Source organism: Algoriphagus sp. (assembly GCF_046296635.1).
Lineage (GTDB): Bacteria > Bacteroidota > Bacteroidia > Cytophagales > Cyclobacteriaceae > Algoriphagus.
Window position 1 is genome coordinate 1 of record NZ_JBKBKZ010000024.1, and the last position, 56,382, is coordinate 56,382.

Consider the following 56,382-nt stretch of genomic DNA (forward strand, 5'->3'; position numbering starts at 1 on the left):
AACAAATGGACATCGCCTGCCCTCGCCCCCAGATTCTTTGATATTTACCCGGTGGGGTGTTAATTGGGCCGCCGCCGCTTTTCCCTCCCCTCCTCTCAAAACGAAACCAACGGGCACCGAGCGAAGTCGAGGTGTAATCAAAATTAAATTCGGCCACTGGTATCATTGCGGCTAATCAGATTAGTTTATTTTTCAAAAATCAATTCATCTGATCTTATTCGGAATCGCTTTCCATAAGTACCTTCCGGCAAACCTTTCCCGCAGCCGATGATCATGCAGATTTCGGAGGCTTCAGGTAAATCAAGTAGTTTTTTTACACGCTTTGAATCTATCCCTTCCATTGGGCAGGTATCATAGCCAACTGCTTTCATGGCTAGCATAAAAGTCATAGACGCCAATGCCGCACTTTTGTGGACTGAGATTCTGACATCAGTTTCACTTACTTCGCGAACCATGGGCCTCTTTCGACCAACCCACCATGCAATGATCTTTTTTAGCATTGACCAGCCTGGATACTTTCCATAAAGCTTGGTGATAATGCTTGAATAATACCCAAGTGCCTGTTTTGACTTTTTACCCGATTTACCTTCTTGTGATTTTTTGATGTAATCGTAGTTGACTTGTGCCCTTTGTTTCCAAAGGTCTCTACGAGTGACTACCACGATCAATTCTCGAGCGGAGGTCGCAGCCTTTTGACCCATGCAGAATCTGGATAGCGGATCTTTCAAGGATGATGACTCCGGTATGCGGATAAAATTATATAACTGAAGGTTGGAACTGTTTGGGGAAAGAATCGCCGCCTCCAGACATTTTTTGACAATGTCGTGATCAAATGGCTCCTCCTGATCAAAAATCCGCACTGATCTTCTTGCATTCACCGCCTCGAAAAATCCTAATTCCTGTACCATATCCTTCATTTATCCTTTTTTGCGTTATAGAACTGGAAATAAATCCAATGTTTGGGCATATTGCAGAAAATACCAACGCCGATCTAAACTCAAACTTATGTTTTTTACACTTATCCGATTACAATATCTGAAGAGTTTGCGCTCGACCTCCTTTGCAAAAAGCCTGATGACCAATATCCTGATGGGAATTCTGATTCTGGTTTTATTGAGCTATGTGCTAGGATTGGGGATTTTGCTCAAATCTATTTTGGATGTCGCAGCACCCGGTGAGGATTACATCGCATTGCTCAATAGCTTTATGATCTACTTTTTTCTCGCAGAATTTCTATACCGTTATTTTATTCAAAAGCTTCCCGTGATCGAGTTGGAAAGTTTGCTTCACCTGCCGATTGGGAAAGGTAGAATTATACAAATGCTTCTGGTAAGATCATTTATCTCACCATTGAGTATCATTGCTATTCTATTGTTTATACCTTTTTCCATTGAGGTTGTCAGTGCCAAATATGGTTCATTAGGGGCCATCACTTGGATTTCTGCGATCACTTTGACAAGTTGGACGATTCACTGGTTTATGCTTTGGTTCAAGCAGCGATTTGAGGACAGTTTGATCGGATTATTTGTGATTTTCCTTGTGATGGTTTTAGGCGCAGGTTCCAGCTACATGGGGTGGTTTAATCTGGGAGAAATCATGAAACCCGTGTTTGACTATTCACTTACTAGCCCAATTCCTTTGATTGGAATGCTAGCAGTATTGATCGGAGCTTATTTTCTATGCTATAAATTCTATGTGTCCAATGCTTATCTGGAGGATTTGTCAGAGGAGGAGGACGTTCGTTTTGTCAATCAGTCGATCGGTTTTTTCTCCAGATTTGGCTTGGCAGGTGAGATGGCAAACTTGGAGTGGAAGCTGATTATCCGGCATAAAAAGAGCCGAACTTACCTCATGCTGGCAGGATTCTTTTTACTGTATGGTTTGATTTTTTACAAAAACCCTCAGTATACCACAGAGGAATCAGGAATTCATTTTATTTTCATTTTTGCTGCAATTTTCATTACGGGAATTTTTATGCTGCAGTATGCCCAGCTTTTTCTAAGCTGGAACTCAGCCAATTTTGATTTTTTTCTTTCCAAAAAGCACGGAATAGAATCGCTCGTTAGAGGTAAATACCTCCTGTTTACGGGAGTTTCATTCATTTGCTTTCTTGCCGCTGTTCCCTACACGTTATTCGGCTGGCAATTTCTATTGCTTCACATCTGTTGCCTATTTTTCAACATTGGAATATTGATGCATTTGATTATCTACTTTGCACTTTGGAAACCTAAACCAATGGATTTGAACAAGGGCGCCATGTTCAATTATGAGGGAATCGGAGCAGCCCAATTCCTAATGATTTTGCCTATGTTTTTAGCTCCTTATGCAGTCTATGTGCCTTTCTGGCTTTTATTTAATGAATATGTTGGACTGCTTGCCTTGGGAATAATCGGACTCATTGGCTTGCTGGCTTTTAAGCCATTGTCCCAAATCAATATTAACAGAGTACTTAAAAATCGATACGAAATTTCATCTTCCTTCCGTCAAGAACTATGATACAGATCGCTCAACTCAAAAAACAATACAAAGAAGCTGTTGTCCTCGATGTAGACACACTGGAGATTCCAAAAGGAGAATGCTTTGGTCTAGTCGGAAACAACGGCGCAGGCAAAACCACACTTTTTCGGATCATACTTGACTTAGTAAGAGCTTCATCCGGCTCTGTCAAAATCAACGGTGAAGATGTCAGTACCTCCGAAACTTGGAAAGCCAAAACCGGAGCTTACTTGGATGAGCACATGCTTTTGGCTTATCTGACACCAGATGAGTATTTTGAAACGTTGCGGGTAATCTATGGCATGTCGGTCGAAGATCTCAAAAATCACTTGGATAGATTTACTGAATTATTCAACGATGAGGTCTTGGACAAAAAGAAATACATCCGGGATTTGTCTAAGGGAAACTTGAAGAAAGTTGGAATCGCTGCCGCCCTGATGGGTAATCCTGAAGTGGTACTCTTGGATGAACCCTTCGAAAACCTCGACCCGAGTTCGCAGATTCGATTGAAGAAGCTGATTTTGCGGGAAACAGAAAGTTCCAGAATTACCTTTTTGATCTCCAGTCACGATCTGAATCATGTCACAGAGATTTGTGAGCGAATTGTATTGCTGGAAAAAGGAAAAGTGATCCGTGACCTGCGAGAAAAAGCTGAAATGATGGCTGAATTGGAGGCGTATTTTACGGGTTAAACGTATTTGGAAATTTATTACCGTAGGAAAAAAGTTTGATCGTCACATACCCGCATAGTTTTGGAAACAATACATCCCTTAAAAATATATTCTCCGGATTGACTCCCTTTATATTTTTTTAGAGACGAGATCCTTCCAGCTTTTCCGCCTACCTTTTCTGAAAACACCACTTGACCATTGACTTCCCATTCCATATTCCATTTATTGGTTGGAGGAAGACCTTGGACCACCAATAGGAGACCAACACTGTCTTGGAGATTTTGATTAGGTCCTCCTATCACTGTTACCTCTTCCACAGTAAAATCAGAAGGCTCAGGGGGAATAATATTGCAGCCTAAAAAGATAAAAAACAGTAGAGGTAGTTTTTTCATGTGTTTATAATTTGATTTTAATGGTCACAAGGAATGCCCTGAATAATTATCCCCCTGTGTGATCCCGTACGTACGGGATCATGGTCATTTCATAATGATATGATTCGAATTTAGAAAGTAACTCTCAAAGTGAGTAGATGGATTTGAGAATCAATGAAAAATAAATCAAGGAAAAACAAAAAGACCTTTGGATTTCAAGATGCTTTTTTGAGCCGCTGGGAGGTAATTCAGCTAATATATGTTCACTTATTTTGTTGAAATGGACATGAATCTCAAAAGCTGCTATTAAATGGACATATTCCGTTGATGTGTCCATTTTTTTTGATAATCTGGACATGTACTCAAAACCTGTTCAGTTCTTGCCTCCAAAAAAGATGGGAAGGAAGTGTTTTATGTAAATGAGGAGTTGGTGCGGATTTTAGAGCATTGACAAATCAAAAAGCCTCCTGAATCACTTCGGGAGGCTTTATTGTGGAGCTGGTGGGACTCGAACCCACGTCCAGATAAGGAAACAACGTACCGTCTACATGCTTAGTCATCGGTTGTTTTTTCGACCACGCTATGCTGGATGACACACCTGAGCGAGGCTTATCGATTTGGCTTAGGCCTGCTTAATCGCATCACAGGCAGCAGTCCGATCAAGTCGACACCCCGGAATCCACCCCGAAAGGACGGGGGGCGGAGGGATGTGGCTGGGGAATCACTCTCGTGACTCAACCCTTTAAGCGATCTATCCTAAAAGGTTAGATTAAGCAGCCATGGCGTAAGAAGTTTCGCCATTTATCGTTCGTATGAATCTTTTAAGGCCGTACATACTCCAGCCTGCATGCAAGCCCGATCTTTACACCTACTGTCAAAACCGGTCAGCCCCATTTTGTTGGGATGACAAAAGTAATTCAAATTTGGTTCCAAGACAGGTTAATTACGATGCTTCGACTCCGCTCAGCACAAGTTTTTGATTTACGAAGCCTCAGATATCTTCGCTATTCGACATTCAGCGTTCGATATTCATTATTTGTTATTAATTTATTGGTTATTCAGGATGCTTACACTACGCTCAGCACAAGTTCAAGAATTACGATTTACGAAGCCTCAGATATCTTCGCTATTCGACATTCAGCGTTCGATGTTCATTATTTGTTATTAAGTTATTGGTTATTCAGGATGCTTTCACTACGCTCAGGAAAAATTTCTGTATTACGATTTAAGACACTTCAGGAATCTTATGGGGATTGAATCTAGGAAACATTCCAACCTTTTAACCTTACTACTTATTAACTTGAAAAATCAATTTTTCAATTTTCTAATCCTTCTAATTCTCAAATCATTAGCGAAAAACTTTCCAAAAGGCGCTTTTTCCCATCGTCTGAATATCCACTTTTTTATATCTTGCAGCAATGGAAAACTTCGTCGTCTCGGCAAGAAAATACAGACCGGCAGATTTTAAAAGCGTAGTGGGGCAGCAGCATATCACCACAACGCTGCAGAATGCCATTAAAAATAATCACCTCGCTCAGGCTTTCCTTTTTTGCGGACCTCGTGGAGTAGGTAAGACGACCTGTGCCCGGATTCTCGCAAAGACGATCAATTGCGAAAACGTCACCAACAATGAAGCGTGCGGAAAGTGTGACTCCTGTGTTTCTTTCCAAAACAATGCCTCCTTCAATATTTACGAGCTCGATGCCGCATCAAATAACTCGGTAGATGATATCCGGAATCTGGTAGATCAGGTTCGCTATGCTCCGCAAAAAGGGCAATACAAGGTCTATATAATTGATGAAGTTCACATGCTCTCGACAGCGGCCTTCAATGCCTTTTTAAAGACCTTGGAAGAGCCCCCGAAGTATGCCATCTTTATTTTGGCGACTACCGAAAAGCATAAAATCATTCCTACAATTCTTTCCCGTTGCCAGATTTTTGATTTCAATCGAATTCAAATCAAGCACATCGCTGAGCACCTGAGGGAAATTGCAGAGAAAGAAAATGTCGACTACGAAGATGAAGCGCTTCGACTCATCGCAACCAAAGCTGACGGCGCTCTCCGTGATGCACTTTCTATTTTTGACCTTATTGTCACCTATTCTGCGGGCAAAAAAGTAACCTACAAAGAGACCATCGACAATCTCAACATCCTTGACTATGATTATTATTTCAAAGTGGTGGATGGCTTACTAGCAGAGGACCTTTCGGCTACGCTGTTGATATTTGATGAAATTCTTAAAAAGGGCTTCGATGGTCACAACTTTATCGTTGGCCTAAGTGAGCATTTTAGAGATTTGCTTGTGGTCAAAGATGAGGCGACAGTGGAACTACTTCAGGTTTCTGAAAGTGCCAAGGAGCGCTACATTATTCAAACTCAGAAGTCTTCTGTGTCATTTTTATTATCTGCCTTGAACTTGGCTAATCAGTGTGATATCCACTACAAAGCCAGCAAAAATCAGCGCCTTCACGTGGAGTTGGCATTGATGAAAATGGCCAAGCTTCCTCAGGCATTTCGCTTGGCAACCCTAGCCACTGCAGAGGCAAAAAAAAAAGCCTGAGTGAGCAAGCTGTAGCTGAGGCTGAGTCTCCTGAAGTCAAGCAAGCTGCCCCTATTGATTTCTCTACGACAAAGAAATCGCTTCCAAAAGCTACCATTGCGATTCCGTCAAGCCTCACTCAAACCAAGCGATTGGTGGATGATAAGGCAAGGCAAGCAAAGCAAACATCCGACTTGAAAATCCAGGAACAAGTCGAAGTCAAACCACTAGGAACTTCAGTCGCGTTGACCCAGGAGCTTTTTGACTTGCACATTTTATCCATAAGGACGCACTTCAAGAATGGAGATAAAAACTTCGAGCTTGCTATTTTGGATCAAGAAATCAAAGTTCGTGAGGGTGGGGAGGTGGTTCTAGAAGTCGTGGGGCATATGCAAGAAGAAATTGCCAACAAGATGAAGCAGGAGTTGGTGGGCTTGATCCGACAATTCACCGGGGCTGATCGGGTATTAATATCTGTAGAACTAAGGGAGGAAGTAGAAAACAACAATTCTAAACTTTACACCAATTCGGATAAGTTCAATTACCTCCGTGAAAAGCACCCTGCCTTGGCAGAACTTCAGAAAAAGTTCGGATTGGAAACAGACTTTTAGAAATCCAGAGAAACTCCAAAATTGATTAGATTTTGAAATTGAACAGCCTGTTTGGATGTGCCGTCGGGTTGACGAATAAAGACCTCCTCATCATAAATTAAAGCTGTTTCAATACGTGTCGAGATAAATTTATTGACTTTTAGGCGAATAATTGAATTGAAATTCACGACTAAATTCCCAAAGCTTTCATAGTTGGAGAACAGATTCAGATCGGATTTCCAAGTGACATTTTCCATCAGACGCACATCCACCAAACCAAGGGCAAAGGACATCCCTGCTTCTGCTCTCACATTCTCTCCACGTTGAACACCAAACGCACCCACACGACTCAAGGAATCATTCATCACAATGGTGAATCGACCTGTAAATGGAGAAAGAATTACGGATATCCTGCTTTTGTCGTCATAGGTTTTTCGGTAATTAAGACCAGTTGAGGACTGCAAATAACCAGGCGAAAGCAAGTCGGAGATTTTTCTTCGTAGATCAAATTCACTGCCTGCGGGACGGGAATATTGATAACCCGCCACTAGCTGCGTTCTGGCATCCAGCTGGGTGGTCAAGTACATGAATTTAGACAATTGTCGTCCATAATTACTCACAAAGACGAAGTTATCGTTGGTTTTCCGCGTTTGAAATTGCCGATCTGATTGTCTGTTAAAGCCTAAATTTATATTTAATTGAGTGTCCCAGACTTTAGAGTCTTTTTTATAGTTGGCGAAAAGGGAAAAACCGGAATTCAGCGCAAATGAACTCGCACCACCTGCGGCCCAATTACTTAGCGTGACCTGTTGGATGTTGAGATTATAGTTTCCACCCGTCTTCCAAAAAATCTCCTTTACCGGCTCATTGACCAAAATAGAATCCCCAAGCATTAGCAATGTGTCTCCATTGATCAACACAGTGTCAGGAATAATTAAGCGATCCTGAGCTTCAGCGGACAAGGCTAAAAGGATCATTAGTAACCCTGAAAAAAGAAACTTTTTAAGCATTAAATGGAGGTGTGTTAAGGTAATCAGGGCTTGAAGATAACCAATTTCTGACCGATGCTGATGATGTTTTGCTGACCGATGTTGTTCCAGGACTTCAAGTTATCGACAGTGACACCGTATCTATTTGAGATTTTAAAAAGAGTATCACCTTGTACCACTATATGTGTAACTCGATCCGATTGAGTAACTGGTGACGTATTCTCAATTCGGGTTGGAGGTGCAATCTCTACAGGTTTTGCCTCTGTAGCTGCGATGACCGTTTTATTTTGTTGAACGGGCTGGGTAATGGGGAATACCGGAATGTCTTCGCCACGCTTCCTTGTTTCCCGGAGATTAAGAAGCATTCCAGCTTTCAGATCCGAGTCTTTACGTATTCGGTTCTTGGATTTCAATGAGGCAAGCCTGATTCCGTATTTCTGCGAAATCGACCAAAGGGTTTCTCCTGGCAGTACCAAATGGGTTTCTACCTCTGCACTTGATTTCTTTTTCTCGGTGTAGTAGTATTTTCCTGTTTCGATTCGCTCTCCAGATTCCATATCGTTGAGTCTTAGAAATTTCTTTTCCTTGAGGCCGATTTCATCTGAGAATTTGCTCGGAGTGGTTGTTTTGCTGGCTAAAACCCCATCCAATTCATTAACAGTGATTTGATTGGGCTGATTCGCTTTTGTGGTGTTACCGGAAATTCTAGGATACGAATTGGCCTGCTTGTAGACGGGAGAGTTTTTGTATGCTGTTGCAGCAGCTGTTTGCTGTTGTTTCTTTGGTTGCTCCTCTGATTTGAGCACGGCAGGTTCCATTTGAAGACTTGCCTCTTTGATGTAAAATATGGTAAATGTGCCTGCTGGAACCCGTCCATTGCCTGCCCATTTATTAAACTCTTTGAGATGTGCTTCACTTACCCCCAGTTGTTTGGAAAGAGCGGCCATGGTGACTGGACCCTGAACCTTCAATTCCACTAATTTTTGGTTGGATACAAACATTCCAATTTGATTCTCATAGGCGATTTTATGAGCGAGGAATTTTTTGAAATACCAATGCGTATTTCTGTCGACTTCAATGACTTTTTTCCCGGAATACTGATTGCCGAAATAAGCCTTTGCACCACCTAAACCCATTTGGTAGGATACTAAGGCAGTCATCCAATTATCGAGATTACTATTGTGTTTTTTCAGATAAAGAGCAGCACCCCGGGAGGAGGATGCTATATTTTTCCGTTCGTCTACTTGAGCATCCACCCGAAGTCCTACCTCTTCTGCCGTGCCTTGCTTAAACTGCCAAAAGCCCACCGCATTTGAGGTGGAAACCGCATCAGGGATCAAGCCGCTTTCTTGGATGACAAGATACTTCAAGTCTTCTGGTACACCCATACTTCTCAATTCCCGCTCTACAATCGGCATGTAGAGATTAATTCGGTCTTGCTTTACTTTGAAATAAGTCGGATTTCGAAATTGTGCGTCCACATCAAGTTGGATTTCCCGTTGCGCTTGAGGTGTAATTCTGACGGTCAGATCGGCAAATTCCAGTTGGGAAGGAACTTGTGGAATTTGGGCTAAAACCGTATTTGTACCAAGTGAAAGTAAAAGAAAAGGGATCAGTAGTGCTTGCAAGGACTTCATCGAAAGGTTCTTTCGTTCTATTTATCCGTGCTGTGCAAAAATGATTCCCATTTTGCCGAAATCAGAGTTTTCTAGCCATCAATACTCCGTCTCGGATGGGCAAGAGAATGTTTTCTATGCGTGGATCATTCTGAAGCTTTTGATTAAAGTCTAAAATTGCCTTAGTGTCCTTATCGATTTTCTGACCTTCTTCCACCAGGATTTTCCCCGACCATAGGACGTTGTCTGCTAAAATGAGCCCTCCTGTCGGTACTTTTTCAATGACTAAGTCAAAATAGTCGGCATAGTAAAACTTGTCTGCGTCAATGAAAACAAAGTCAAAAGGCCCCTCTAGTGTTGGGATAATTTCTCTTGCATTTCCAAGGCGATAGTCAATTTGATTTGCAAGTCCGCTTTCTTCAAAAAATCCTCTCACCATCGATTCCAACTCATCATTGATGTCTAAAGTGATCAACTTGCCATCGGGTTTTAATCCTCTTGCCAGACAGATGCCTGAATATCCGGTGTAAGTCCCTATTTCCAATATAGTCTTAGGTTGAGACATTTTCACGAAAAATTCCAGCATTTTACCTTGAAGGTGTCCTGAAATCATTCGAGGCATGAGCACTTTCGCCTGAGTTTCCCGAGTGATTTTTTTCAAAAGAGCATCTTCCGAACTCGTGATGGATTCACAATAGGAAAGAAGCGCTGGATCAATGAATTCCATGGTTTAGTTTGGTGTGTAAATCAGGTAACTGAGTTGCTCAGGATTGAAAATTTCCTGGGCGATCTCCTGAATTTGTTCCGCGGTTGTTGACTGGATTTTCTCAAAGATGAGATCCAGGGGATCGATTTTCCCATGGTCGATCAAGCTTTTGCCATAGACAAGCATAAGCGCGGCATAATTTTCCTCTGCCATCGCCATTTGTCCAATTGCCTGTTCCTTGGCCATGTGGAGCTGGATACCACCGAGTTTTTTGTTTCTGAGTCTTTCCATTTCCCGATGCACGATAGCCATTGATTTTTTCAGTGTTTTTTCTTCAGTTCCAAAGAAAACCCCAAAAAATCCGGTGTCAGAGAAAGCCTGATAACTCGACTCTATACTGTAAACGTACCCATGATTTTCCCGCAGGGAAAGGTTCAATCGGCTGTTCATCGTCGGTCCACCAAGAATATTGTTCAGTAAGTAAAGTTTGAATCGATTGACATCATGAAGGGAATAGGCTGGCCGACCGATTGCACAGAGGGACTGCGTGACGTCTCGAGGAATGGTTTTACGTTTAGGGATGTAATCATGAAAACCACTTCGAACATACAAAGTATGTTTTGCTTGGATTTGGCTTAAAGGCCCTTCAATAGCTTTCAGTGCTTTTTCAAAGGTGATGTTTCCAACCACAGAAAAAACTATCTCTGAGGTGTCCAATCTTGATGAAATAAATTCAAAGAAATCCTGTTGAGAAAATCTGGATACCGTCTCTTCAGTTCCTAAGATATTTCTACCCAAGGCATGATTTGCAAAAACCAATTCGTCCAATTCATCCTGAATAGAATCATCCGGTGAGTCTCGGTACATGGCCATTTCCTCCAAAATCACCTGCCGTTCCTTTTCGATTTGTTTCGTCGGGAAAGTGCTGTTGAAGGTGATGTCGAAAAGTAATTCCGCAGCCTTGTCGTAATGTTCTTTTAGGATTGAAGCATAAAAGCAGACTTTTTCCTTCGTGGTGTAAGCATTGAGCTCCCCACCGAGGGATTCCAATCGATTGATGATGTGAAAAGTTTTCCGCTTGTGAGTGCCTTTAAAGGCCATATGTTCCCAGAAATGGGCCAGTCCCTCCAGTTCCTTATCCTCATCTCTACTGCCGATATTCAAAATGAAACCGCAATGGACGATTCGAGTGTGGGTAACTTGCTGATGAACAATACGAATCCCGTTGGAAAGTTCTTTAATATTTAACTGCATGTTGTAAATCTGTCTCCTCTGCGGAAAATACACATAAATGCTAAAACTGTAATGATGGGAATTTAATTCAGGAAAGGGACGAATTGTTAACTTTAGGATGAAAATAATTGACGTGAAATGTTTTTCAATACATTATGAAATATACTCCACTACCAAAAGAACTCTATAGCCGTAACCGAGCAAAGTTTGCCGCGAAAATGGCGAAGAACTCAGTTGCCATTTTTAATTCCAATGATATCATGCCGACCAATGCGGATGGCACGATGAAATTTCGCCAAAACAATGATTTATTCTATTTGTGCGGAATAGATCAAGAAGAGACGATTTTGTTAATAGCTCCTGATTGTCCAAATCCTGCTATGCGTGAGGTTCTTTTTCTGAGAGAAACGAATGAGTTGATCGCTGTTTGGGAAGGACATAAGTACACCAAAGAAGAAGCGGAAGCTGCTTCTGGAATTAAAAATATCCAGTGGCTGGCGAATTTTGATCAGGTGTTAAATACGGTTGTTTCACTATCTGAGCGAATTTATCTGAATACCAATGAGCACCTTCGTGCTGGAGTAGTAGTTGAAACTCGTGATGCTCGATTTATCAAATCTTGTAAGGAGATGTTTCCCCTTCACCTCTTTGACCGAGCTGCGCCGATCATGCATGAGCTTCGAGGCAGGAAGGAGAAGGAAGAAATTGATCAGCTCCAAATCGCCTGTGACATCACTGAAAAGGGATTCAGAAGGATTCTTTCTTTTGTAAAACCCGGTGTTACTGAGTTTGAAATTGAGGCGGAGTACCTCCATGAATTTGTAAGAAATAGAAGCAAAGGTTTTGCGTACGAACCCATCATCGCTTCCGGTGCCTCTGCCTGTGTTCTTCATTACATTGAAAACAGCAAAGCCTGTTTGGATGGAGAAATGCTGCTCATGGATGTCGGTGCAGAATTTGGAAACTATAATGCTGACATGACTCGAACGATTCCTGTTAATGGCAGATTTACGGCGAGACAGCGGGCGGTTTATGATGCTGTTATAAGAGTTCACAAAGAAGCTTCGAATATCTTAAGACCTGGCACCAATATTCAGGATTATCATAAGGAAGTTGGCTTGATTATGCAGTCGGAATTAATCGGATTAGGCTTGATCGATCAAACTGATATTCAAAATCAGGATCCTGCTTTGCCAGCTTACAAAAAGTACTTTATGCATGGGACTTCCCATCATTTGGGTTTGGATGTGCATGACGTGGGAACCATGCATAACCCCATCACTCCGGGAATGGTCTTTACCGTAGAGCCTGGGATTTATATTCCAGCAGAAGGAATAGGGATTCGATTGGAAAACAATATCGTGATCCAGGAAAATGGCTACTTCGATCTGATGCGGAATATCCCGATAGAGGCGGAAGAGATAGAGGAGTTGATGAATTCCTGACTATAAGTTGGAAGACCGGAGACAAAAGACAGAAGAAATCTGGGGTGTAGCACTTCTAGATGATCTGATTTCCGGAATAAACTAAACTCTTATAAATTGAAATGTTCTCCGGAAATTACTTTGGAGGGCATTTTTTTATGGCGAATTTATAAATGAATGTTGGTGTATAAATAGTAAGTGGTATGAGAACAAATATCGATATAAACCAAGAACTGATTGAGGAGATCATGAAGATGACTTCTATTGCGACCAAAAAAGAAGTGGTGCATCTTGCTTTGGAAGAATATCTAAGAAGGCTTAAATTAAACGAATTGGCAGGCTTGGCAGGTAAAATTGAATGGGAAAGTGATTGATCTTTAGTTGTACTAATACAGAAAAACCCTCTCAAATTGCTCCGAGGGGGTTTTTATTATTTAGAGAAAATGGAATTACCCGATAGAAATTCTTTTGAATGCATTTACAGTCAAGCCTTTGCTTACACCGTCAAGGTATTGCGCGATTGACTTAGAGTTGTCTTTTACAAACTGCTGGCTCAGCAAAGTGCTTTCTTTGTAGAACTTAGCCAATTTGCCCATGGCGATTTTCTCAAGCATTTCTTCCGCTTTTCCTTCCGCTCTTGCTTGCTCTTTTCCGATTTCGATTTCTCTCTCGATTGTGGAAGCATCTACTCCGTCTTTGTCAACAGCTACAGGGTTCATCGCTGCAATCTGCATTGCTACGTCTTTACCTGCTTCTTCCACGTCAGTTCCTGAAGTGTTTACCAATCCTACTAACACGCCCAATTTGCCATTGGAGTGAATGTAAGGAACTACAGTTTCAGCAGTGATGATTTCAAAATGAGAGATATCGATTTTCTCGCCGATTTTACCGGTCATTTCGATGATTTTCTCAGCAACGGTGATGTTTTCGAATGGAAGTGCTAAAACAGCCTCTTGAGAAGTTGCTCCATGAGCTACTGCGATATCGATCAAAGTATTGGCAAAAGTGACAAATCCTTCATTTTTTGCTACGAAGTCAGTCTCACAAGTCAAAGAAAGCAAAGTTCCTTTTGCACCGTTATCAGTTACACGTGTTGCTACTACTCCTTCTTTGGTTTCACGGTCAGCTCTGGATGCAGATACTTTTTGACCTTTTTTTCTGAGGATGTCTACTGCTTTTTCGAAGTCGCCTTCAGCTTCAGTCAAAGCTTTTTTGCAGTCCATCATACCGGCACCGGTCATTTGTCTCAGTTTGTTTACGTCTTGTGCAGTGATTGCCATTTTGTGATCTGTTTATTTTTTTAAACTGGATAATTTCGTTGTTCTGGATAAAACAAAAAATTGAACATCGACCTGAGCCGGATGTTCAATCTTTTAAATTATAAAATCAAATGTGGATTATTCTTTTACTTCAGCGTCCACTGCTCTTTTTGCTTCTTCCTCTTCGGTAAGTTTAGCATCGTCCTTGTCTCTCTTGCGCTCAGACAGACCTTCTTCGATAGCAGCTCCGAAAGCTTTTACCAAAAGAGAAACTGACTTGAATGCATCATCATTGGCTGGGATTGGGAATTCCACCTCGTTCGGGTTGGAGTTGGTATCAACTAATGCGAAAACTGGGATGCCAAGCTTTTGAGCTTCAGCGATAGCGATGTGTTCTCTTTTGATGTCCACAACAAAAAGCGCTGCCGGAAGTCTGCTTAGGTCAGCGATACCGCCCAATACACTTTCCATTTTCTCTTTGTCACGGCTCACCATGAGACGCTCTTTTTTAGCCAAGTTCTTGTAAGCATCTTCTTTCATCAATTTCTCGAGGGAAGACATCTTCTTAAGAGACTTTCTGATAGTTGCGAAGTTGGTCAACATACCACCTAACCATCTTTCGGTCACGTAAGGCATATTTAGACGCTGTGCTTCTGCTGCTACTAGGTCTTTGGCTTGTTTTTTCGTGGCGACAAACATGATTTTTTTGCCGGAACGAACGATTTGCTTCACCGCGTTGGATGCTTCTTCGAGGCAGGCGAGCGTTTTGTTGAGGTCGATAATGTGGATACCGTTCTTCTCCATAAAGATATATGGAGACATTCTTGGATCCCACTTTCTCGTCAAGTGTCCGAAATGGACACCAGCATCCAGTAAGTCTTTGTATTCGATTTTTGACATGAATGAAATTGTTTTCTATTGATTGAAGTAGGTTCCGATTAACGCTTAGAGAACTGGAATTTCCTTCTTGCTTTTCTACGTCCTGGCTTCTTACGTTCTACCATTCTTGGATCACGTGTAAGGAAACCTTCTTTTTTCAATGCAGGTCTGTGATCTGCATCAAATTCACACAAAGCTCTGGAGATCGCCATTCGGGCAGCTTCTGCCTGTCCGGTGATTCCACCTCCGTCTACATTGATCTGGATGTCGTAGTTGCCGTCCACGCCCACTAGGGTCAATGGCTGCTTTACCACGATCTGATGAAGATCAAATGGGAAGTAAACTTCGATTGATTTGTTGTTGACGGTGATTTTGCCATTTCCTGGGCCCATATAAATACGAGCTACAGAGGTCTTTCTTCTACCGATTTTGTTGATCATTTCCATGATATAGGCGATTAAAGTGTGATGGCTTGAGGCTGCTGTGCTGCATGCGGATGCTCCGCACCTTCGTACACGTACAGATTACCGTACAATTTGCTTCCCAATCGGTTTTTAGGCAACATGCCTCTTACAGCCTTCTCAACCAAGATAGTTGAAGACTTCTGCTTCAACATTCTAGGGGTAGAGATTCGCTGTCCACCTGGGTAACCGGTATGACGCACATATACTTTGGCGTCCCACTTGTCACCCGTCAGTCTGACTTTGTCAGCATTAATTACAATGACGTTGTCACCGCAATCAACATTAGGAGTGAAGCTAGGCTTCGTCTTTCCTCGCAAAATTTTTGCTACCTCACTCGCCAATCGTCCTAGAATTGCAGCTTGGGCATCCACTACCACCCACTGCTTTTCTACGGTGGAAGAATTGGCTGAGATGGTTTTATAGCTCAGAGTATCCACTGTGTAACTGTTTAATTTTTAGCTTGTTATTAATTTATCGACCCCAAAAAGGGACACAAAGATAGAAGTATTTTATTTTGCATGCAAACTATTTACAATCCTAAGTCCTAATTTTCATCTTGTTATGAATTGTTTCTTAATTTTAAGATGGAATCTTGCCTAACTTTTAATAATCACAGAATGTGATTTCGTCTTCAACCCAGTCTGCACAGGCAGGCTCGATTTCATAGGCTTAGGAATATTAGTCGCAATTCAATCCGGCATCCAAGAGCTAAATTTGATGTTTTAGCCGTTTTTTTCTAGCTGATGAACTAATACTTGAAAATCTTTCGGATAGGGTGCTTCAACTTTTAAGGGTTGATTATCCAAACCTTCAAACGTGATTGAATAAGCGTGCAAAGAAACCCGCTGCATGATTGGCAGTTCTTCTGTCTCTTTTTTCAGATTGAATCTCCGTTTCAAGGAAGAGAGATAGAGAATGTTTCCCCCGTAGAGCGTATCTCCACAAATTGGCGACTTTAGATATGCCAAGTGAACTCGAATTTGATGGAGGCGGCCTGTGATCGGTTTGCATTCCACTAAGGTATGCTTATAGTATGTCTTCAAGGTATTAAAAATCGTCTGAGCAGGTTTTCCATCCTTACTTACTTTGGCGATTCCTTTGTTGTTTGACAAAAGATTTTTGTCTACCAATTCTTCCTTGAACTCCTTGATTCCTTCGACTACGGCATGGTAAACCTTTTCCACTTTTCGGTTTTCAAACTGCATGGCTAAATGCCGATAAGCCACAGGATTCTTTGCAATCACTAGACAACCTGAAGTCTCCTTGTCCAGACGATGACAAAGCTGAGGGTCAGTAGTGTGCATACGGGCAAGGTCAAGGATGTTCTGAGCCTCATGTCTATCGTCCAAACTCGATAAATATGGCGGCTTGTTGATCACCAGGTAATCCTCGCTTTCAAACAATATAAGTTTTTGAAAATCTACTTTCTTCATCGATAAATCGCTTCAATTGAAGCGGCTGCAAAAGTAGGCATTTGACATGTCGGAAAAAAATGAGATGTGAATTGGGTTTAAAGGTATCATTCTTTCTAGCTCTTTTTTTAACCGCAAAGAACACGAAGTAGCGCAAAGGTTTTTTATCCAAAGACTGGCTTGTTCAAGGCTGGATTTTCAGAGAAAGCGGTTCCATGGATTTTTCCTTTATATGATCTATAAAAATACCCATTTTACTCGCCTTTTTCAAGGTCACAGAGGCCGTTCGCTTCGCTCTATGATCCTAATAGTAAGACCTTTGGCCTCAGTCAGGTGCTCGGACTGACAAATCATATAAGTAAACACAAGTAGATATTTCTCAGCTATTATGTCATTTAAAGATTTTCGGCTTTTCTTTGTTTCTATTCCAGTAAAAAATGTCAGAATCAAACTCTATTTCATCACTTCGGGAAGTCAATGTCACCCGATACGTCATGCCCTTGCGTGAAGGCGGTTCCTTGCCTGCATTGGCTGAGGCCGATGACGGATTCAATTATGTGTTGAAATTCAAAGGTGCCGGACAGCGGGAGAAAGCTCTGATCGCCGAATTGATTGGAGGAGAATTAGCAAGACGAGTAGGATTCAAAGTTCCTGAGATCGTGTTTGCTAATTTGGATGCGGCATTTGGCAATTCAGAAGGCGATGAAGAGATCCAGGATTTGCTGAAAAGCAGCCAAGGACTGAACCTTGCACTTCATTTCCTCTCCAAGGCACTGACTTTTGATCCCGGTGCTACTCTAGTGGACGGAGAATTAGCATCCCGGATCGTGTGGTTTGATGCGTGGATTACAAATGTGGACCGTACGTTTCGAAATACCAATCTTCTGATTTGGAAACGGGAACTATGGCTGATTGACCATGGTGCATCTTTGGTTTTTCATCATTCCTGGGATAATTGGGAGAAACATGCGCTGAGTCCCTTCCCAACAGTAAAAGACCATGTCTTGCTCCCAAGAGCTTCAGCTTTGGAAAAAGCTGATGAAGAAATGAAGCAAATTATCACTTCTGAACTGATCGATGAAGTCGTGCAAATGGTACCGGATGAGTGGATTTTGGCTTCTCGGGACACCGAAACCGCTCAGGAGGCAAAGGAAGTCTATGCGTCCTTTTTGAAAATGAGACTTGCCAATTCAAACGTGTTTTTAGATGAAGCTAATCATGCAAGGAAAGCACTTATTTGAATACGCGGTCATTCGCCTAGTTCCACGGGTGGAACGGGAAGAGTTTGTCAATGTCGGGGTGGTGGTTTGCTGCAAGCGACAGAATTTCATTAAATGCCAAATCCATTTGGATGAGCAAAAAGTGCTGATGTTGGATCCTGAGGTGGATTTTGACCTTTTCAAAAGCTACCTCGATTCGTTTGAGAAAATCTGCAAAGGCGATAATCCGGAGAATCCCATTGCGTTTCAGGATGCCGCATCACGATTTCGTTGGTTGACTGCCGTCCGAAGTTCCATGCTTCAGACTTCCCGTCCTCATTCAGGATTTACGATGGATTTGGAAGACTCTTTGGTAAGTTTGATGAAGGAGTATGTGTTTTAAGTGTTGGCTGATTTTCCCTCGGCCAATTCTCTTTCCAAGGTTTTCTTGTCTTTAATCAGAGGCAGCGAAAAGCTAAAAATCGATCCTTTGCCAACTGTGGAGCTCACTGAGATTTTGCTTTGGTGGCCTTCCAAAATATGTTTGACAATTGCCAATCCGAGACCTGTTCCACCTTCTTTTTTATTTCGGCTTTTCTCCACTCGATAGAATCGCTCAAATATCCGCTTCAGATCGTCCGGAGGAATTCCTTGGCCATCGTCCTTGATGTCCACTTGAAGGTTGGTTTTGCTGGCTTTGAGAGATACTTTCACTTCGCCTCCATCATGATTGTACTTGACGGCGTTGTAGATTAAGTTTTGACAGACTCGGTAGATCTTCTGATGATCCGCCTTGGTGATGTATGTCTTTTCATGATCAAAACTGAACTCAATCTTTATTTTCCGCTTACTGGCTTTGTGTTCCAGTTCCTCGATGACTTCTTCGATCAGCAGTTTCAAATCAAATTCCGTGAAAATAAACTTGATTACGCCACTTTCCATCTGATTCAAAGTCAATAAATCCTGAACCAACACGTCTAGCGAATCCAAGCTTTTTGCGGCACGCTTCAAAAACTTCAGCCGGACTTGCTTGTCTTCAATCGCTCCATCCAAAAGTGTATGAATGTAACCCTGCGCAGAAAAAATCGGTGTTTTCAACTCGTGTGAAATATCTGCGATAAATTCCTTTCTGAATTCTGCGGTCTTTTGCAATGTATCAATTTCCTTTTGCCTTGCTAGTGCATAGGAATTGATCACTGAGTTGATTTTTCGAAGGGGAGAAAGAGAGGATCGAACGGATTTATCGCTTATTTCAGAAAGATCTTTCTTCTGGATTTTTTCTAATAAAGAATAAATATTCCCTATCTCCCGGAAGACCAGAAACTCGAGTGTAATCGTGACTAACAAATAGGAAACAGAAAAAGTTAGGCCCCAAGCGACTAGGAGCAAAGTCGCACTGGAATCTGGCATTAGCGAGAGAAATGCGGCCACAAGTGCCGAGATGGCAAAGGCCAAAACCAATGAAATTCCCCTCGAATTTGTCAGCATTTTTATCCCAAATCGAACTTGTATCCTACACCTTTTACAGTAGAGATATAGTCTTCGCCAATCTTTTCGCGGACTTTTCGAATGTGAACGTCAACCGTGCGGGCCAACACAAACACATCAGAACCCCAGATATTGTGAAGCAATTCGTCTCTACTGAAAACCATATTAGGGTTTTTGGCAAGGAAATACAATAGTTCGAACTCTTTCTTGGGTAAAGTGATCGTCTTGCCGGATTTATCGATGGTATAGCTTCCTCGATCGATGGTCAGATCCTTGACCTTGATTTGAGCTTGTTCTTGCTCTTTTTTCGATTCTCTTCTGAAAAGTGCCGATATTCTGCTCATCAGAGCTCGTGGCTTGATTGGCTTGGTGATATAATCATCCGCCCCTACATCAAATGCAGCCACCTCTGAATATTCTTCCATACGTGCGGTAAGAAATATGATAAAGGTATTTTTCAATTCCGGGATTTGGCGGATTTGAAGGCAAGTCTCCACTCCATCTTGATTGGGCATCATGATGTCGAGCAAAATCACATCAGGTTGGAACTTGGTAGCGACTTTTACGCCCTTGATTCCATCTTCTGCTGTGGCTACTTCATAACCCTCTTTTTGAAGGTTGTACTTTAAGATCTCTACAATGTCCGGTTCGTCATCTACGACCAAAACTTTGATCTTTTGCTTTTCGCTCATGGAGGAATTGCTTTAAGGTTTGGTTAAAATTAGTGAATAATTGAGGATAGGAGCCAAACAATAATTGGTAAACACCCTAAAATTGTCAATAAACTGAAAGAAAAAAATCTAAATCACCACTAATATTAACTTGATGTTAAGCGATTGTAAATTAATTATTCCTTAATCCCTTAGCTGATGAGATGTCCATATTAATAGAACCAATGAATAGGTTGGCTTTAATCTTCACAGGTATCTTGTTTTGATCCTTAGTAACCCACACTTTGACTGGGTAATCTCCTCTGAAGAGTTTATTTGGTGGCATTAAAGGAGAAAAAATATAGGTATCCTTCAATCCAAGACTTGTTTGGATCTGCTCTGTCCCTTCGAATATTAATTTTAGGTTATATATTTCTTTATCAAAAAAACCCGTGATTAAAATCGACTGACCTTTTTTCAAGTTTGTCAGATCCAAAGATCTGAGGTAATAAAATCCACTTACCAAGTCCTGAACTTGCCCCGGGAGATTGTATTCTTTAGTTTCTTTCAGGTTGCGGTTTTCACGATCGTATAGCTCCATTTTAGCCTTTTTGTTTGGCTGATCAAAATGGACTTTTTCATTTTTTCGATATTTTCCTTCTTCTATGTATCGGTAAGAAAGAGTTGGAAGTAGGGTGCTGGTGTCGATGTGTGTGCCCCAGTTATCGTTAACCCGACCAAAGATTGTTGCAGCACCTTTGGTTTTACCAAAAGCATCTATTTTGTAATGCGGACGCGAATTTTCAGTGACTACTCGTTTATTAATCTGTAATTTTGCTTCCGCTAGATTGAGCCAACCGTAGGTAACGTCAAAAAGCAGCTCCTCTCCAAAGGTGAAGGCAGAGTTTTTTTGTTCAGTTTGGCCAAACGTGAAGTTGAGTAAGAAAAGGAGAATGAAGGTTAAAACAGTTTTCATTTGATACCTGACAATACCTGACAATTTTTCGTTGATTCGAAAGGTATTACGAAAAAAAGAATCGTTTGACTGAATAAAAATACGAATTTGGCATTTCGAAACAATAGTGTATTCCATTTGGGTTATGCCTTCGTCTTTCGTTAATTTATACATCTTTTGAAACTTTTATAATTTTATAAACATGAGTAACAACGCAGAAAAACTGAAAGCTTTACAGCTAACAATAGATAAGCTGGAAAAGACATACGGAAAAGGTACCGTAATGAAGCTAAGTGATAACAAAGTTTTAGATATTCCAGCTATTTCCACGGGTTCGTTAGGTCTTGATATGGCATTGGGAATTGGCGGAATTCCACGTGGCCGGGTCATTGAAATCTATGGTCCTGAGTCCTCCGGTAAGACGACGCTGACCCTGCACTGTATTGCTGAGGCCCAAAAGGCCGGTGGGTTGGCAGCTTTTATTGACGCTGAACATGCATTTGACAAAAGTTATGCCGAGAAACTGGGTATCGATACCGAGAACCTGTTGATTTCTCAGCCGGACAATGGAGAACAGGCCTTGGAGATCGCTGAGCACCTTATTCGCTCTGGTGCGATTGATATCATCGTCATTGACTCCGTAGCGGCTTTGGTTCCTAAAGGAGAATTGGAAGGGGAAATGGGAGAAAGTAAAATGGGACTTCAGGCAAGATTGATGTCTCAAGCACTCAGAAAGCTCACAGGTGCAATCCATAAAACAGGCTGTTCTTGCGTTTTCATCAACCAATTGCGTGATAAAATCGGCGTAATGTTCGGTAGCCCGGAGACAACAACAGGTGGAAATGCTTTAAAATTTTACGCATCTGTTCGTCTCGATATTCGACGTGTTGGTCAAATCAAAGACGGTCCTGACAATATTCTTGGCAACAGAACAAGAGTTAAAGTGGTGAAAAATAAAGTAGCCCCACCATTCAAAGTTGTGGAGTTTGATATCATGTACGGTCAGGGAATTTCCAAAGTAGGCGAGATCATTGACTTGGGGGTGGAATTTGAAATCATCAAAAAAGCAGGATCTTGGTTCTCATACAATGGCGAAAAATTAGGCCAAGGGAGAGACTCAGTGAAAAATCTTCTGTTGGACAATCCCGAATTGATGGAAGAATTGGAAGCGAAGATCAAATCAGCATCAGGACTTCTTCCGACAGAACCAACGATTGCTTTGGAGGAGTAAAATCCAATAAGCAGGACAAATAAAAAAAGGAGGCAACTGCCTCCTTTTTTTATTTGTCGGTGATTCAATCAAGCGGTTCTAATTGCTTCTACAGGGTCTAAGCGAGCGGCCATGGTGGCTGGTACGATTCCCGCTACCACTCCGATGATGGATGAAACTCCCAAACCTAGAATTACATTATTGAAGGATAGAATCAAATCCAAACTTCCCAATGGAACGAAACTAAGGATGTAAACAATAATAATTCCTGTTCCTCCTCCAATCAAACTAAGGCAAATTGCTTCGAATAAAAATTGGAATAGGATAAAATAATTTTTGGCTCCAAGTGATTTTTGGATTCCAATAATATTGGTCCTTTCTCGAACCGAGACGAACATAATATTTGCAATCCCGAAGCCACCAACTAAGATTGAAAAACCCCCTATAACCCATCCTGCAATAGAAATCACATCGAAAATTGACCCGATGGCATTCTGGATGAATTCAGTTTTATTAAGTGCAAAGTTGTTTTCTTGGGTTGGTTTCAACCCTCTTTTGGCACGAAGTAATCCAGTCAGTTCATTTTCAAGTGCCACAAGTCCAATGTCAGATTCCAGTCCTTTGACGGCAATTGTTGGCTCTAGACCATTTCTGCCGGTGTAATACATTTTGTTAAACGCACCAAATGGGATGAGGCAAGCGACATCTTTGGAAGGAAGATCAAGAAAACCTTCACCCTCTTCTTCAAAGATTCCAATTACAGTAAATTTCATCCCCTTTATTTTCACCTCTTTTCCGATAGAAGATTGATTGGGATATAGGCTATTTGCAATTTTTTTACCCAAAATAGCCAAGTTTCTGGAAGCTTTGATTTCAGATTCTGAGAAGTATCTCCCTTCTTCCAAAGCAACCTCAAAAACATCTTGGTAAGTATACTCCACCCCTGACAGAGACATTCCCGTAAAGGCATTGCTTCCAGCTTGAACTGTTGCTGTGGAAGATGCAGAAATAGTCACACCTTCTGCATTTTTAAGTCTTTCTTGAAGGAATCTATATTCACTCAAGGTGCCAGGAGGTCTTTGGAAATATTTCCACCAAGGATAATCTTGAGGTCCATTTGCAAAAGGAAATCGGTCAACACGCATAACGTTGGTTCCTAAGAAAGCGAAGGAAGACCGAATTTTCCCCTCCAAGGAATCTACCAGTGTAAACACTGCGATAATGGCGAAAATACCCACTGTAACTCCCAAAAGGGACAGAATTGTACGGGTGAGATTGGATTTGAGGGCGGAGATGGCGAAGCGAAAACTTTCCCAGGTCAGTTGGAAAAACAGCATGCTTAGAATAGTTGGTTAAAACAATTTGTCAAGTTAGCTGAATTTGGACATTATTGTTATTAACTTTGCAATTTTTAAAGCAATTAACAGAATTACAAGATCGAGTAAGATTCCTAAAGCTCTAATATGAAAGCGAGCACGGCTAAAACGTCACCCAATAGGATGATTATTCACCATGCGAGATTTCACCTGACCGTTAAAAAAATTATAAATAGATGAAATTATCAGACTTCAAATTTGATGTCCCCAAAAAACTGATTTCCCTTTATCCTACAGAAAACCGTGATGACTCACGCTTGATGGTGGTTCATCGGAAGACAGGCCAAATAGAACATAGGATTTTCAAGGACATACTTGATTATTTTGAGGAAGGAGACGTATTCGTTACTAATGACACCAAAGTTTTCCCTGCCAGATTATATGGAAACAAGGAAAAAACGGGTGCCAAAATTGAAGTTTTTCTTTTAAGGGAACTCAATCCCGAACTTCGCCTTTGGGATGTTTTGGTAGATCCTGCCCGAAAAATACGTGTCGGAAACAAACTTTACTTTGGTGATAGTGATTTGGTAGCTGAAGTAATTGATAATACGACTTCAAGAGGACGCACTATCCGATTCCTGTTTGATGGAAACCATGATGAATTCGAAAAAACGATAGATACGCTTGGTGAAACACCACTATTGAAAGAAATCATCGACAGGAAAATCGAACCTGAAGACAGAGAAAGATATCAAACCGTTTTTGCAAAGAATGTCGGAGCGGTAGCAGCACCAACAGCCGGTTTGCATTTTACACCTCAATTGTTGAAAAGATTGGAGCTGAAGGGTGTTGAAGTAACTCCAATTACACTTCATGTGGGTTTGGGTACTTTCCGTCAAGTAGATGTGGAAGATTTGACCAAGCACAAGATGGACTCCGAGAATTATAATATTCCGGCAGGTACTGTGAAATTGGTCAATGAATCACTTGATGCCAAGAAACGAGTGGTGGCAGTTGGAACCACTTCTTTGAAAACCATCGAATCGTCTGTAACAGCCGGTGGCAGGTTAAAGGAAAGCAATGGGTGGACCGATAAATTCATCATTCCTCCTTACGAATTCAAGATTGCCAACTCCTTGATCACTAATTTCCATTTGCCTGAGTCCACGTTGTTGATGACTGCTTCTGCATTTGGGGGGTACGATCTAGTGATGAAGGCATATAAAGAAGCCATTAAGGAAAAATATCGATTCTTCTCCTACGGAGATGCGATGTTGATTCTCTAAAAATAAAAAGCTCCGAAAGGGGCTTTTTTTTTTGAGGTTTTTAAAAGTTTCCATAGACCTGGCTGCAGGAAGGTTTTGTCAGATGTTTAAGTCAAAAAAGCATCTAAGTAGTTTTCCAAATTTAAGTTTGGTCATTACCTTCAAAATTGGGCTTAAAAAAATCTAAATTTCCAAATGAATAAAGCAGCAATTTTGGTAGCGGGTGGAAAGGGAAGCCGGATGGGTGGACCTGTATCTAAACAATATTTGCCGATAGGAGGAAAGCCTGTTCTCATGCATACCTTGGAAAAATTTCATGAAGCTGATCCAGACATTTTTTTGATGTTAGTCTTACCCGAATATGATTTTCCCCTCTGGAAAAGACTCTGTGAAGAATATAAGTTTTCACTGGCTCATCAGGTTATTGCTGGAGGAAATTCCAGATTTCAGTCTGTGAAAAATGGACTAAATGCACTTCCATTTAAAGATGGGTTAGTAGCTATTCACGATGGAGTTAGACCCTTTGTGAAAAAGGAAGTGATCATTGAAAGCTTTGCACAGGCTGATAAATCGGGTAGTGCTATCGCAGTTGTGGATTTGAAAGATTCCATCCGAAAATTTGATGAGAATGGTGTGAGTACTTTCCAGGAGCGACAATATTTCCGACTTGTACAGACACCTCAGACTTTTCAGATCGCTAAAATCAAAAAAGCATTCCAAGTCGATGAATTGCCTCAATTCACTGACGACGCTACCGTTTATGAAAATCAGGGTTGGATCGTATCTCTTATCTTTGGCAATGCTGAGAACATCAAAATCACCACCCCGGATGACCTTGATTATGCTGATTTTCTGCTATCCAAAGAAAAATAGCAACGGCGAAATTTCTTCCTGCGGTTTTACCGACTAAATCTCCGCTTTCACCGACTTTTTCCAAGGCTTGACCTATTGCTTATTTCGAGGGTTTAGCACCTGGTGTACTTTTGATCATCACTTTAACACACCACGCCATGAACGAATTTAAACGAAACAACAACGACGGAAGCATTGCCTTTGGATTCATTATCCTCGGCATTGGTATCATTCTTTTATTAAGAAAAGCAGGGATATTTATTCCTGGATGGGTCACGACCTGGCCCATGATTTTGATTGCCATCGGTACTTTTGCCGTGATTAAGCACGAATTCAAAAGCTTCTTCGGCTTTATTATGCTATTCCTTGGAGCCTATTTCCTATTGAGAAATGAATTCAATTTTGACTTTGGTCTGGGACAATATATCTGGCCATTAGGTCTGATAGCACTCGGAATCTATTTGATATTGCAAAAGCAAAGGGAAAATAAAGTCTTGGATCAAGTCCGAAATGATTGGGAAAAGAAGCGAAAGACTGATTCCAGCTATACAAAAAGCTATGTGGAAGAAGCAAAAGTAGTCGATGAGAATTCAGGCACTAACTCAACTACAAGCTCTTCTTCCTTCACTCAAGGTGCACAGTTTGCGACTGGAACAGGGTTTACTCGAACTACCGGAACCGCTTTTGCTGATCGATTGAATATTGATGCGATCTTCAGCGGAGTGAACAGAAAGTTGATGACGAAGAACTTTGAAGGTGGCAAAATCACTGCCGCATTTGGAGGTGTTGACCTTGACCTGACCTCTTCGGATTTCAATGGAGTAATCACGATTCAGATCGACATCATTTTCGGTGGAGTGAAAATGATTGTGCCTCCACACTGGGACATCCGCACCGAGGTGAGCAACATTGCCGCTGGTATCGAGGATAAGCGCTATTTCAGAGAGGGCGGTGTTGATCCAAATAAAGTCGTGGTCTTGAAAGGCACGATTCTCTTCGGAGGTTTGGAAATCAAATCCTTTTAACGACATTCAAACCAGCTAAAAACCACAACCACTTTGTTTTTTAACGCTTTTTCAAATCCCAAACTTGGAAAATGGATCATCCCCGGAACCGGAGTCATCTGGTTTCTGGGATGTTTTCTTTTGTTGAGAAGGTATGATGTCGAAATTGAACATGCGCTGATCGATGCATTTATTTTTTCCTTGGTTTTCTTGGGAGGAATTTTTGTATTGGATCGGGTTTTCAGTCTTTTTGCTCCAAAAGGGAAAAACCTGTGGCTTCTTTTTGCGGTACCCTTGATTTTGAGTTGGATAGGTGTGATGGCTCATCGCTATGTGCTGGTATGGGGATTTGATGAGGAGGAATACCTTGATTTTCTTACAAAAAGTTTTTATCTCAGGTGGACTATTTTGGCGATGGCAGAGCAGTTGATTTCGGTTTTAGCTTTGGTAGTTTCGCGATTGGAGGTTCAGGAGGAAGTGAGAAAACGGGAAGCCCAAATGCTTCAGTTATCCAAAGAAGCCGAGCTGGCACAGCTGCGCCAACAATTGCAGCCTCACTTCTTATTCAATAGCCTCAATTCTATCAATGCATTGGTTGTATCCCAACCCAAAAAAGCACGCGAGATGGTTTTGCAGCTATCGGAGTTTTTGAGAGGAACGATCCGAAAAGACGCTCAGAAGTGGATTTCTTTGGAAGAAGAATTGAATTATCTCAAAATGTACTTGGATATCGAGCGGGTACGATTTGGACACCGATTGGAAGTTGATTTTAAAGTAGCGGAGGAGTATTACCAAATCAAACTTCCACAGCTTCTGATCCAGCCTCTGGTAGAAAATGCCATCAAACATGGACTCTACGGAGTGACAGGTGAGGTGAAAATCGAGATTTCAGGAAGAAAAGAAGGAAGCCATTTTATTCTGGAGGTCCTTAATCCTTTTGATCCGGAGTCATCGGCAGTAGAAGGAACCGGATTTGGACTAAGTTCTGTCGAGCGACGCCTATTCTTATTATTTGGACGAACTGACTTGCTTGAGTGTGAAGCTGAGGATCACATTTTTAAAGTCAGGCTTAAAATCCCACAGTTTTTATGATAAAGACTATAATTATCGATGACGAACCCTTAGCGGCTGGAATCATTCAGGAGTTTTTGATGGAGTTTTCGCAATTCGAAGTGGTGGAAGTGTGTCAGGATGGATTTCAAGGCTTGAAAGCGATAAATCTTCTCAAGCCAGATTTGATTTTTCTGGATGTGCAAATGCCAAAAATCACAGGGTTCGAGTTGTTGGAGTTATTGGATGAACCGCCTGCAGTGATCTTTACGACTGCTTTTGACCAATATGCACTGAAGGCTTTTGATGCCAAGGCGATGGATTACCTATTAAAGCCATTTTCAGAGCTGAGGTTTAAGCAAGCGATTGATCGCTTTTTGGAAAGTAGGGGAAAGGCTTCAGAAGGGAATGATTCAGAAGGAGGTTCAGCTTACATGGCAGAGAAAAGTAATCGATTGGTGGTCAGAGTGAAAAATGACATCAAAATCATTCCCATTCAAGAGGTGATTTATTTTGAGGCGGAGGATGATTATGTAACAATTCACACACCCAGTGGGAAATATCTTAAAAAGATGACCATGAAGACTTTAGAAGAAACTCTGGATCCCGCAAAATTCGCCCGAGTACATCGGTCTTTTATCATCAATCTAAATGGGATTACGGGAATCGAACCCTATGAACGGGACACCTATTTCGTCAAACTCCGTGGAGGCGAACAGATTCCTGTCAGTAAAACCGGATATGCTCGACTCAGGCAAGTTTTAGGACTTTAGGTTTTGTTAACCCTCCAAGGGTTTTAAACCCTTGGAGGGGTTACCAGAAAAAAAAGCCCCGGAATTCCGAGGCTTTTGGTTTTTAATATTCGTCTTCGTTGAAGAAGAAGTCATCCTTAGTAGGATAATCAGGCCAGATCTCTTCGATGGTCTCATAGGGCTCTCCATCGTCTTCGAGTTCTTGGAGATTTTCCACTACCTCCAGTGGAGCGCCGGATCGGATGGCGTAGTCAATAAGCTCATCCTTGGTCGCTGGCCAGGGTGCGTCCTCCAGATAGGATGCTAGTTCAAGTGTCCAGTACATAGTGTTTATTTTAAAAGGTATTTTTCGATTTTTTTAAGGTTGCAAGATTAGTGAATTTTTGAATAAGTAGTGTCTACTTAAATCCGAGGAGAAAGTTGCTTCAATAGATAGTTTTTTACATCTATTTTTCGCTTCACCCCAGATAGCTTTTTTCGCATCATCATTTCAAAGTCAGGAGTCTGTACCCGGAAGTTGTCCGAATTGTTTTGCATGGTGTCCAATTCGCTTTGATCTCGATGAAGTAAGTCTTTGACTATCGCTGACTTGATCTGATTCTGTTCCTGAAGCGGCATAGAATCAAAGTCTGAATATTTGTTGTGAGCCAGTTTTTCAAGGAATGCTTTCTCGAAAATGATATCCATGAAAAACTGATACGATCTGGCGGGAAGATTCGCTTCTTTAGGCTTTCGCATCGGAAGTTTTTTCCAGTCTTCCTGAATTGCTTTGGCTCGGGTAGTGATCGCATAGGAAGTTGGTTGATGCGCCATTTTCTTAAGCTCATCGACCATGTCATCTATTTTTCGCAATATTTCTCTTGGATTCATTTGAGGACCAGGATTGAGTCCTCTTTTGTATCTTGAAAATATCCGGTTGTTCAGTTTGGAAAACTCATCCCAAAGCGGCTGCCGCTTTTCTGCCGGTACTTTTCCTGCTTCCTTCCATTCTTTTTGAATTCGCTTACTGATTTCAAAAGCCATTTTAGCATCAGGAAGATCATGAGCCTCTCGGGCTTGAATGACTAAAGCTTCATATACTTTGATGTTTTCTTCGGCTTGGAGAGCCATTCCCTCGAAGAAATGCCTTCTGTTTTCGAAAAAAGTCTGGATTGAGTCGTTGAATTCTTGCTCCAGCTCCTCATGAATTTCTTTTTCCACGGGACCGGTTTTGATCCAACGCATTTTTAGTTCTTTGAAAAATTCAGCAGTATTCTTCCAGTCCGTATCATTCTTCATTGCCTCCGCTTCCAAAATCAAAGACTTTTTGACTTCCAGATTTTTGGAGCGATTGGCTTGGATGATTTCATTTAAAAATTTTTCCTGGGCATTAAGTTCCTCAATCAATGGAATGAAATCCCCTAAAGCATCAGATTCGTAAAGTGAATCACGCAAATGAATAAGCTTCATTAGGAAGGAACCCTTGTTTTGGTTTTTCTCAATGTCTGATTTTAATTTGGTTACTTTATCTTTTATTAGCTCAAATCGCGATTCGAAATAGCTGATTGTGGAGGAGGCATCTTCCTTCACTTCACCGATTTCTCGGTCATTTCTCCCTAAAAAACCTTTCAAATAGACTTTGCTGTCTTTGATATATCCATACGGATGTTCCATTTCAATTCGATAGGTTATAGGTGGTCGCTTTCAATTTTTCGCAAAATAATCATTTAGCCTTCACTTATCCTAAGAAAGCCATATTTTTGCCATCTTGTTTCAATTCCATTCTCAACAATAAAAATTCCAGTATGAGCTCAGAAAAAATTATCTTTTCTATGGCAGGGGTTTCCAAAATTTACCCCCCGCAGAAAAAAGTTCTTAAAGATATTTACCTCTCTTTTTTTTATGGTGCCAAAATCGGTGTCCTGGGTTTGAACGGCTCGGGAAAGTCTTCTTTGCTTCGAATTATTGCCGGTATGGACAAGGAATTCCTTGGCGAAGTCGTCTGGTCTCCAGGCTATACCGTCGGAATGTTGGAGCAGGAACCAAAGCTTGATCCGACTAAAACAGTGAAAGAAGTGGTCGAAGAAGCTGTCGCTGACACGGTCAATTTGCTAAAGGAATTCGAAGAAATCAACGAGAAATTCATGGATCCGGCGCTGATGGATGATCCGGACGCGATGGACAAGTTGATCACCCGTCAGGGTGAGGTTCAGGAGAAGCTGGACGCTGCCAATGCTTGGGAACTCGACGTGATGCTTGACAAGGCAATGGATGCTTTACGACTGCCTCCAAGCGACGCAAACGTGGCCAACCTGTCCGGCGGCGAAAAAAGACGAGTGGCGCTTTGCCGCTTATTGCTTCAGGAACCGGATGTATTGCTACTTGATGAACCGACCAACCACCTTGATGCGGAATCCGTGCATTGGCTGGAGCAGCATTTGCAAAACTACAAGGGCACGGTCATCGCAGTAACTCACGATAGGTACTTCCTAGATAATGTGGCCGGCTGGATTCTCGAATTGGATCGTGGCGAGGGGATTCCCTGGAAAGGCAATTATTCTTCTTGGCTAGATCAAAAACAGCAACGATTGAAGCAAGAGGAAAAGACAGAATCTAAGCGTCAAAAAACCTTGGAGCGCGAATTGGAATGGATTCGAATGTCTCCTAAAGCCAGACAGTCCAAAGGCAAAGCAAGACTTTCCGCTTATGACAAATTAGTCGGAGAGGAATCCAAAGAGCGAGAAGCAAAATTGGAACTTTTCATCCCACCGGGACCAAGATTGGGAGCCAAAGTCATCGAGGTAAATAATGTGTCTAAGGCATTTGGAGATAAGTTGCTATTTGAAAATCTGAGTTTTTCCTTGCCTCAAGGTGGAATAGTGGGAATCATCGGACCAAACGGAGCTGGTAAATCCACGCTTTTCAAATTGATCACGGGACAGGAAAAAGCGGATTCAGGAAATTTCGAAGTAGGAGAGACGGTTAAGCTTGCTTATGTCGATCAGGAACATGACTCGCTTGATCCCAGTAAGACTGTTTATCAATTGATCTCGGATGGCAATGAGCTAATGAAGCTAGGCAACAAGGAAGTCAACTCCAGAGCCTATGTGTCCAAGTTCAACTTTGCAGGTTCGGATCAGGAAAAAAAGGTAGGCGTCCTCTCAGGCGGAGAGCGAAATCGAGTTCATCTGGCCATCACGCTTAAAGAAGGTGGAAATCTGCTGCTACTCGATGAACCGACCAACGACTTGGATGTGAACACGCTGCGATCTTTGGAAGAAGCTTTGGAAAATTTCGGTGGCTGTGCGGTGATTATTTCCCACGACAGATGGTTTCTGGACAGAATTTGCACGCATATTTTGGCGTTCGAAGGCGATTCTCAAGTGGTATGGTTTGAAGGAAACTTCTCTGATTATGAGGAGAACAAGAAAAAGCGATTGGGTGACGTGACGCCGAAGCGGATACGGTATAAGAATCTGAAATAAGTTGGCAGTGGCAGTTTGCAGTTTACAGATTGTCAGCCTGTGCAGCTTGCCCGCTGCGGCGGGGAGTCGAAGGCTTCAATGCAGAAGTTTAAAGTAAGAAATCTGAAAGAGGAGTAAGCAGTGGCAGTTTGCAGATTGTCAGCCTGACGCTTCGGCTTAGCTCAGTGGGACAAGAGTCGAAGGCTTCAATGCAGAAGTTTAAAGTCAGAAATCTGAAATTGAACCCCTCGAGGATCTTATCTTCGAGGGATTCGTTTTTTGGATTTGAAATTATTGGTTCTTTCTTTAACCTTAACTATTTATTTATCTATGGAGTCCCAACTACTTCCTCTTCAATTTCAGAACCGTAATCTCTGGCCAAATACCCACCCGGCCGGGGAAGGCTAGAAATCCAAATCCACGGTTTACATGGAGGTATCGTCCGAGTTCTTCATACAGTCCTGCCCATTTAGGGTATCGAAGCGAAGCAGGGCTCCATTTGATGATTCCGGGGATTTCGATTCCAAACTGCATTCCATGCGTATGGCCGCTTAGCGTTAGGTGGATGAATTGGGAGAAAGACTTAACTTTCTCATCAAAGTGAGATGGGTCGTGGCTCATCAATATTTTAAAACTCTGATCGCTAAGGTTTGCTGTAGCTTTTTTTAGATCTCCATATTGCGCAAAACCTTTTCCCCAGTTTTCCACCCCAATTAGGTCAATGCTCGCTGTTGCCCCTTCGACTCCACTTAAGGCAAGCTTTTGAAGTTGGACGCTTTCATTGCGTAGCAGCTTGAATCCCAATTCTTCCTGTATCTGGAATAAGCGCTGGAGGTTTGCAACCTTAGCTTCCTTGCTTGGCCAAGCCATATAGTCCCCGTAGTCATGGTTGCCCAGAATGGAGTACTTGCCCATGGGTGCCTCCAGCTTTTTGAAGGTCTCGATCCATGGCTCCATTTCTCCTGAATGGTTATTGACCAAGTCTCCGGTGAACAGAATGATATCGGATTTTTGCTGATTGATCAGGTCCACGCCGTATTCCAGTTTCTGTTTATTGTCAAAACTCCCGGAGTGAATATCCGAGATCTGGGTGATGGTAAAGCCATCAAACTCCTCCGGCAGGTCCTCGAATTCCAGCGTATGATTGACTACCCGGTAACGGTACTTGCCGATCAATACGCCATGCAGGATGCCCAAAAAAGGAATTGCAGAAAGCACCAAGGCTGTTTGGCTTACGAATTTTCTTCGGTCTGGTAAAAAATCCCCATCCTTATTTCCGCTCATGGATTGAAAAATACCAGTAAAAAAGCGGAAGATATCTTCTCCAAACAGGAATGCCAGGATAATTAGCTTAGGAAGGATGGACAGGACCAAAAGCGATACGAGCCTGCCAAAATTTAAACTTACATTCCCTCTGTCGAAGGTCAGAAATACATATATGGTGAAGAGGTAGATGAGAATGGAAAAGACCCAAAATCCAGCCTTGATCCAGGTTTGTGTTGGGAATAGCGTCTTGAAGGCTTGGAAGGAATACCAGTCGATCAGACCGATAAAGACTAGGAAGAATAGTATGCGTAAAAGCATTGGACTAGGAATGGCGTATTGTATAAGGTAGGACTATAAAGTTTGGGGGCATTAAAAATACCTGAACGGGGAGCAGCAAAGCAAGTTGGAAAATCAGAAAAAGTAGGCAGTGGCAGTGGGCAGTCTACTGCCTGAGCGCCTGTCTACCATTGGTAGGGAATCGAAGGCACAAAATCAGAATTTTAAAGTGAGAAATCAAAAACCGAACCCATCGAGGAGCTAATCTCCGAGGGGTTTGTTTTTTTGGAAAAGTTTGATTTTCTAATTCAAGATTAGTTAATTGGACTGTGAGTAAGCGAAGATTTTATTTCCATTCCATTTTATTAGTTGCATCAGTTGTGGTTGGGGGTCTATCTATCTGGGAAAGCGGACTGATTCCAGAGGGGAAAAACCATCCTAATTTTACCGCAATAGCCATGGTTCTAATTGTGATTGGGCAGATTGCAGGTATTAAGGCTTATCAAAGTCAAAAAAAGAAAGCACCTTGAAGTTTGTAATTGATTAAATTTTAAGGCTATGCGCATTGTCTTAGTTTTATTAAGTGTTTTTATTCTAGCTTTTTCCCAGAAGGCCGAGCGAGATCCTCTACTGGTTGGAAGGTGGATGATGCTTTTTACGAAAGACGCGAGTGGTGAAATCGTCAAGGATGAATTTTATGGAAAAAAATATATTGAATCCTACACGAAAGACGGCAAGTACATTCTCGACCCGCAATTTTTGAGAGATGTCATGAAGCGAATAATATCCTTTCACATCGGGCACCTTTACATTTGAATTCCGTATTTTCACACTATGGAAAGAGTGTTTAGAATTAAATTGACTCCAGAAGTTGAGGGTGGCTATACAGTCACAGTTCCTTCACTCCCAGGTTGTGTGACATGGGGAGAAACAATCGAAGAAGCAAAGAAAATGGCTGCTGAAGCGATTTCTCTTTACTTGGAGGACATGGAAGCAAATAATGAGGAAATCCCAAATGACATGAATAGTTTGGAGTTGTCGTTGGTTGTGAGCTAGATTTTATCACAAGAAAATTCCTTTCAATGGTTTTAAATATTTGCGCCTTTTTAGCCTTAATAGATCATGATCAAAAAACCTATTGACAAATTATATGGTCTCTCCGCCATCTTAATTCCAGTCCTTCTAATGGCGAAGTATTTAGACCTGTTTCCGGTATCAAATTGGATGCTGGGAGGAGCTTTAATTTTAGGAGCGGTGACTTTTTTCTTGGAGGCGATTAAACAGAGTAGGAAGTTTAGCCTATTCCGAAAAATTCCTTCGCAGGCATTAGAAGCCATTTCCAAACAGGCATTACCACTAGACCTTCGAGTAAATCTTCTTGATTCCATGTAAGCAAAACCCCTTTTGGAGCTTGTGTTTCGGATAATGCAGCTTTTAATCCTTTGATTTCTCGTTGGAGATTATCAGTGTTTAGTTCCCAACACACTTGTACCGCCCCAATTATTCCTTCGTTCAATTTGACCACAAAATCACACTCAGAATCCTTATTTTGGAAATATTGGATTTCTTTGAAAGATCGTCGGAGATGGAGATAGACATAATTCTCAAGCTTTCTGCCCAGATCCTTGCTGAAGGAAAGTGAATTTGCAGCAGCCAAGGCAGGGTCAACGCAAAATGCTTTTTTTGGATTGGCCAACTGCTTGCGGATCGAAGGGGAATACATTGGTATCAAATCAAACAGATAACTCTCCTCGAGGTAATCACAATAATCGATTACCGTCCTGACTGACTTTATCTCCAATAGGCTTCCTATTCGGGAATAGCTGAAGGGCTTGCCCACATTGGAACATAGAAATACACCCAGCCGTATCAGCGAAGTTTCGTTAGTTATGTTTCGTCTTACAGCCACATCACGCGTAAGTATGTCTCGGAAAAGAGTTCTCAAATAATCTTGATCTTGATTGTGCAGAAACTCGGGAAATCCACCTGTCAGGAAATAGCTTTCGAAGCTCTCCTCTCCTGGTGATAAGTTTTTGAAAAGCAAAAACTCATTGTAGCTAAAGGGGAATAATTCCGTTTGTTTGTAGCGTCCAGTGAGACGAGTTCCCAGTTCTCGACTCAGCATGCTGGCATTCGAGCCTGTGATGTAGAGCTTTTTACCTTTTTCATGAAGGGATCTGGCAAATATTTCCCAACCTGCCACACTTTGGACTTCATCCAAGAGTATGGAGGTTTTGCCCATTGCATCTCTGAGTTGTTCGAGTTTTGGGAAATCAACCGCTTCAAAATCTACTAATCTGGGATCCTCAAAGTTCAGATAAAGACCGGGCTCAGAGGAAGGAAGACTTTTGCGGATCAGAATACTTTTTCCGCAGCGCCTCACTCCACTGACTACAAGTATTTGATTAGATTGGATAGGGATGGTTTCTTCCCTGGAAATGAGCTGTTTTTGGAGAAAATTTTGGTTTTGCTCCTCAATTACTTGTGCTAGAATATCTATTTGTATCATTTAAAAGCCTGTAAATCAATGTAAATATAAAAGCTTGTATTTGAAATACAAGATATCTTGTTTTTCAAATACAAGCTTTTAACTGATAAACCATTTTAAATATTTTTGAACCTGCGTTCCCAGATAGTAAGGTAGATTAAGTAGTCGATACGATTTGCCTGCTGGGGTTTGAGTGTCTTCTATTTTCAATTCTCCACCATAAATCCGCACGGCAAAACCATGATTGGCTGAATCTATAAATTGATGTAAGGACCGCAAAGAACCAGTTGCGCCAGACTTGATTTCAATAGGAATTGCTAAACCTTGGAAAGGGATTACCAAATCCACTTCTGCGGTGGATTGATTTTTCTCCCGGACCCAAAAATTCGGTTTTTGATCGGTCTGAAAAGATGTTGAAATCAATTCCTGGGTGACCAAATGCGGAATCAATGCTCCTTTATATGCTGAGCTCAGATCTTCCATAGCGAGTAGTTGCCCTTGAATTCCCAAGGTGTAATTCACCAATCCTGTGTCAAGAAGTTGGATTCTTGGGGATTTCTTTAGATCCGATTGCATAGGAGCCGAAAGGTCAGTAGTAGGATAAATGAGGCGCATAATTTTGGCGTCCTCCAAAATTCGAAAAGACTCCCCAATTTCCCTGGAGCGATAATTAGAGTTTCCAAAGCCTTGAAATTTAATTCGCTGGTCCAATGCAAGTGGTGCTGAATTCATTAAATGGCGGATAATTTTCCGCTCCGTGTCGTTACTGCTATATTTTTCAATATCGGATTTGTAAGTGCTCCCGATGCTTTCGTAAATAGGAGGCAGGTCCGCAAGATTTTGTCTTTTCAAGTCGTTTTTAATGACTTCAGGCATTCCGCCAATGATTGCATAGCGGTGAAACAGATTCATCAATACTTTATTTGCAACCGGCTTGACAGGGATTTGCTCAAATTGCTCCAAGGCGATTAGCTGCCCAATGGCTTCAAGGTATTCCGGGAAATTCATCGGATACAAATAGAGAAATTCCACTCGGCCGACAGGGAAGCTTTTCACATCCTTCAAGGCAAATTCAAGTAAGGAACCTGCCGCAATTACAGGCAGCTCGGGTAGCTCTTCATAGAAATAACGTAGTAGTTGAATTGCTTTTGGGGATTCCTGGATTTCATCCAGAAAAAGTAAGGTCGAGGACAGATCGGACGAACTGAGATTTCTACTGATTAGGATGGCTTCAAGGATTGTTTTAACATCTTCGAAGTCCTCGAAAAATGAACGGTCGCTGGATTTTTCCAAATTCAGAAGGATAGATTTCGAGTAGCCTTTGGCAAATTCCTTAATCAAAGTAGTCTTCCCAACTTGTCTTGCTCCTCGGATAATCAGTGGCTTTCGAGAGGGATTGGATTTCCAGTCATTTAACTGTTTGAAAACCTGTCTTTTGAAGCTCATTTTTTTTAATATTTGTCACAAAGTAAGGGTAAATAATTGAATATATTGTAACATAATAAGGGTAAATTCAGAGAATCTTGTCACAGAATAAGGGTAAATCGAATATTCCTGTCTTTTTGGACCATTCCAATGCTTTTGAATTTTGTTGGGTTGCCCGATTTTTCAACCCCCTTTTCCTTTTATTTGTATCGGAATTATTTCCAAACCAGCCTATTGACCTATGAGACAGCTACTCCTCAGACCCGGAGCAGAAGAATTGAATTACGAGATCCGTGGAATTGTAAAAAAAGCCCGGCAAATCGAAGCCCTCGGTTATTCCATGACTTGGGAAAACATCGGTGACCCCATCCAAAAGCACAATCAAGTGCCTGATTGGATGAAAGCAATCATCGCCGAACTGCTTAAGGAGGATAAAACCTACGGGTATGCGGATTCTAAAGGTGTGTTGGAAACTCGTAAATTCCTGGCTACGCTAAATAATGTAAAAGGCGGAAATCAAATCACAGCAGAGGATATCCTTTTTTTCAACGGATTGGGTGATGCGATTGCGAAGTTGTATCAGTTCCTGATTCCCACTGCACGAATTATCGGTCCTTCACCAGCATATTCCACCCACAGTTCTGCAGAGGCTGCACATGCTAACTCTGCGCCAATCACCTACAAACTTGACCCGGATAATCAGTGGCTACCGGATATGGAAGACCTTTATCTCAAGGTAAAATACAATCCCTCCATCGTCGGCATCCTGATCATCAATCCTGACAATCCGACAGGAATGGTATATCCAAAAGAAGTTTTGGAAGGATTTGTGAAAATTGCGGAAGAATTCAGTTTGCTATTAATCTCTGACGAAATCTATCAGAACATCACCTATAACGGCATCAAAGCCGTGGCTTTGACTGAAGTGATTGGAAGTCGTCCAGCAATTTCATTGAAGGGCATTTCTAAAGAATTCCCATGGCCAGGTGCTCGATGCGGTTGGATGGAGTTTTACAATCGGGATTCTTCCAAGGAATTTGCAAAGCTTTGTCAGACGCTGGAAAATGCAAAAATGATCGAGGTTTGTTCCACCATTTTGCCGCAATTGGCAATCCCGAAAATCATGAGCCATCCAGAATATCATGCGTATCGTGAAAAAGCAAATGCTGAGATAGGCAAACGAAGCGATTGGATGCGGGAGATTTTGGGAGATATTCCAGGAATTAAGTTTAATCCAACACAAGGAGCGTTTTATAATACCATCGTTTTTGACGAAAAATTGCTGACACCGGATCAGAGTTTATCCATCGAAGATGAAAAGTTGAAAAGCTTATTGGATTCTTGGCTGACTGATCCAGAAATGCCATTGGACAAACGATTTGTGTATTTTCTGCTGGCTGCTGAGCGGATTTGCGTGGTTCCGATTTCTTCTTTCTGCTCGGATTTAAGGGGATTTCGGGTAACCCTACTGGAAGAAAATGAGGAAGTGTTTAAGGATACGTTTAGGAGGCTGGGGAGGGCGATTGAGAAGTATTTGAAGTCATAGTCTGAAAGTCAGAAATCTAAATTCAGAAAGCTGAAGTTTTCAGTATGCAGTCGCAGTATGCAGTTTGATCAACTCTATGCCTTACTAGCTCCAAATTTCTCCGGATTTTCCATCATGTAATTTAGTAATCTTCCGATTTCAACTACCTCCTGATCGAGTTCATTAAAAATGACTTCATCAATATATTTGCAGGCTAATGAAAAACTTAGCCAAACTTGTGTTTCTGTGTTTTCCATATCTGAATCACTCAATTTGGAAACAAAATGTGCGGGAAATCTTCTTTTACGGTAACCTTCACCAATATTTGTACATGTCGATCTACTTGACCGTCGGATTTGGTCAGTTAAGGAAAATTTCTCTTCACGAGGGAAATTTTTGCTGATTTCAAAAATCCGCATAGCCAGTTTAAAGGCTTTTTTGTAAACAATTAAATCTCGATAATCCATAGTCTTAACTTTTAGTTACAACTTATTCGTAGTGTATATGCCTACTGCCAACTGGAACTGCCTACTTTTTTTTCAGCTTTCATACTTTAGCTTTCATACTTTCTTCAATGCTCTCGGACTTTCAATTTCGGATCTGGAGTTAATTTTTCTTCCTCGACCAATGCTTCGCCCAACGTGCTTAAATCCGGTTGCCCCGCATTAATCCATGCCGTGTACCAAAAGTCAGCGATCATTTTGATGGAGCGCTTCATCTGCCGCTCTACTTGACGGTCCAACGCTTGGGCATAAGCTTCAGTGAAATCTCTCGAATAAACTCGAACGGTCAACCCATTCCGCTCCTCATAGCTGAACTTCTGATCTTCGGGGAAGCTTTGCGTAAGTTCCCGCTCGATTCGTAAGACACTGTCCACTTGATTGTGTGCGTTCTCGACTGCATCCCAAATGGCGAGTTGCGGCTTTTCTACGTATTCAGCCTTCCCAACCCAAAGTGAATAATCCTTGGCCATCAATTCAGGAATCCGACTTTCCCAAAAACCATGAATTCCTTCCTGCCCGGTCAGTTGACCGTTGTAATTTTTGGTCGTGTGGAGCGGAACATTAAGGTCGCCGAGGTAATGTCCCAAGTCTGCCGAAAGCCGGAGAATCGCCTGAGAATTCTTTTGCTCGAAAGCTTTTGTCAGACTGACCATAGTCAGATATGCCGACCAAGGACCGATTCCATTTTGCCGTAGAGAATCTTCAGGAATTTTTTCGATGGCCTCAAACCAATATTTTGGTAAAATGAAAAGTGCGCTATCACCGTAATGATCCAAATCGATGTAATGCTTCTCTGCCTCACCTTTCACAGCATATCTCCGGCGGTCAGGATTCACTGCTTTTTCAGTAATGAATTGGATATGAGGCTTGTAAAAGCCAATCAATTCGGGTGGCAGTGAGTAGACCGCCTGCTGATTAATCAGCTGATGCCCATAAAATCCCCAGTCCTCTAAGCGGTGAGGCAAAAAAAGAAAGCCAAATACCGAAATCATAAAAATCTTCATACTTGAAAATAGTCAAAACAAATGTCTTTTCAGCTTGGAAATGAGCTATCTTTATATCCTGTTTAAAGCTTTTGACCAAATATTTTGTGTGGGAAAAAGTGAAGACTATGAGGAATGTTTTAAATTCCTTTGGCAGAATTAATAATTTACAATAACTTTGCACTCCAATTCGGAATAGGGGAACGTAAAGAATTTTATTTAAAAACGAGATATGGCAAATCACAAATCAGCTCTGAAAAGAATTCGTGCCAACGAAGCGAAGCGTTTGAGAAACAGATATCAGGCTAAGACCACTAGAACTTTCATCAAAAGATTGAAAGCGGCAACTGACAAAATTGAGGCTATGGAGCTTTACAAGAAGGTTGCTTCTATGTTGGACAAGCTGGCTAAGAAGAATGTCATTCACAAAAACAACGCTAGTAACAAGAAATCAAGATTAGCCAAATTCGTAAGCGCGATAGGTTAATTTCTTCAAGACTACATTTCAAAACCCTGTCAAAAGCAGGGTTTTTTTTATGCCTTTTTCTGATTAGTTTTAGTTGTACTTTTTGTTCAAAGTTTTTTTAGAACTGCTTATGAGTCAAGCTACTTCAATAAAAATATCCGAACTGGCAGAAGAAGATCGTCCTAGGGAAAAATTGCTGCTCAAAGGAAAATCATCACTTACTGATGCGGAATTAATTGCGATCCTGATTGGATCAGGCACGCCAACTGTCAGTGCGGTGGACTTATCTCGCATGATCCTAAGAGATGTCAGTTATGATTTAGCCTCTTTGGCACGCATGTCCGTCAAAGACCTCATGAAATTTAAAGGAATTGGTGAGGCAAAAGCGATTTCGATCGTAGCGGCATTAGAACTTGGGCGTCGGCGCAAGGAGCAAGAGCCTCAAGTCAGAATCAAGATTACCAGTTCTCGGGATATCTACGATCTAATGAAGCCCGATCTCTACGATGAAATTATCGAGCATTTTTATCTCATACTGCTTTCAAGATCCAATTATGTGATCAAAAAGCAACTCGTCAGTCAAGGTGGAACGGCAGGGACCGTAGTCGATCCTAAAATTGTCTTTAAAATCGCCCTTGAGCAGATGGCGCAGTCTATTATTTTGGTTCACAATCATCCGAGTGGCAACCTGAGTCCATCGGAGCAAGACAAAAGATTGACTGAAAGATTGGTTAAAATCGGTCGGGATTTGGATTTACCCATTTTAGATCATTTGATTTTTGGAGATCGTGGCTATTTTAGCTTCGCCGATGAAGGCGAACTATAAATGAAGCAAAGTTACATCTTACTTATTACGGTTGGACTGGTGGTGATTGCTGCTGTGGCTTACATGTTTACAGCTGCGGAAAGCCCTGAAGCCTATGTGGAGAAAATCGAAAAGGAACGGGAGCGGCAGTTTAAGTTTATCCGATTTAATGTCGAATCACCGTTAACGGAGGAACAGAAGCGAACTTTTACCAAGCTCACTTTTTACGAAATCAATCCTGCTTACAAAGTCAAAGCCCGATTAATTCCGATTGAAAACAAGAAAGTTCGGGAAGTCCCATTGACTGACGGGTCAATGCAACGCTACATTGAACATTCTTTCGCTGAATTTGAATTGGGCGGAAAGACCAACAGCCTGTTATTGCTTCAGGCTATGAATGAGGCTGACAAGCGGAATTTCTTTTTAGCCTTCGCTGACGCTACAAGTGCCGGTGAAACATACGGCGGTGGTCGCTACTTGAACGTTCGTCAGGATGGGAAAACGAGCATCACGCTGGACTTCAACCTCGCTTATAATCCCTACTGCGCTTACAATCCCGACTATGCCTGCCCGATTCCTCCCAAGGAAAATCTTTTGGAGATCGCCATGGAAGCAGGGGAGAAAAATTACAAAGAATAAGAAAGCCCAAATCAATTCTTATAAATTTGCCAATCAGTTTTACAAAAGGTGCAAATGCACCTTTTTTGTTGAAGTTCAGGATCAAATACCTGCTATTAAATATTTTATGAAAATCTCGATTAATCGCCTTAAAAAATACCTTGCCCTTTCAGAAAGCCCTGAAGAAATCGCTGCTCTTCTTACCCAATCAGGTCTTGAAGTGGAAGGAGTAGAGGAGTTTGTTTCTGTTCCGGGTGGATTGGAAGGAATAGTGATAGGAGAGGTTTTGACCTGCGAAAAGCACCCCGACGCAGATAAACTCAGCCTTACAACAGTGGATATCGGAACAGGTACGCCTTCACAGATTGTCTGTGGTGCACCCAATGTCGCCAAAGGTCAAAAAGTTGCGGTTGCCACAGTCGGAGCGAAGTTATTCCCGACATCAGGTGAGCCATTTGAAATCAAAAAAGCCAAAATCCGAGGGCTAGCATCTGAAGGAATGATCTGTGCTGAAGATGAAATCGGTCTGGGTACATCTCATGCGGGAATTATGATTTTGGATACCGAACTTCCAAACGGAACTCCGGCCTCGGAATATTTCGAAGTTTCGCAAGATCAAGTGTTGGAGATTGGGTTGACTCCAAATCGCGCCGATGCGGCCTCGCATTTGGGTGTGGCTCGAGACTTAAAGGCTTTGCTGGGAAGACCGATTAGCCTTCCAGAGGAAATGTCTTTGATTGTGGAAAAAACCGGTCCATCCATCTCTGTTGAAGTTCAAAATCCAATCGATTGTCCTCGCTATGCAGGTGTTTTAATGACCGATTTGAAAGTTGGCCCTAGTCCCCAATGGCTTCAAAACTTCCTGACATCGCTCGATCTCGAACCGATCAATAATATAGTTGATATCACTAATTTTATCCTTCATGACTTGGGTCAGCCCCTTCATGCATTTGATGCGGATAAGATTTTCGAAGGGAAAATCATTGTGGGAAAGCTATCAAAAGGAACTCCATTTGTGACTTTGGATGAAAAGGAAAGAAAGCTTTCCGGAGAAGAACTTATGATCTGTGATCCTCAGGGTGGCCTTTGCATTGCCGGAATTTTTGGAGGAAATCATTCGGGCGTGAGTGATCAGACAACTTCTATTTTCTTGGAGTCAGCCTATTTCTCTCCTGATGTAATCCGAAAAGGTTCGCAGTTTCATGGCTTAAAAACTGATGCTTCGTTCCGATTCGAAAGAGGAACAGATCCAAATATGCCGGTTTATGCCTTGAAAACTGCGGTGAAATTACTTCAGGAAATTGCCGGAGGGAAAGTTGCTTCCGAGATTATCGATCTGTATCCAGTCCCTACCGAGGATTTTGTGATCGAGGTGAGTTACGCCCACATCAATCGACTGATTGGAAAGAAAATCGCTCCAATCGAGGTGAAATCAATTCTTGAAAGTCTTGATATCAAAGTTGAAAATGAAACCGAGGAAGGCTTTACCGCAATCGTAAAGCCATACCGAGTGGATGTCACTCGGGAGGCTGATATCATCGAGGAAGTGCTGAGAATTCACGGTTTCCATCAAGTGGAGCTATCTGAAAATCTCAAAACTGACTATCTCGCTGAGCATCCTGTCAAAGATCTGAATAAGCTTCAATACCGAATGACCGAAATGCTTGCTGGTCAAGGGTATTTCGAACTGATCACCAACAGCTTGACCAAGCCAGTCTATGCGGAGAAATCCGGCTTCTTGGATCCATCTTTGAACGTAGAAATTTTCAACAAACTCAGCGAAGATTTAGGCGTGATGAGACAGACCTTGCTTTTCAATGGCTTGGAAGTTTTGGCACATAATATCAACAGAAGGCAAACTGATCTCAAATGCTTTGAATTTGGTACGGTCTATCAAAAGACTGGGGATGGCTACAAAGAAGGCAGGCGTTTGGCAATTTTTCATTCCGGCAACCGTTCTTCTGAGAGTTGGATTGAGACTGATAAGCCATTTGGCTTTTCTGACATTTACATGACCGTAGAGCGGATTTTGGAGCGGTTAAATATAGAAGTTGGGCAGTTTTCCATGATCGAATCAGCACCATTCAGTTATGGGTTGACTTTGAAACTGGGCGAAAAAGTATTGGGTTCAGTTGGTTTGGTAGATGAAAAAATCCTCAAACTCGCTGAGGTTCGTCAAGAAGTTTGGTTTGCTGAATTGGATTGGGACCTACTGACCAAAAAAGCATCGGGTTTGAAGAAGTTTCAGGAAATCTCCAAATTCCCTGAAGTCCGTAGAGATCTTTCTTTGGTGATTGATAAAACTGTCACTTATGACCAAGTGAAAGGAGTGGCGGAGAAGGCAGGAGGAAGGCTTGTAAGGAGGATTGGTGTCTTTGACGTATATCAGGGAGATAAAATTGATTCAGGGAAAAAGGCCTATGCTTTGAGTTTTTACTTGCAGGATCAGGAAAATACATTGACCGATAAGGTAATTGAGAAAACAATGAGTAAATTGATTCAAGCCTTTCAGGATCAGGTGGGGGCCATCATCAGAAGCTAAAAATGATTCAAGAAGAACTGCAAAAATTAGAGAAGCTGGCGGTACTAGTCAGCAAGAAACTTGAAACGGTGTCCGCTGAGAATGAGCAACTAAAGGCTCAATTGGCGCAGTTAGAGTCTGGAATTCAGGAAAAGGAGCAGGAAATCCATCATTTTAAAAATAAGATTAAAATTAGTAACATTGTGGACAACCGACCGGTGAATCCAGAGGATGCCACCGAAATGAGTGACTTAATCAATAATTATATACAAGAAATCGATCATTTGATCACATACCTTTCCGAATGATATGGAGACGCTGGCCATCAGAGTGAAAATCGGAGAAAGGGAATATCCCATGCGTGTCAAGCCTGAAGATGAGGCTAAAATCAGACACGCCGGGAAGTTGATTAATGAAAAGTTGAGGAAATATAAAGCCGAATTTGGTTTGGATGACTTTCAGGATTTGCTTGCCATGGTCGCATTTGACTGCATGGTGGAATCCCTGGAAACCAATGAGGTAAATGCTGAAGACGGCGAACATGTTCGTAAAAGTCTTTCCCATATTTCAGCCTTGCTAGCCAAAGCTGTTTGATTATTGATATCCACTTGTTTCAGGGATTTTCGGAGCCGGAGAGGTAGTATAACTATATAAATACCTATGGCAGACGTACTATTTATCATCCTTGCCGCACTGGCAGGACTAGGTGGAGGTGCCGCTTTGGCGGGATTTTTCATCAAAAATAAAAATGCGAAGTTGGAAGAGGAGACTCGGGAAAAGGTCAAATCTATGCTTAGAGAAGCTGAACTTACAGCTGAAACGATCAAAAAAGACAGAATTCTCGAAGCTAAAGAGAAGTACTTGAAGTTGAAGTCGGAGTTTGATGAAGAGATGAATACTAAGAAAAACATCATCATCACTAATGAAAACAAGGTCAAACAACTCCAAAGCCAAGTTTCCAAAGAACAGGAAGCGCTGAAACGCAAAGAGGCAGAACTCGACAGCAAAAAGGAAAATCTTGCCGCACAACTTCATTCAGTTCAGGTGAAAAAGGAAGAACTAGATCGGGTGACCAATCAGCGAATTTCCGACTTGGAAAAAGTAGCCGGGCTTACTAGAGAAGAAGCAAAAGAGCAGATCATCACAATGCTTACTGAAGAGGCACAATCCAAAGCTTCATCTCAAATCAAAGACATCCTCGATGAAGCAAAGTTGACGGCTACCAAGCAGGCTAAAAAGATTGTATTGGACACCATTCAGCGTACTGCCACTGAGCATGCAGTGGAAAACTGTGTGTCTGTTTTTAATATCGAAAGTGACGACATCAAAGGTAAAATCATCGGTCGTGAAGGTCGGAATATTCGTGCCCTTGAAGCTGCAACTGGAGTTGAGATCGTAGTGGATGATACTCCTGAAGCAATCATTATATCAGGGTTTGATCCGGTCAGAAGAGAAATCGCTAGGCTTTCCCTTCACCGTTTGGTGCAGGACGGAAGAATTCACCCTGCAAGGATTGAAGAGGTAGTTGCGAAAACTGAAAAGAATATCGAGGAAGAAATCGTTGAAATCGGTGAGCGAACCTGTATTGATTTAGGGATTCACGGCCTTCATCCGGAATTGATTCGATTGGTTGGTCGCTTGAGATTCCGATCTTCATATGGACAAAATCTTCTACAGCACTCCAGAGAAGTGGCTAAACTAGCTGCTACAATGGCTGCTGAAATGGGATTGAATGCTAAGCTTGCCAAGCGTGCCGGTTTACTTCATGATATTGGAAAAGTATGGCCGGAAGAACAGGAACTCCCTCACGCAGTTCTGGGAATGGAACTGGCAAAACGATACAAAGAGCATCCTGAAATCTGCAATGCCATCGGTGCTCACCATGATGAAATCGAGATGACCTCGATGATCTCTCCTATCGTCCAAGCCTCTGATGCAATATCAGGCTCAAGGCCGGGCGCAAGACGTGAAATCATGGATAGTTATATCAAGCGATTGAAAGAGCTCGAAGAGCTTGCTATGGCTTTTGACGGTGTAAATAAATGCTTTGCAATGCAGGCTGGTCGTGAGCTTCGGATTTTGGTCGATGCAGACAACGTAGATGATCAGACTGCTGGTAAGCTATCATTCGATATTTCTCAGAAAATCGAAAAAGAAATGCAGTACCCCGGACAGATCAAAGTCACGGTAATACGTGAAATGAGAGCGGTCAACTACGCAAGATAAAATCCAATTTGGATGAATAGCAGATGGCAATTACCTTTAGGTGGTTGCCATTTTTATTTGCTATGATTCCAAATTATTATGTGATGCGAAGAGCCACTTGGTGGTTGGAGCAAGCTCGGTTTTTGTTCTACAAGCGAAAGTTAACAAAGGAAGATCTCATGTTTTTGGAGAAGTATTTTTCCTTTTACACGAGGCTAAATCCCAAACACAAGAAAGAATTTCTGGCGAAATTGGAGATGATTCTGTCATCCAAAAAGTTTATTGCAAGAGGAGGACTTCAGGAGGTTACTTCTGAAATGGAAGTTCTAATCAGTGCAACCATTGCAATGGTTACTTTTGGTTGGAAGCGACTCCGCTTGGCGCATTTTCACACGATTTTGATCTACCCTAATACCTATTATAGTACATCAAATAAGGCCTATCATCGAGGCGAAGTCAATCCTAGATTTGGGTTGATTGTGGTTTCTTGGCGTTGTTTTGTGGAGGGTTTGTTGGATGAAAAGGATGGCGTAAACCTCGGTATTCATGAGATAGCCCATGCGCTTAAATTGGCCAATCAAATTGACACAGATGGGGAAAAGGAATTTGATCCCAAGGCATGGAAAGCTTACAAAATTCTCGTTCCGGCCGAAATTGAAAAAGTGAAATCCGGAGAAGACTCCCTTTTCAGAGAAACTGCCGGACTTAATGAACATGAGTTTTTTGCAGTAGCCTTAGAGAGTTTTTTTGAGCGACCTTGCGAGTTTTTTCAAGCTAGGCAGGAGTTATACCTTGCCTTGGTCAAGCTAATGAGGTTAGATCCCCGAGTTTGGGAAAAAGTGACGGTAGAATAAAGTTATAGTTGAACCTATTTATTTGTATCTGCAATTTTACACCCGACCAAAAAGGTGGAAAGTTTGTTGATGACATAGGAAATCGAGCATGACCCAAAGGGATACACAGAGGGATGCCCCGATAACTATCGGGGAATCCATGCGAAGATTCCACCTGCCTGCCGGCAGGCAGGTGTGGCCTTATAAATCAAATTATAAACACATGAAAAATTCCCTCTCAACAAGTGGTACAAGGGGATTTTAAACATCATTTATTTCGGTTACAATAACCTTTGTGCGACATATCAAACAGTCATTTTTTTTCAGTTAATTCAATTTCGCATAAGGCTTCTTACCTACAGATATTTCTCAAATTTTAAATCACAATTTGTTTCAATGAAATTCGAACACTTTGCACTTAACGTCCCAAATGCTCAGGAAATGTCGCTTTGGTATGAATCCCACCTCGGATTGAATGTGGTGAAAAAAATGACTGAACCTCCATTTATGACTTTCCTAGCAGATGACAGCGGGACAATCATGCTGGAAATCTATAGTAATCCCAAAGGTGAAACGCTTGATTTCAATAGCTTTCATCCCTTGGCGGTTCATTTGGCTTTTGTGTCAGAAGATCCTGGTAAAGACATAGCCCGATTGATCGAAGCAGGCGCAAGTGAAATGAGTGATGACATCTTGCCGGACGGTTCGCATTTAGTCATGCTTCGCGATCCTTGGGGAATTTGCATTCAGTTTTGCAAACGAGCTGTCCCTATGTTGAAGGATTATTAATCAATTTCGTTTTTCCGATCTTTTTTTCTTTCCTTAACTGATTATGAATGATGTTCTAATTCCATTTGACGAGTTGGTTTCAAAACTCAGGCAGGTTTTACTGAAGTTTGGTTTTGAAGAAAATCGGGCAAACCAATGTGCCACACTTTTTGCGAAAGCAGATCGGGATGGAGTTAGATCTCACGGGGTCAATCGCTTTCCTCTTTTTCTGGATTTTATTGAAAAGGGATATATCAAACCAAAAAATGTTCCGACACTTCTCAGTGAAATAGTACTTTTTGAGCGTTGGGACGGGAATTTGGGACCGGGAAATCTGAATGCCGAGTTTGCAATGGATCGAGCGATCAGTCTTTCCAGAGAGTTTGGGATTGGCTGTGTGGCTTTGGCACAAACCAATCATTGGATGCGAGGAGGAAATTTTGGCTGGCAGGCAGTCGAGGCAGGCTGTATCGGTATCTGCTTTACCAACACCAAACCTAATATGCCAACTTGGGGTGGAAGTGAGCCGATCCTTGGAAATAATCCCTTGGTAATCGGAATACCCAGGAAGGAATCTCCAGTCGTTCTGGACATAGCAATGTCTCAATTCGCCTATGGGCAAATGAGTTTATATGCTCAAAAAGGCCAGGATTTACCTTTTGAGGGAGGATTTGATCTGAATGGGAAACTTACTAAAGACCCAAAAGTAATTCTGGAAAATCACCTAGCCCTTCCTATGGGTCTGTGGAAAGGTGCTGGTCTATCTTTGGTTCTGGACATGTTGGCGACCATACTCTCCGGAGGAAATTCCACGCACGAAGTCGATCATAATGGTGATGAATTCGGGCTATCTCAGGTTTTTCTGTGCTTTGATCCATTCAAGTTGGTATTGATGGATTGGATGGAGGAAAAGACTGATAGGATCCTTGATAATCTTAAAAATTCTGCCGTTTTTGAAGGTGAAGCAGTTCGGTTTCCCGGGGAAAAAGTTTTGGAAACTCGAACTCAAAATTTGAATAACGGAATACCCGTCGCAGAATCCACTTGGTCAAAAATCCTAAAACACCTAGAAGAATGAACATTGGAATCATCGGAACCGGATCAATCACCGGAAAACATGCACAAGCAATTGCCGAAATTGAAGGCGCGAAATTGGTAGCATTGTACAATCCCAAACCTGAAAGTGCTGCAAAAGCCAAAGCTCAATTTGGACTTCCTGTTTTTACAGATTTGGGTGAATTTTTGAATGTTCCGGATCTGGAAATCGTCTGTGTCTGCACGCCAAGTGGAATGCATTTGGAGCCGGCATTAGCTGCCGCAAAAGCCGGGAAGCATCTGATGATCGAAAAACCGATTGAAATCAATCTTCAGCGAACCGATGAATTGATTGCCGCCTGTGCCGAAGGCGGGGTTAAACTGGCAGTCATTTTTCAAAATCGATTTACCGAGGATTACCAAAAGCTGAAGAAGGCCGTCACAGATGGTGTTTTCGGTCGACTCCTCATGGGTAATGCCTACGTCAATTGGTTTAGAGATTCTGCTTACTATTCCACAAGCAAGTGGAAAGGAACACTTGAAGCGGATGGTGGAGGAGCATTGATTAACCAAGGAATTCACACAATCGACTTGCTCTTGGATTTGATGGGCGATGTGAAAAGTGTCTTTGGACAAGTTCAGACGACTTTGTACCCTATCGAAGGGGAAGATTTGGGAGCTGCATTGGTTAATTTCAAAAATGGAGCATTGGGAAATATCACTTCCGCTACGGCACTATATCCTGGATATCCTGAGCGGATCGAGATTTTTGGAACGGAAGGAAGCGCAATTCTGGAAGCTGGAAAGTTGACCGCTTGGAAATTGAAGGGAAGCACTGAATCCTTAAAACCCACCCAAAATGAAGGAGGATCAGGAGCTTCAGACCCTACTGCAATTGGTCATCAGTTGCACTTGGAGCAATGGAGACTATTTGTAAAAGCTATCGAGGAAGATTTGACTCCGGTGGTCGATGGAAAAACCGCCCGAAAATCTGTTGAACTGATCCGGGCGATCTATTTTTCTTCCAAAGAAGGGAAGTTGGTCGAGTTTCCTTTTTTGGATGAAAATTGAATTAAGGGATATTTTTCAGTCCTGAAATTTTCATAAAAAAATCCGTTCAGCGATGTTTTTAAATCGATTCCGTAATTTCTGAGAATAGTACGCCAAGAAAATCCAATATTGTTAGTCCCTTGCCAATAAACCCAAACCCATGCATAAGACCTTCACCCTAATTCTATTGCTGATTTTTGCGGGAGCCCTTTCCTATTCTTGCAATAGTCCGCTGGATGTCAAAATCATCAAACTGGGACATGCGCAAGTGGTGAATCATCCAGTGCATGAAGCCATGCTTTTCATGGCTGAGCAGGTGGAAAAGAAGTCCGGTGGCAAAATCATCATGAAAGTCTATCCCAATCAGCAATTGGGCTCCGAGCGGGAACTACTTGAACTTTTGCAGATCGGAAGCTTGGGGATGACAAAGGTTTCAGCGGCTGCTTTGGAGGGTTTTGCGCCAACCATGCAAGTATTTGGAATGCCCTATTTGTTTAGAGATGATGCGCATCAACGTGCAGTCTTGGAGGGGGAAATTGGTAAACAGCTTTTGCTTGATGGTGAGGAATTTTGGCTTCGTGGATTGACTTATTATGATGCTGGAAAACGGAGCTTTTACACTAAAAACAAACCGGTAGAAACCCCCGCAGATCTTGCAGGCCTAAAAGTTCGTGTGATGGAAAGTCCGACTGCTTCCAATATGGTCAAGAGCTTGGGAAGTTCCCCGACGCCGGTTTCCTATGGGGAGCTTTACACAGCTTTGCAGCAGGGAATCGTAGATGCAGCGGAAAACAATCCTCCAAGTTTGTACACATCAAAGCATTACGAAGTTTGTAAGTTTTACAGCCTGGATGAGCACACCGCAATTCCGGATGTGGTCATCATCAGTACTAAAGTTTGGGAGCGACTCACTCCAGAGGAGCAAGTTTGGGTACAAGAAGCTGCGGATGAATCTGCTACTTATCAATATGAACTATGGGCGGAATCGACCGCAGAATCCATGCGCGAACTTGAAGCTGCTGGTGTGACGATCACCTATCCCGACAAGGAACCTTTTCGCAAAGCGGTAGAAGGAGTTTACGAACAGCTCAAAATACAACAGCCCGAGATTTATGAAATTGTGAGTGCGATCAGAAAAGTGAATTAACCCAAAACCTGAAGAATAATCATGTTTTCAATCTATGCTAAATCCAAGCTGGACAAGGTGATCGCAACGATGCTGGTCATTCTGATGGCGCTGATGGTCCTGAATGTCACTTGGCAAGTTACTTCCCGATATATATTCCAAGATCCAAGTTCATTCACTGATGAACTGTCCCGGTACATGCTAATATGGGTAGGAATGCTGGGCGCAGCTTATGTAGCAGGGAAAAATGAACACCTGGCGATAGACATAATCCTTACCAGCCTAAAAGAGAAATCACAGAAGAAAGTGCTGGTTTTGGTAAGTGTTTTGGTGATGATTTTTGCTATGACGGTGATGGTCATTGGCGGGACTAATTTGGTTTACATTACCTTTATTTTAGCCCAAAAATCCGCCGCACTTCAGATTCCTTTGGCCTATGTCTATATCATTATTCCCTTTAGCGGATTGTTGGTTTGTTACTATCAGATTTTTTCAATTCTTCATTTGACCCAACCCTTACAAGCTGCTGAATAATGGAAGTCATAAGCATTTTAGTTCTCGTTTTATCCTTTGTTTTCTTTCTAGGCCTTGGCGTACCGGTAGCATGGAGTCTTGGACTTTCCAGTATGTTGACTTTGATGGTCACAGTAGCTACCATGCCTGCGATTACTACCGTGGCCCAGCGAATGGGGACAGGATTGGATAGTTTTTCATTGTTAGCAATCCCCTTTTTCATACTTGCAGGTGAGCTAATGAATAGGGGAGGAATCGCCAATCGACTCATTGAATTTGCCAAAGCCCTAACCGGGCGACTTCCGGGAGGTTTGCTTCATGTGAACGTGGTAGCAGCTATGTTGATGGGTGCGATTGCAGGTTCTGCTGTGGCTGCGGCTTCTTCTATGGGAGGTATTTTGGGCAAAAGGATGGAAAAAGAAGGCTATCCCAAAGAATTGGGAGCAGCTGTCAATATCACATCGTCGACCACCGGATTGATTATTCCTCCTTCCAATGTGTTGATTGTGTATTCCTTGGCATCGGGAGGGGTTTCAGTTGCTGCATTATTTGTGGCGGGGTATTTACCTGGGTTTCTGATCGGATTATTGTTGATGATTACAGCAGCCATCATGGTCAAAATCAAAAAACTTCCATCGGGAGAAGCTTCTTCGATTCGTTTGGTTTTGATTACATTTTGGAGAGCAGTTCCAAGTTTATTTTTGCTTTTCGTTGTGATTGGAGGGATTATAGGAGGAGTATTCACTGCGACCGAAGCTTCGGCAATAGCTGTGGTTTACAGCTTGATATTGACATTGATGTACCGGGAAATCGGTTTTAAAGACCTTCCATCTGTTTTGCTCAAATCAGCCGAAACGACAGCTGTGGTCATGCTTTTGATTGCTACTTCCATGGCGATGTCTTGGGTTATGTCGAGCGAAGAAATTCCTCAGCGAATCAGCAACGCAATGCTTTCGCTCAGTGATAATATTATCGTGATCCTTATTTTGATTAATATCCTGTTGCTCTTTGTGGGGGTATTTATGGATATGACGCCGGCAGTGTTGATATTCACACCTATCTTTTTGCCAGTAGTGACATCCCTAGGTGTAGATCCAGTTCACTTTGGGATCATGATGGTGCTTAATTTATGTATTGGACTTTGCACACCGCCGGTAGGATCTATCCTATTTATCGGTGTGGGAATAGCTCAAACTACTATTCAAAAAATCATCAAACCATTATTGCCGTTCTTTGTGGCCATGATTATAGGTTTGATCCTGATTATGTTATTTCCTGAGATCACTCTTTGGCTTCCAAGACAATTTGGGCTATAAAAAAAGACGTAAGACACAAGAAGCAAGATGCAAGATTTTTCCCCTTCAAGACTTTCAAGTTCCTAAAGGGGTTTTGTATAGTATCTCGGCAAGTTTCCCGCAGACCTGCCTGCTGCAGGCAGGTTTTCGCAGAAAAAGACACAGATTTTCACAGATTTTTTTGAAAAAACAACTATATCCAGTTTACCCGACCTCGAATGACAGACTAATACTGATTAATTCAGCTGCAAACTGAGACTACAAACTGATCACTGCATCTGCCTACTGAGACTGCAAACTGCATCTGCCTACTGAGACTGAATACTGATCACTTTTCCGGCTTCGACTCCCAGCCCAGCGGGCAAGCTGCTCAGCCTGACAAATTGCATACTGAAAACTGCATCTGCCTACTGAGACTGCCTACTGATCACTTCCTTTCCACTTCCCTCAAGTTCTCCAGTTTCTTATTCCTCAGGAAGCCATTGATATCTTCGAAGTGTTCTTTTACGCGCTTATTTCCAAATTCAAATACTTTGGTCACTAAGTCATCCAAGAAATCCCGATCGTGGGAAACGACTACCAAAGTACCATCAAATGCTTTCAAAGCATCCTTGATGATGTCCTTGGTCTTCATGTCTAAGTGGTTGGTAGGTTCATCGAGAATCAACAGGTTGACTGGTTCCAACAAAAGTTTGATCATCGCCAAACGGGTTTTTTCCCCACCGGAAAGCACTTTTACTTTCTTATTGATCTCGTCGCCCTTAAACATGAAAGCACCCAAAAGGTCCTTCACTTTAGTTCGGATTTCCCCAACTGCAATCTGATCTATAGTTTCAAAAATTGTCAAGCTTTCATCCAAAAGGGAGGCCTGATTCTGCGCAAAATAACCGACCATCGCATTGTGACCCAGTTCGCATTTTCCTTGAAATTCGATTTGACCCATTATGGCTTTCATCATGGTGGATTTTCCTTCGCCATTTTTACCAACGAAAGCAACTTTCTGGCCTCGTTCAATTGTCATGGAAGCGTTTTTGAACACGACATGATCGCCATAGCTTTTGCTCATGTCGTCCACAATCACAGGATAATTTCCTGATCTCGGGGACGGTGGAAAGCGGAGTTTCAAAGCCGAGCTGTCCACTTCATCAACTTCGATTACCTCCATTTTCTCCAGCATTTTCACACGGGACTGAACTTGTAGGGTCTTGGAATAAGTGCCTTTGAAACGATCGATAAATTCCTGAATGTCGGCAATTGTCCGTTGTTGTTCTTCGTAATGCTTCTGCTGCTGCTCGCGACGTTCTTTGCGCAGCTCCAAGTAATGGCTGTATTTGGCTTTGTAATCGTAGATTCTTCCCATCGTCACCTCGATGGTGCGGGTGGTGATATTGTCTACGAAAGCTCTATCGTGAGAAATAACCACAACGGCTTTGGCTTTAGTCATCAGGAATTCTTCCAACCACTGTATGGACTCGATGTCCAAATGGTTGGTCGGTTCATCAAGCAGAATCAGATCAGGCTTTTGCAAAAGGATCTTAGCCAATTCAATTCTCATCCTCCAACCTCCGGAAAACTCAGAAGTAGATCTGGTAAAATCCGCTCGCTCGAAACCTAATCCAAGCAACACCTTTTCAACCTCAGCCTCATAGTTCACTTCCTCGATTGCATAAAACTTCTCACTGAGTTCGGATACGCGCTCAATCAATTTGTAGTAATTGTCCGATTCGTAGTCCGTTCGGACCGTTAGTTCCTCGTTGATTTTCTCGATTTCAGCCTTCATATCGAGGTAGCTGGCGAAAGCTTTCGCAGTCTCATCCATCACCGAACAGTCATCCGCAGTCAACAAATGCTGGGGTAGGTATGCCACTACATAGCCTTTAGGTGCCGAAACAGCACCCGATGTGGGTTTGCTTTGACCTGCGATGATCTTGAGAAGGGTAGATTTGCCAGCTCCGTTTTTGCCCATCAAGGCGATTTTGTCATTGTCATTGATGGCAAAGGAAATATTGCTAAAAAGCGCTGTGCCGCTGTGCATGACGGCCACATTGTCAACTGAAATCATGAATCTTGAAATTGAACTGGCAAAGGTAAGGATTGCAAGATTGAAAAATTGGAAGATTGAAAAATTAGCTGCTAGCCAATTGTCCATGGACCATGGTCTATTTGACAGAGATTTCTTCAACTATAGTCTCTGGACTATGGACTATAGACCATAAAAAACTTACCTTCGCCTCATGCTTGTAATTGTCACCGGTGTATCGGGAACGGGTAAAACCACACTCGGTTCTTTTTTGGCCGAAAGGCTTCACCTTCCTTTTTTCGACGCAGATCATTTTCACCCTGCTGAAAATATTGCTAAAATGAGTGCCGGTCATCCGCTTAATGATGAAGATCGAGTTCCTTGGTTGCAAGCTTTGGCAGATCGCTTAAAGGAGTCTGAACTGAAAGGAGGAGCCGTCTTAGCTTGTTCCGCTTTGAAAAATTCCTATCGGGAAAAGCTCAGCGTTTCTGAAAATCTGCGTTGGATTCACCTGACAGGGAGTCGTGACCTGATCTGGGAGCGAATGCTGGCCCGCAAAAATCATTACATGAAAGCCGGAATGCTGGACTCTCAAATTGCAACTTGGGAAAAACCGGTTTTCGGATTTAAACTTGACATTTCAGGGACGCCGGAAGAATTGCTTTTGGAGTCTTTAAATTACTTAAAATATCAACCTATGAATATGAAAATGGGAGTGATCGGAATGGGCGTAATGGGCAAAAGCCTTGCGCTTAACCTTGCCGAAAATGGCGTTCCTGTATCGCTATATAACCGATTTGTAGCAGGAAAAGAGGAAGGAGTAGCAC

Annotated in this window: 59 protein-coding genes and 1 other RNA gene (1 of these 60 only partly in view); 36 read left to right on the top strand and 24 right to left on the bottom strand. The window is 42.1% G+C overall.

The features are described 5' to 3' along the window. Window positions 1–185: 185 nt before the first annotated feature. Window positions 186–917: a nitroreductase family protein gene (locus ACK4HU_RS15905; RefSeq protein WP_409808396.1), complete on the bottom strand. Its 732-nt coding sequence runs from the start codon at window positions 915–917 to the stop codon at window positions 186–188. An 88-nt stretch (window positions 918–1,005) separates the two neighbouring features. On the opposite strand from ACK4HU_RS15905, the gene ACK4HU_RS15910 reads away from it, so the two are divergent. Together ACK4HU_RS15910 and ACK4HU_RS15915 are read left to right on the top strand one after the other, a co-directional pair. After that, a complete protein-coding gene (locus ACK4HU_RS15910; protein WP_409808398.1) occupies window positions 1,006–2,496 on the top strand; it encodes a DUF5687 family protein in 1,491 nt (496 codons plus the stop codon). After that, window positions 2,493–3,188, top strand: coding sequence for an ABC transporter ATP-binding protein (locus ACK4HU_RS15915; RefSeq protein ID WP_409808399.1), 696 nt, complete (start codon window positions 2,493–2,495; stop codon window positions 3,186–3,188). Before ACK4HU_RS15910 ends, ACK4HU_RS15915 begins: the two co-directional genes overlap by 4 nt. A 17-nt stretch (window positions 3,189–3,205) precedes the next feature. On the opposite strand, the gene ACK4HU_RS15920 is transcribed toward ACK4HU_RS15915, so the two are convergent. Both ACK4HU_RS15920 and ssrA read right to left on the bottom strand, forming a co-directional pair. Beyond that, the gene (locus tag ACK4HU_RS15920; protein WP_409808401.1) at window positions 3,206–3,559 is read right to left on the bottom strand and encodes a hypothetical protein; all 354 of its coding nucleotides are present in this window, start codon (window positions 3,557–3,559) and stop codon (window positions 3,206–3,208) included. A gap of 469 nt (window positions 3,560–4,028) precedes the next feature. Continuing rightward, window positions 4,029–4,430, bottom strand: a transfer-messenger RNA (tmRNA) gene (ssrA, locus tag ACK4HU_RS15925). 11 nt (window positions 4,431–4,441) lie between these two features. On the opposite strand from ssrA, the gene ACK4HU_RS15930 reads away from it, so the two are divergent. From ACK4HU_RS15930 to ACK4HU_RS15940, 3 genes are all read left to right on the top strand, one after another. Further along, window positions 4,442–4,795, top strand: coding sequence for a hypothetical protein (locus tag ACK4HU_RS15930; RefSeq protein ID WP_409808403.1), 354 nt, complete (start codon window positions 4,442–4,444; stop codon window positions 4,793–4,795). Between the two features lie 161 nt (window positions 4,796–4,956). Next, window positions 4,957–6,099 (top strand): DNA polymerase III subunit gamma/tau, encoded by a 1,143-nt coding sequence (locus ACK4HU_RS15935; RefSeq protein WP_409808404.1) that lies wholly within the window; start codon window positions 4,957–4,959, stop codon window positions 6,097–6,099. 134 nt (window positions 6,100–6,233) lie between these two features. Then, on the top strand, window positions 6,234–6,689 hold the full coding sequence (locus tag ACK4HU_RS15940; RefSeq protein WP_409808406.1) for a hypothetical protein: 456 nt from the start codon (window positions 6,234–6,236) through the stop codon (window positions 6,687–6,689). Here the strand turns inward: ACK4HU_RS15940 and ACK4HU_RS15945 are convergent. From ACK4HU_RS15945 to ACK4HU_RS15960, 4 genes are all read right to left on the bottom strand, one after another. Next, window positions 6,686–7,645, bottom strand: coding sequence for a DUF3078 domain-containing protein (locus ACK4HU_RS15945; RefSeq protein ID WP_409808407.1), 960 nt, complete (start codon window positions 7,643–7,645; stop codon window positions 6,686–6,688). The two genes, ACK4HU_RS15940 and ACK4HU_RS15945, sit on opposite strands and share 4 nt — an antisense overlap. Before the next feature lie 56 nt (window positions 7,646–7,701). Continuing rightward, entirely contained in the window at window positions 7,702–9,294 is a 1,593-nt protein-coding gene (locus ACK4HU_RS15950) for a LysM peptidoglycan-binding domain-containing protein (protein ID WP_409808409.1), read from the bottom strand. A 61-nt stretch (window positions 9,295–9,355) separates the two neighbouring features. Further along, complete coding sequence (locus ACK4HU_RS15955; protein WP_409808411.1) at window positions 9,356–10,000, bottom strand: O-methyltransferase; 645 nt, start codon at window positions 9,998–10,000, stop codon at window positions 9,356–9,358. A gap of 3 nt (window positions 10,001–10,003) precedes the next feature. After that, window positions 10,004–11,233, bottom strand: a complete 1,230-nt coding sequence (locus ACK4HU_RS15960) for a M16 family metallopeptidase (RefSeq protein ID WP_409808413.1) — start codon at window positions 11,231–11,233, stop codon at window positions 10,004–10,006. Window positions 11,234–11,367: 134 nt separating this feature from the next. Between ACK4HU_RS15960 and ACK4HU_RS15965 the strand changes: the two genes are divergently transcribed. Next, entirely contained in the window at window positions 11,368–12,657 is a 1,290-nt protein-coding gene (locus ACK4HU_RS15965; protein WP_409808415.1) for an aminopeptidase P family protein, read from the top strand. 182 nt (window positions 12,658–12,839) lie between these two features. Then, on the top strand, window positions 12,840–13,010 hold the full coding sequence (locus ACK4HU_RS15970) for a type II toxin-antitoxin system VapB family antitoxin (protein ID WP_409808417.1): 171 nt from the start codon (window positions 12,840–12,842) through the stop codon (window positions 13,008–13,010). 75 nt (window positions 13,011–13,085) lie between these two features. On the opposite strand, the gene tsf is transcribed toward ACK4HU_RS15970, so the two are convergent. From tsf to ACK4HU_RS15995, 5 genes are all read right to left on the bottom strand, one after another. Then, window positions 13,086–13,916, bottom strand: a complete 831-nt coding sequence (gene tsf / locus ACK4HU_RS15975) for a translation elongation factor Ts (protein ID WP_409808419.1) — start codon at window positions 13,914–13,916, stop codon at window positions 13,086–13,088. A 117-nt stretch (window positions 13,917–14,033) separates the two neighbouring features. Next, window positions 14,034–14,795 (bottom strand): 30S ribosomal protein S2, encoded by a 762-nt coding sequence (rpsB, locus tag ACK4HU_RS15980; protein ID WP_409808421.1) that lies wholly within the window; start codon window positions 14,793–14,795, stop codon window positions 14,034–14,036. A 38-nt stretch (window positions 14,796–14,833) separates the two neighbouring features. Further along, window positions 14,834–15,220, bottom strand: a complete 387-nt coding sequence (gene rpsI / locus ACK4HU_RS15985) for a 30S ribosomal protein S9 (protein ID WP_409808423.1) — start codon at window positions 15,218–15,220, stop codon at window positions 14,834–14,836. Window positions 15,221–15,231: 11 nt separating this feature from the next. Then, complete coding sequence (gene rplM, locus ACK4HU_RS15990; RefSeq protein ID WP_409808425.1) at window positions 15,232–15,675, bottom strand: 50S ribosomal protein L13; 444 nt, start codon at window positions 15,673–15,675, stop codon at window positions 15,232–15,234. Window positions 15,676–15,960: 285 nt separating this feature from the next. After that, entirely contained in the window at window positions 15,961–16,671 is a 711-nt protein-coding gene (locus tag ACK4HU_RS15995; RefSeq protein WP_409808427.1) for an RluA family pseudouridine synthase, read from the bottom strand. Between the two features lie 416 nt (window positions 16,672–17,087). Here ACK4HU_RS15995 and ACK4HU_RS16000 point away from each other — a divergent pair, with 416 nt between their 5' ends. Then, window positions 17,088–17,891, top strand: coding sequence for a HipA family kinase (locus ACK4HU_RS16000; RefSeq protein WP_409808429.1), 804 nt, complete (start codon window positions 17,088–17,090; stop codon window positions 17,889–17,891). After that, window positions 17,857–18,252 carry a DUF3037 domain-containing protein gene (locus ACK4HU_RS16005; protein WP_409808431.1) on the top strand — a complete coding sequence of 132 codons (396 nt, stop codon included), beginning with the start codon at window positions 17,857–17,859 and terminating at the stop codon, window positions 18,250–18,252. Before ACK4HU_RS16000 ends, ACK4HU_RS16005 begins: the two co-directional genes overlap by 35 nt. Here ACK4HU_RS16005 and ACK4HU_RS16010 read toward each other — a convergent pair. From ACK4HU_RS16010 to ACK4HU_RS16020, 3 genes are all read right to left on the bottom strand, one after another. Then, window positions 18,249–19,337, bottom strand: coding sequence for a sensor histidine kinase (locus ACK4HU_RS16010; RefSeq protein WP_409808432.1), 1,089 nt, complete (start codon window positions 19,335–19,337; stop codon window positions 18,249–18,251). The two genes, ACK4HU_RS16005 and ACK4HU_RS16010, sit on opposite strands and share 4 nt — an antisense overlap. A gap of 2 nt (window positions 19,338–19,339) precedes the next feature. Beyond that, window positions 19,340–20,029 (bottom strand): response regulator transcription factor, encoded by a 690-nt coding sequence (locus ACK4HU_RS16015; protein WP_409808434.1) that lies wholly within the window; start codon window positions 20,027–20,029, stop codon window positions 19,340–19,342. 151 nt (window positions 20,030–20,180) lie between these two features. Further along, window positions 20,181–20,963, bottom strand: a complete 783-nt coding sequence (locus tag ACK4HU_RS16020; protein ID WP_409808436.1) for a DUF3108 domain-containing protein — start codon at window positions 20,961–20,963, stop codon at window positions 20,181–20,183. A 181-nt stretch (window positions 20,964–21,144) separates the two neighbouring features. Between ACK4HU_RS16020 and recA the strand changes: the two genes are divergently transcribed. Further along, complete coding sequence (recA, locus tag ACK4HU_RS16025; RefSeq protein WP_409808438.1) at window positions 21,145–22,173, top strand: recombinase RecA; 1,029 nt, start codon at window positions 21,145–21,147, stop codon at window positions 22,171–22,173. Window positions 22,174–22,241: 68 nt separating this feature from the next. On the opposite strand, the gene ACK4HU_RS16030 is transcribed toward recA, so the two are convergent. Next, window positions 22,242–23,489 (bottom strand): ABC transporter permease, encoded by a 1,248-nt coding sequence (locus ACK4HU_RS16030; protein WP_409808440.1) that lies wholly within the window; start codon window positions 23,487–23,489, stop codon window positions 22,242–22,244. A gap of 215 nt (window positions 23,490–23,704) precedes the next feature. On the opposite strand from ACK4HU_RS16030, the gene queA reads away from it, so the two are divergent. From queA to ACK4HU_RS16055, 5 genes are all read left to right on the top strand, one after another. Continuing rightward, window positions 23,705–24,754, top strand: coding sequence for a tRNA preQ1(34) S-adenosylmethionine ribosyltransferase-isomerase QueA (queA, locus tag ACK4HU_RS16035; protein WP_409808442.1), 1,050 nt, complete (start codon window positions 23,705–23,707; stop codon window positions 24,752–24,754). A gap of 174 nt (window positions 24,755–24,928) precedes the next feature. Then, window positions 24,929–25,606, top strand: coding sequence for a 2-C-methyl-D-erythritol 4-phosphate cytidylyltransferase (locus ACK4HU_RS16040; RefSeq protein ID WP_409808444.1), 678 nt, complete (start codon window positions 24,929–24,931; stop codon window positions 25,604–25,606). A 137-nt stretch (window positions 25,607–25,743) separates the two neighbouring features. Beyond that, on the top strand, window positions 25,744–26,610 hold the full coding sequence (locus ACK4HU_RS16045; RefSeq protein ID WP_409808446.1) for a LiaF transmembrane domain-containing protein: 867 nt from the start codon (window positions 25,744–25,746) through the stop codon (window positions 26,608–26,610). Between the two features lie 33 nt (window positions 26,611–26,643). Next, complete coding sequence (locus tag ACK4HU_RS16050; protein ID WP_409808448.1) at window positions 26,644–27,681, top strand: sensor histidine kinase; 1,038 nt, start codon at window positions 26,644–26,646, stop codon at window positions 27,679–27,681. Further along, window positions 27,678–28,412, top strand: coding sequence for a LytR/AlgR family response regulator transcription factor (locus tag ACK4HU_RS16055; protein WP_409808450.1), 735 nt, complete (start codon window positions 27,678–27,680; stop codon window positions 28,410–28,412). Before ACK4HU_RS16050 ends, ACK4HU_RS16055 begins: the two co-directional genes overlap by 4 nt. 82 nt (window positions 28,413–28,494) lie before the next feature. On the opposite strand, the gene ACK4HU_RS16060 is transcribed toward ACK4HU_RS16055, so the two are convergent. After that, window positions 28,495–28,716 (bottom strand): DUF2795 domain-containing protein, encoded by a 222-nt coding sequence (locus tag ACK4HU_RS16060; protein ID WP_026952747.1) that lies wholly within the window; start codon window positions 28,714–28,716, stop codon window positions 28,495–28,497. A 77-nt stretch (window positions 28,717–28,793) separates the two neighbouring features. Further along, window positions 28,794–30,044, bottom strand: a complete 1,251-nt coding sequence (locus ACK4HU_RS16065; protein WP_409808452.1) for a DUF349 domain-containing protein — start codon at window positions 30,042–30,044, stop codon at window positions 28,794–28,796. Window positions 30,045–30,175: 131 nt separating this feature from the next. Between ACK4HU_RS16065 and ettA the strand changes: the two genes are divergently transcribed. Beyond that, window positions 30,176–31,855, top strand: coding sequence for an energy-dependent translational throttle protein EttA (gene ettA, locus ACK4HU_RS16070; RefSeq protein ID WP_409808454.1), 1,680 nt, complete (start codon window positions 30,176–30,178; stop codon window positions 31,853–31,855). Window positions 31,856–32,176: 321 nt separating this feature from the next. Here the strand turns inward: ettA and ACK4HU_RS16075 are convergent, their stop codons facing one another. Continuing rightward, on the bottom strand, window positions 32,177–33,418 hold the full coding sequence (locus ACK4HU_RS16075; RefSeq protein ID WP_409808456.1) for a metallophosphoesterase: 1,242 nt from the start codon (window positions 33,416–33,418) through the stop codon (window positions 32,177–32,179). 287 nt (window positions 33,419–33,705) lie between these two features. On the opposite strand from ACK4HU_RS16075, the gene ACK4HU_RS16080 reads away from it, so the two are divergent. From ACK4HU_RS16080 to ACK4HU_RS16090, 3 genes are read left to right on the top strand one after another with little or no spacing between them, the layout of a single operon-like run. Continuing rightward, window positions 33,706–33,906 (top strand): hypothetical protein, encoded by a 201-nt coding sequence (locus tag ACK4HU_RS16080; protein WP_409808457.1) that lies wholly within the window; start codon window positions 33,706–33,708, stop codon window positions 33,904–33,906. A gap of 28 nt (window positions 33,907–33,934) precedes the next feature. Further along, window positions 33,935–34,192, top strand: coding sequence for a hypothetical protein (locus ACK4HU_RS16085; RefSeq protein ID WP_409808459.1), 258 nt, complete (start codon window positions 33,935–33,937; stop codon window positions 34,190–34,192). A gap of 18 nt (window positions 34,193–34,210) precedes the next feature. Next, complete coding sequence (locus ACK4HU_RS16090) at window positions 34,211–34,432, top strand: type II toxin-antitoxin system HicB family antitoxin (RefSeq protein ID WP_409808460.1); 222 nt, start codon at window positions 34,211–34,213, stop codon at window positions 34,430–34,432. Between the two features lie 238 nt (window positions 34,433–34,670). Here the strand turns inward: ACK4HU_RS16090 and ACK4HU_RS16095 are convergent, their stop codons facing one another. Both ACK4HU_RS16095 and ACK4HU_RS16100 read right to left on the bottom strand, forming a co-directional pair. Then, window positions 34,671–35,885, bottom strand: a complete 1,215-nt coding sequence (locus ACK4HU_RS16095; protein ID WP_409808462.1) for an ATP-binding protein — start codon at window positions 35,883–35,885, stop codon at window positions 34,671–34,673. 78 nt (window positions 35,886–35,963) lie between these two features. Next, window positions 35,964–37,310, bottom strand: coding sequence for an ATP-binding protein (locus ACK4HU_RS16100; RefSeq protein ID WP_409808463.1), 1,347 nt, complete (start codon window positions 37,308–37,310; stop codon window positions 35,964–35,966). A gap of 220 nt (window positions 37,311–37,530) precedes the next feature. Between ACK4HU_RS16100 and ACK4HU_RS16105 the strand changes: the two genes are divergently transcribed. After that, window positions 37,531–38,835 carry a pyridoxal phosphate-dependent aminotransferase gene (locus tag ACK4HU_RS16105; protein ID WP_409808465.1) on the top strand — a complete coding sequence of 435 codons (1,305 nt, stop codon included), beginning with the start codon at window positions 37,531–37,533 and terminating at the stop codon, window positions 38,833–38,835. A gap of 74 nt (window positions 38,836–38,909) precedes the next feature. Here the strand turns inward: ACK4HU_RS16105 and ACK4HU_RS16110 are convergent, their stop codons facing one another. Both ACK4HU_RS16110 and ACK4HU_RS16115 read right to left on the bottom strand, forming a co-directional pair. Then, the gene (locus ACK4HU_RS16110) at window positions 38,910–39,281 is read right to left on the bottom strand and encodes a four helix bundle protein (RefSeq protein WP_409808466.1); all 372 of its coding nucleotides are present in this window, start codon (window positions 39,279–39,281) and stop codon (window positions 38,910–38,912) included. A gap of 104 nt (window positions 39,282–39,385) precedes the next feature. Next, window positions 39,386–40,321 carry a zinc dependent phospholipase C family protein gene (locus ACK4HU_RS16115; RefSeq protein WP_409808468.1) on the bottom strand — a complete coding sequence of 312 codons (936 nt, stop codon included), beginning with the start codon at window positions 40,319–40,321 and terminating at the stop codon, window positions 39,386–39,388. Window positions 40,322–40,532: 211 nt separating this feature from the next. On the opposite strand from ACK4HU_RS16115, the gene rpsT reads away from it, so the two are divergent. The 14 genes from rpsT (at window position 40,533) to ACK4HU_RS16185 (ending at window position 53,556) form a co-directional block, all read left to right on the top strand. After that, window positions 40,533–40,787 (top strand): 30S ribosomal protein S20, encoded by a 255-nt coding sequence (rpsT, locus tag ACK4HU_RS16120; protein WP_409808470.1) that lies wholly within the window; start codon window positions 40,533–40,535, stop codon window positions 40,785–40,787. A gap of 109 nt (window positions 40,788–40,896) precedes the next feature. Next, window positions 40,897–41,592, top strand: a complete 696-nt coding sequence (gene radC / locus ACK4HU_RS16125) for a RadC family protein (protein ID WP_409808472.1) — start codon at window positions 40,897–40,899, stop codon at window positions 41,590–41,592. After that, on the top strand, window positions 41,593–42,210 hold the full coding sequence (locus ACK4HU_RS16130) for a DUF1684 domain-containing protein (protein WP_409808474.1): 618 nt from the start codon (window positions 41,593–41,595) through the stop codon (window positions 42,208–42,210). It abuts the gene before it with no gap. 106 nt (window positions 42,211–42,316) lie between these two features. Further along, on the top strand, window positions 42,317–44,731 hold the full coding sequence (gene pheT, locus ACK4HU_RS16135) for a phenylalanine--tRNA ligase subunit beta (protein WP_409808475.1): 2,415 nt from the start codon (window positions 42,317–42,319) through the stop codon (window positions 44,729–44,731). A 2-nt stretch (window positions 44,732–44,733) separates the two neighbouring features. Continuing rightward, window positions 44,734–45,018: a hypothetical protein gene (locus ACK4HU_RS16140; RefSeq protein WP_409808477.1), complete on the top strand. Its 285-nt coding sequence runs from the start codon at window positions 44,734–44,736 to the stop codon at window positions 45,016–45,018. 1 nt (window position 45,019) lies between these two features. After that, window positions 45,020–45,304 (top strand): cell division protein ZapA, encoded by a 285-nt coding sequence (locus tag ACK4HU_RS16145; protein ID WP_409808479.1) that lies wholly within the window; start codon window positions 45,020–45,022, stop codon window positions 45,302–45,304. A gap of 66 nt (window positions 45,305–45,370) precedes the next feature. Beyond that, window positions 45,371–46,936, top strand: a complete 1,566-nt coding sequence (gene rny / locus ACK4HU_RS16150) for a ribonuclease Y (protein WP_409808481.1) — start codon at window positions 45,371–45,373, stop codon at window positions 46,934–46,936. Window positions 46,937–47,019: 83 nt separating this feature from the next. Next, the gene (locus tag ACK4HU_RS16155; RefSeq protein WP_409808483.1) at window positions 47,020–47,769 is read left to right on the top strand and encodes a zinc-dependent peptidase; all 750 of its coding nucleotides are present in this window, start codon (window positions 47,020–47,022) and stop codon (window positions 47,767–47,769) included. A gap of 375 nt (window positions 47,770–48,144) precedes the next feature. After that, entirely contained in the window at window positions 48,145–48,537 is a 393-nt protein-coding gene (locus ACK4HU_RS16160; protein ID WP_409808485.1) for a VOC family protein, read from the top strand. 43 nt (window positions 48,538–48,580) lie between these two features. Continuing rightward, on the top strand, window positions 48,581–49,594 hold the full coding sequence (yiaK, locus tag ACK4HU_RS16165; protein ID WP_409808487.1) for a 3-dehydro-L-gulonate 2-dehydrogenase: 1,014 nt from the start codon (window positions 48,581–48,583) through the stop codon (window positions 49,592–49,594). Then, entirely contained in the window at window positions 49,591–50,622 is a 1,032-nt protein-coding gene (locus tag ACK4HU_RS16170; protein WP_409808489.1) for a Gfo/Idh/MocA family protein, read from the top strand. The genes yiaK and ACK4HU_RS16170 overlap by 4 nt, the downstream gene beginning before the upstream one ends. A gap of 139 nt (window positions 50,623–50,761) precedes the next feature. After that, window positions 50,762–51,748: a TRAP transporter substrate-binding protein gene (locus ACK4HU_RS16175; RefSeq protein WP_409808491.1), complete on the top strand. Its 987-nt coding sequence runs from the start codon at window positions 50,762–50,764 to the stop codon at window positions 51,746–51,748. Between the two features lie 21 nt (window positions 51,749–51,769). Continuing rightward, entirely contained in the window at window positions 51,770–52,261 is a 492-nt protein-coding gene (locus ACK4HU_RS16180) for a TRAP transporter small permease (protein ID WP_409808493.1), read from the top strand. Further along, window positions 52,261–53,556 carry a TRAP transporter large permease gene (locus ACK4HU_RS16185; protein WP_409808495.1) on the top strand — a complete coding sequence of 432 codons (1,296 nt, stop codon included), beginning with the start codon at window positions 52,261–52,263 and terminating at the stop codon, window positions 53,554–53,556. The genes ACK4HU_RS16180 and ACK4HU_RS16185 overlap by 1 nt, the downstream gene beginning before the upstream one ends. 406 nt (window positions 53,557–53,962) lie before the next feature. On the opposite strand, the gene ACK4HU_RS16190 is transcribed toward ACK4HU_RS16185, so the two are convergent. Beyond that, window positions 53,963–55,597: an ABC-F family ATP-binding cassette domain-containing protein gene (locus ACK4HU_RS16190; protein WP_409808497.1), complete on the bottom strand. Its 1,635-nt coding sequence runs from the start codon at window positions 55,595–55,597 to the stop codon at window positions 53,963–53,965. On the opposite strand from ACK4HU_RS16190, the gene ACK4HU_RS16195 reads away from it, so the two are divergent. Together ACK4HU_RS16195 and gndA are read left to right on the top strand one after the other, a co-directional pair. Continuing rightward, window positions 55,596–55,751, top strand: coding sequence for a hypothetical protein (locus ACK4HU_RS16195; protein ID WP_409808499.1), 156 nt, complete (start codon window positions 55,596–55,598; stop codon window positions 55,749–55,751). The genes ACK4HU_RS16190 and ACK4HU_RS16195 overlap by 2 nt on opposite strands. An 18-nt stretch (window positions 55,752–55,769) precedes the next feature. Beyond that, window positions 55,770–56,382: the beginning of an NADP-dependent phosphogluconate dehydrogenase gene (gndA, locus tag ACK4HU_RS16200; protein WP_409808501.1), read on the top strand. 1,277 nt of this gene lie beyond the right edge of the window; the window shows 613 of its 1,890 coding nt (coding positions 1–613); its start codon is at window positions 55,770–55,772; its stop codon lies beyond the right edge, outside the window.

Coding starts and splice junctions, on each gene's coding strand:
- ACK4HU_RS16015 (WP_409808434.1), bottom strand. CDS start 20,029: ATGAGCGAAAAGCAAAAGATCAAAGTTTTGGTCGTAGATGACGAACCG.
- radC (WP_409808472.1), top strand. CDS start 40,897: ATGAGTCAAGCTACTTCAATAAAAATATCCGAACTGGCAGAAGAAGAT.
- ACK4HU_RS16000 (WP_409808429.1), top strand. CDS start 17,088: ATGTCAGAATCAAACTCTATTTCATCACTTCGGGAAGTCAATGTCACC.
- ACK4HU_RS16155 (WP_409808483.1), top strand. CDS start 47,020: ATGCGAAGAGCCACTTGGTGGTTGGAGCAAGCTCGGTTTTTGTTCTAC.
- ACK4HU_RS16065 (WP_409808452.1), bottom strand. CDS start 30,044: ATGGAACATCCGTATGGATATATCAAAGACAGCAAAGTCTATTTGAAA.
- ACK4HU_RS16170 (WP_409808489.1), top strand. CDS start 49,591: ATGAACATTGGAATCATCGGAACCGGATCAATCACCGGAAAACATGCA.
- ACK4HU_RS15910 (WP_409808398.1), top strand. CDS start 1,006: ATGTTTTTTACACTTATCCGATTACAATATCTGAAGAGTTTGCGCTCG.
- ACK4HU_RS16145 (WP_409808479.1), top strand. CDS start 45,020: ATGGAGACGCTGGCCATCAGAGTGAAAATCGGAGAAAGGGAATATCCC.
- ACK4HU_RS16105 (WP_409808465.1), top strand. CDS start 37,531: ATGAGACAGCTACTCCTCAGACCCGGAGCAGAAGAATTGAATTACGAG.
- rny (WP_409808481.1), top strand. CDS start 45,371: ATGGCAGACGTACTATTTATCATCCTTGCCGCACTGGCAGGACTAGGT.
- ACK4HU_RS16045 (WP_409808446.1), top strand. CDS start 25,744: ATGAACGAATTTAAACGAAACAACAACGACGGAAGCATTGCCTTTGGA.
- ACK4HU_RS16040 (WP_409808444.1), top strand. CDS start 24,929: ATGAATAAAGCAGCAATTTTGGTAGCGGGTGGAAAGGGAAGCCGGATG.
- ACK4HU_RS16180 (WP_409808493.1), top strand. CDS start 51,770: ATGTTTTCAATCTATGCTAAATCCAAGCTGGACAAGGTGATCGCAACG.
- ACK4HU_RS16095 (WP_409808462.1), bottom strand. CDS start 35,885: ATGATACAAATAGATATTCTAGCACAAGTAATTGAGGAGCAAAACCAA.
- pheT (WP_409808475.1), top strand. CDS start 42,317: ATGAAAATCTCGATTAATCGCCTTAAAAAATACCTTGCCCTTTCAGAA.
- ACK4HU_RS16160 (WP_409808485.1), top strand. CDS start 48,145: ATGAAATTCGAACACTTTGCACTTAACGTCCCAAATGCTCAGGAAATG.
- ACK4HU_RS16010 (WP_409808432.1), bottom strand. CDS start 19,337: ATGCTGACAAATTCGAGGGGAATTTCATTGGTTTTGGCCTTTGCCATC.
- ACK4HU_RS16075 (WP_409808456.1), bottom strand. CDS start 33,418: ATGCTTTTACGCATACTATTCTTCCTAGTCTTTATCGGTCTGATCGAC.
- ACK4HU_RS15935 (WP_409808404.1), top strand. CDS start 4,957: ATGGAAAACTTCGTCGTCTCGGCAAGAAAATACAGACCGGCAGATTTT.
- ACK4HU_RS15955 (WP_409808411.1), bottom strand. CDS start 10,000: ATGGAATTCATTGATCCAGCGCTTCTTTCCTATTGTGAATCCATCACG.
- ACK4HU_RS16060 (WP_026952747.1), bottom strand. CDS start 28,716: ATGTACTGGACACTTGAACTAGCATCCTATCTGGAGGACGCACCCTGG.
- recA (WP_409808438.1), top strand. CDS start 21,145: ATGAGTAACAACGCAGAAAAACTGAAAGCTTTACAGCTAACAATAGAT.
- ACK4HU_RS15995 (WP_409808427.1), bottom strand. CDS start 16,671: ATGAAGAAAGTAGATTTTCAAAAACTTATATTGTTTGAAAGCGAGGAT.
- ACK4HU_RS15930 (WP_409808403.1), top strand. CDS start 4,442: ATGACAAAAGTAATTCAAATTTGGTTCCAAGACAGGTTAATTACGATG.
- queA (WP_409808442.1), top strand. CDS start 23,705: ATGAAATTATCAGACTTCAAATTTGATGTCCCCAAAAAACTGATTTCC.
- ACK4HU_RS15945 (WP_409808407.1), bottom strand. CDS start 7,645: ATGATCCTTTTAGCCTTGTCCGCTGAAGCTCAGGATCGCTTAATTATT.
- ACK4HU_RS16140 (WP_409808477.1), top strand. CDS start 44,734: ATGATTCAAGAAGAACTGCAAAAATTAGAGAAGCTGGCGGTACTAGTC.
- rpsB (WP_409808421.1), bottom strand. CDS start 14,795: ATGTCAAAAATCGAATACAAAGACTTACTGGATGCTGGTGTCCATTTC.
- ACK4HU_RS16055 (WP_409808450.1), top strand. CDS start 27,678: ATGATAAAGACTATAATTATCGATGACGAACCCTTAGCGGCTGGAATC.
- ACK4HU_RS15970 (WP_409808417.1), top strand. CDS start 12,840: ATGAGAACAAATATCGATATAAACCAAGAACTGATTGAGGAGATCATG.
- ACK4HU_RS16190 (WP_409808497.1), bottom strand. CDS start 55,597: ATGATTTCAGTTGACAATGTGGCCGTCATGCACAGCGGCACAGCGCTT.
- ACK4HU_RS16110 (WP_409808466.1), bottom strand. CDS start 39,281: ATGGATTATCGAGATTTAATTGTTTACAAAAAAGCCTTTAAACTGGCT.
- ACK4HU_RS15960 (WP_409808413.1), bottom strand. CDS start 11,233: ATGCAGTTAAATATTAAAGAACTTTCCAACGGGATTCGTATTGTTCAT.
- ACK4HU_RS15950 (WP_409808409.1), bottom strand. CDS start 9,294: ATGAAGTCCTTGCAAGCACTACTGATCCCTTTTCTTTTACTTTCACTT.
- ACK4HU_RS15905 (WP_409808396.1), bottom strand. CDS start 917: ATGAAGGATATGGTACAGGAATTAGGATTTTTCGAGGCGGTGAATGCA.
- ACK4HU_RS16030 (WP_409808440.1), bottom strand. CDS start 23,489: ATGCTGTTTTTCCAACTGACCTGGGAAAGTTTTCGCTTCGCCATCTCC.
- rpsT (WP_409808470.1), top strand. CDS start 40,533: ATGGCAAATCACAAATCAGCTCTGAAAAGAATTCGTGCCAACGAAGCG.
- tsf (WP_409808419.1), bottom strand. CDS start 13,916: ATGGCAATCACTGCACAAGACGTAAACAAACTGAGACAAATGACCGGT.
- ACK4HU_RS16100 (WP_409808463.1), bottom strand. CDS start 37,310: ATGAGCTTCAAAAGACAGGTTTTCAAACAGTTAAATGACTGGAAATCC.
- ACK4HU_RS16175 (WP_409808491.1), top strand. CDS start 50,762: ATGCATAAGACCTTCACCCTAATTCTATTGCTGATTTTTGCGGGAGCC.
- ACK4HU_RS15965 (WP_409808415.1), top strand. CDS start 11,368: ATGAAATATACTCCACTACCAAAAGAACTCTATAGCCGTAACCGAGCA.
- ACK4HU_RS15920 (WP_409808401.1), bottom strand. CDS start 3,559: ATGAAAAAACTACCTCTACTGTTTTTTATCTTTTTAGGCTGCAATATT.
- ettA (WP_409808454.1), top strand. CDS start 30,176: ATGAGCTCAGAAAAAATTATCTTTTCTATGGCAGGGGTTTCCAAAATT.
- yiaK (WP_409808487.1), top strand. CDS start 48,581: ATGAATGATGTTCTAATTCCATTTGACGAGTTGGTTTCAAAACTCAGG.
- ACK4HU_RS16085 (WP_409808459.1), top strand. CDS start 33,935: ATGCGCATTGTCTTAGTTTTATTAAGTGTTTTTATTCTAGCTTTTTCC.
- ACK4HU_RS16130 (WP_409808474.1), top strand. CDS start 41,593: ATGAAGCAAAGTTACATCTTACTTATTACGGTTGGACTGGTGGTGATT.
- ACK4HU_RS15915 (WP_409808399.1), top strand. CDS start 2,493: ATGATACAGATCGCTCAACTCAAAAAACAATACAAAGAAGCTGTTGTC.
- ACK4HU_RS16020 (WP_409808436.1), bottom strand. CDS start 20,963: ATGAAAACTGTTTTAACCTTCATTCTCCTTTTCTTACTCAACTTCACG.
- rpsI (WP_409808423.1), bottom strand. CDS start 15,220: ATGGAAATGATCAACAAAATCGGTAGAAGAAAGACCTCTGTAGCTCGT.
- ACK4HU_RS16195 (WP_409808499.1), top strand. CDS start 55,596: ATGAATCTTGAAATTGAACTGGCAAAGGTAAGGATTGCAAGATTGAAA.
- ACK4HU_RS16090 (WP_409808460.1), top strand. CDS start 34,211: ATGGAAAGAGTGTTTAGAATTAAATTGACTCCAGAAGTTGAGGGTGGC.
- ACK4HU_RS16185 (WP_409808495.1), top strand. CDS start 52,261: ATGGAAGTCATAAGCATTTTAGTTCTCGTTTTATCCTTTGTTTTCTTT.
- ACK4HU_RS16115 (WP_409808468.1), bottom strand. CDS start 40,321: ATGAAGATTTTTATGATTTCGGTATTTGGCTTTCTTTTTTTGCCTCAC.
- ACK4HU_RS16005 (WP_409808431.1), top strand. CDS start 17,857: ATGAAGCTAATCATGCAAGGAAAGCACTTATTTGAATACGCGGTCATT.